The 55007-nt window shown below is 68.9% G+C and carries 58 protein-coding genes (1 of these 58 running past the window's edge); 32 read left to right on the top strand and 26 right to left on the bottom strand.

From position 1 onward, the window contains the following. The 3 genes in view from GTO19_RS14125 to GTO19_RS14115 are tightly spaced (at most 53 nt apart) and all read left to right on the top strand, a layout consistent with a single transcriptional unit that may run on beyond the window. Positions 1-23: the 3' portion of an ATP-binding protein gene (locus GTO19_RS14125; RefSeq protein ID WP_291021651.1), read on the top strand. 1324 nt of this gene lie to the left of the window's left edge; the window shows 23 of its 1347 coding nt (coding positions 1325-1347); its start codon lies beyond the left edge, outside the window; the stop codon is at positions 21-23. Between the two features lie 53 nt (positions 24-76). After that, a complete protein-coding gene (locus tag GTO19_RS14120; protein WP_291021650.1) occupies positions 77-1012 on the top strand; it encodes a LysR family transcriptional regulator in 936 nt (311 codons plus the stop codon). Between the two features lie 14 nt (positions 1013-1026). After that, on the top strand, positions 1027-1809 hold the full coding sequence (locus tag GTO19_RS14115; RefSeq protein WP_291021649.1) for an SDR family NAD(P)-dependent oxidoreductase: 783 nt from the start codon (positions 1027-1029) through the stop codon (positions 1807-1809). 4 nt (positions 1810-1813) lie between these two features. Here the strand turns inward: GTO19_RS14115 and GTO19_RS14110 are convergent, their stop codons facing one another. Continuing rightward, the gene (locus GTO19_RS14110; RefSeq protein ID WP_291021648.1) at positions 1814-3034 is read right to left on the bottom strand and encodes an MFS transporter; all 1221 of its coding nucleotides are present in this window, start codon (positions 3032-3034) and stop codon (positions 1814-1816) included. Then, positions 3021-3497 carry a MarR family winged helix-turn-helix transcriptional regulator gene (locus GTO19_RS14105; protein WP_291021647.1) on the bottom strand — a complete coding sequence of 159 codons (477 nt, stop codon included), beginning with the start codon at positions 3495-3497 and terminating at the stop codon, positions 3021-3023. Before GTO19_RS14105 ends, GTO19_RS14110 begins: the two co-directional genes overlap by 14 nt. Positions 3498-3549: 52 nt before the next feature. On the opposite strand from GTO19_RS14105, the gene GTO19_RS14100 reads away from it, so the two are divergent. Further along, positions 3550-4080 carry a PaaI family thioesterase gene (locus GTO19_RS14100; RefSeq protein ID WP_291021646.1) on the top strand — a complete coding sequence of 177 codons (531 nt, stop codon included), beginning with the start codon at positions 3550-3552 and terminating at the stop codon, positions 4078-4080. A gap of 11 nt (positions 4081-4091) precedes the next feature. Continuing rightward, positions 4092-4505, top strand: a complete 414-nt coding sequence (gene gloA / locus GTO19_RS14095) for a lactoylglutathione lyase (protein WP_035623004.1) — start codon at positions 4092-4094, stop codon at positions 4503-4505. A 65-nt stretch (positions 4506-4570) separates the two neighbouring features. On the opposite strand, the gene GTO19_RS14090 is transcribed toward gloA, so the two are convergent. Further along, positions 4571-5101, bottom strand: coding sequence for an OmpA family protein (locus GTO19_RS14090; protein WP_291021645.1), 531 nt, complete (start codon positions 5099-5101; stop codon positions 4571-4573). A 57-nt stretch (positions 5102-5158) separates the two neighbouring features. On the opposite strand from GTO19_RS14090, the gene GTO19_RS14085 reads away from it, so the two are divergent. Both GTO19_RS14085 and pdxH read left to right on the top strand, forming a co-directional pair. Continuing rightward, positions 5159-5761 (top strand): gamma-glutamylcyclotransferase, encoded by a 603-nt coding sequence (locus tag GTO19_RS14085; RefSeq protein WP_291021644.1) that lies wholly within the window; start codon positions 5159-5161, stop codon positions 5759-5761. 26 nt (positions 5762-5787) lie between these two features. After that, complete coding sequence (gene pdxH, locus GTO19_RS14080) at positions 5788-6426, top strand: pyridoxamine 5'-phosphate oxidase (RefSeq protein ID WP_291021643.1); 639 nt, start codon at positions 5788-5790, stop codon at positions 6424-6426. A gap of 37 nt (positions 6427-6463) precedes the next feature. Here pdxH and GTO19_RS14075 read toward each other — a convergent pair whose 3' ends face one another. From GTO19_RS14075 to GTO19_RS14050, 6 genes are read right to left on the bottom strand one after another with little or no spacing between them, the layout of a single operon-like run. Then, a complete protein-coding gene (locus GTO19_RS14075) occupies positions 6464-7195 on the bottom strand; it encodes a pseudouridine synthase (RefSeq protein WP_291021642.1) in 732 nt (243 codons plus the stop codon). 2 nt (positions 7196-7197) lie between these two features. Beyond that, on the bottom strand, positions 7198-7677 hold the full coding sequence (gene folK / locus GTO19_RS14070) for a 2-amino-4-hydroxy-6-hydroxymethyldihydropteridine diphosphokinase (protein ID WP_291021641.1): 480 nt from the start codon (positions 7675-7677) through the stop codon (positions 7198-7200). Then, positions 7664-9313, bottom strand: a complete 1650-nt coding sequence (gene pcnB / locus GTO19_RS14065) for a polynucleotide adenylyltransferase PcnB (protein ID WP_291021640.1) — start codon at positions 9311-9313, stop codon at positions 7664-7666. Before pcnB ends, folK begins: the two co-directional genes overlap by 14 nt. Next, entirely contained in the window at positions 9310-9978 is a 669-nt protein-coding gene (locus GTO19_RS14060) for an HAD family phosphatase (RefSeq protein WP_291021639.1), read from the bottom strand. The genes pcnB and GTO19_RS14060 overlap by 4 nt, the downstream gene beginning before the upstream one ends. Before the next feature lie 17 nt (positions 9979-9995). Further along, positions 9996-10682: a DnaA regulatory inactivator Hda gene (gene hda / locus GTO19_RS14055; RefSeq protein WP_291021638.1), complete on the bottom strand. Its 687-nt coding sequence runs from the start codon at positions 10680-10682 to the stop codon at positions 9996-9998. A 31-nt stretch (positions 10683-10713) separates the two neighbouring features. Further along, positions 10714-11811 (bottom strand): AI-2E family transporter, encoded by a 1098-nt coding sequence (locus tag GTO19_RS14050; protein ID WP_291021637.1) that lies wholly within the window; start codon positions 11809-11811, stop codon positions 10714-10716. 144 nt (positions 11812-11955) lie between these two features. On the opposite strand from GTO19_RS14050, the gene purM reads away from it, so the two are divergent. Next, positions 11956-12987 (top strand): phosphoribosylformylglycinamidine cyclo-ligase, encoded by a 1032-nt coding sequence (gene purM / locus GTO19_RS14045; protein ID WP_291021636.1) that lies wholly within the window; start codon positions 11956-11958, stop codon positions 12985-12987. Between the two features lie 18 nt (positions 12988-13005). Here the strand turns inward: purM and GTO19_RS14040 are convergent, their stop codons facing one another. The 3 genes from GTO19_RS14040 to murJ all read right to left on the bottom strand — a co-directional run bounded on the left by GTO19_RS14040 (position 13006) and on the right by murJ (position 16200). Beyond that, complete coding sequence (locus tag GTO19_RS14040; protein ID WP_291021655.1) at positions 13006-13626, bottom strand: NAD-dependent dehydratase; 621 nt, start codon at positions 13624-13626, stop codon at positions 13006-13008. 119 nt (positions 13627-13745) lie between these two features. After that, a complete protein-coding gene (locus tag GTO19_RS14035; RefSeq protein ID WP_291021635.1) occupies positions 13746-14603 on the bottom strand; it encodes a tetratricopeptide repeat protein in 858 nt (285 codons plus the stop codon). Between the two features lie 31 nt (positions 14604-14634). Then, positions 14635-16200 carry a murein biosynthesis integral membrane protein MurJ gene (gene murJ / locus GTO19_RS14030; protein ID WP_291021634.1) on the bottom strand — a complete coding sequence of 522 codons (1566 nt, stop codon included), beginning with the start codon at positions 16198-16200 and terminating at the stop codon, positions 14635-14637. 120 nt (positions 16201-16320) lie between these two features. On the opposite strand from murJ, the gene rpsT reads away from it, so the two are divergent. Next, on the top strand, positions 16321-16617 hold the full coding sequence (gene rpsT / locus GTO19_RS14025; RefSeq protein ID WP_291021633.1) for a 30S ribosomal protein S20: 297 nt from the start codon (positions 16321-16323) through the stop codon (positions 16615-16617). A gap of 116 nt (positions 16618-16733) precedes the next feature. On the opposite strand, the gene GTO19_RS14020 is transcribed toward rpsT, so the two are convergent. Beyond that, entirely contained in the window at positions 16734-17057 is a 324-nt protein-coding gene (locus GTO19_RS14020; protein ID WP_291021632.1) for a DUF3579 domain-containing protein, read from the bottom strand. 269 nt (positions 17058-17326) lie between these two features. Between GTO19_RS14020 and GTO19_RS14015 the strand changes: the two genes are divergently transcribed. The 6 genes from GTO19_RS14015 (at position 17327) to kynA (ending at position 22926) form a co-directional block, all read left to right on the top strand. Continuing rightward, complete coding sequence (locus tag GTO19_RS14015) at positions 17327-18526, top strand: aspartate aminotransferase family protein (RefSeq protein WP_291021631.1); 1200 nt, start codon at positions 17327-17329, stop codon at positions 18524-18526. Positions 18527-18534: 8 nt separating this feature from the next. Continuing rightward, complete coding sequence (gene argF / locus GTO19_RS14010) at positions 18535-19488, top strand: ornithine carbamoyltransferase (RefSeq protein WP_291021630.1); 954 nt, start codon at positions 18535-18537, stop codon at positions 19486-19488. Positions 19489-19600: 112 nt separating this feature from the next. Then, positions 19601-19915 carry a YkgJ family cysteine cluster protein gene (locus tag GTO19_RS14005; RefSeq protein WP_291021629.1) on the top strand — a complete coding sequence of 105 codons (315 nt, stop codon included), beginning with the start codon at positions 19601-19603 and terminating at the stop codon, positions 19913-19915. 82 nt (positions 19916-19997) lie between these two features. Next, positions 19998-20627 carry an arylformamidase gene (kynB, locus tag GTO19_RS14000; RefSeq protein WP_291021628.1) on the top strand — a complete coding sequence of 210 codons (630 nt, stop codon included), beginning with the start codon at positions 19998-20000 and terminating at the stop codon, positions 20625-20627. Then, positions 20624-21985 (top strand): kynureninase, encoded by a 1362-nt coding sequence (gene kynU / locus GTO19_RS13995; protein WP_291021627.1) that lies wholly within the window; start codon positions 20624-20626, stop codon positions 21983-21985. The genes kynB and kynU overlap by 4 nt, the downstream gene beginning before the upstream one ends. Before the next feature lie 89 nt (positions 21986-22074). Next, complete coding sequence (gene kynA / locus GTO19_RS13990) at positions 22075-22926, top strand: tryptophan 2,3-dioxygenase (protein WP_291021626.1); 852 nt, start codon at positions 22075-22077, stop codon at positions 22924-22926. Between the two features lie 20 nt (positions 22927-22946). Here the strand turns inward: kynA and GTO19_RS13985 are convergent, their stop codons facing one another. From GTO19_RS13985 to GTO19_RS13975, 3 genes are read right to left on the bottom strand one after another with little or no spacing between them, the layout of a single operon-like run. Next, the gene (locus tag GTO19_RS13985; protein ID WP_291021625.1) at positions 22947-23633 is read right to left on the bottom strand and encodes a hypothetical protein; all 687 of its coding nucleotides are present in this window, start codon (positions 23631-23633) and stop codon (positions 22947-22949) included. A 53-nt stretch (positions 23634-23686) separates the two neighbouring features. Then, the gene (locus GTO19_RS13980; RefSeq protein ID WP_291021624.1) at positions 23687-24673 is read right to left on the bottom strand and encodes a tripartite tricarboxylate transporter substrate binding protein; all 987 of its coding nucleotides are present in this window, start codon (positions 24671-24673) and stop codon (positions 23687-23689) included. A 20-nt stretch (positions 24674-24693) separates the two neighbouring features. After that, a complete protein-coding gene (locus GTO19_RS13975; RefSeq protein ID WP_291021623.1) occupies positions 24694-25911 on the bottom strand; it encodes an FAD-dependent monooxygenase in 1218 nt (405 codons plus the stop codon). Between the two features lie 425 nt (positions 25912-26336). On the opposite strand from GTO19_RS13975, the gene GTO19_RS13970 reads away from it, so the two are divergent. Beyond that, entirely contained in the window at positions 26337-26738 is a 402-nt protein-coding gene (locus tag GTO19_RS13970; protein ID WP_291021622.1) for a hypothetical protein, read from the top strand. On the opposite strand, the gene GTO19_RS13965 is transcribed toward GTO19_RS13970, so the two are convergent. From GTO19_RS13965 to GTO19_RS13940, 6 genes are all read right to left on the bottom strand, one after another. Continuing rightward, entirely contained in the window at positions 26739-27818 is a 1080-nt protein-coding gene (locus tag GTO19_RS13965) for a VWA domain-containing protein (RefSeq protein WP_291021621.1), read from the bottom strand. It lies immediately after the preceding gene. Next, the gene (locus GTO19_RS13960) at positions 27815-28855 is read right to left on the bottom strand and encodes a DUF58 domain-containing protein (protein WP_291021620.1); all 1041 of its coding nucleotides are present in this window, start codon (positions 28853-28855) and stop codon (positions 27815-27817) included. Before GTO19_RS13960 ends, GTO19_RS13965 begins: the two co-directional genes overlap by 4 nt. Before the next feature lies 1 nt (position 28856). Beyond that, positions 28857-29858 carry a MoxR family ATPase gene (locus GTO19_RS13955; protein WP_291021619.1) on the bottom strand — a complete coding sequence of 334 codons (1002 nt, stop codon included), beginning with the start codon at positions 29856-29858 and terminating at the stop codon, positions 28857-28859. A gap of 29 nt (positions 29859-29887) precedes the next feature. Next, complete coding sequence (locus tag GTO19_RS13950; protein ID WP_291021618.1) at positions 29888-30802, bottom strand: trypsin-like peptidase domain-containing protein; 915 nt, start codon at positions 30800-30802, stop codon at positions 29888-29890. A gap of 56 nt (positions 30803-30858) precedes the next feature. Next, a complete protein-coding gene (gene acnA / locus GTO19_RS13945; protein WP_291021617.1) occupies positions 30859-33585 on the bottom strand; it encodes an aconitate hydratase AcnA in 2727 nt (908 codons plus the stop codon). A 107-nt stretch (positions 33586-33692) separates the two neighbouring features. Beyond that, positions 33693-34106: a hypothetical protein gene (locus GTO19_RS13940; protein WP_291021616.1), complete on the bottom strand. Its 414-nt coding sequence runs from the start codon at positions 34104-34106 to the stop codon at positions 33693-33695. 104 nt (positions 34107-34210) lie between these two features. Here GTO19_RS13940 and GTO19_RS13935 point away from each other — a divergent pair, with 104 nt between their 5' ends. The 3 genes from GTO19_RS13935 to GTO19_RS13925 all read left to right on the top strand — a co-directional run bounded on the left by GTO19_RS13935 (position 34211) and on the right by GTO19_RS13925 (position 37412). Next, a complete protein-coding gene (locus tag GTO19_RS13935) occupies positions 34211-35032 on the top strand; it encodes a helix-turn-helix transcriptional regulator (RefSeq protein ID WP_291021654.1) in 822 nt (273 codons plus the stop codon). Positions 35033-35163: 131 nt separating this feature from the next. Further along, positions 35164-35631, top strand: coding sequence for a hypothetical protein (locus GTO19_RS13930; RefSeq protein WP_291021615.1), 468 nt, complete (start codon positions 35164-35166; stop codon positions 35629-35631). A gap of 44 nt (positions 35632-35675) precedes the next feature. Then, positions 35676-37412, top strand: a complete 1737-nt coding sequence (locus GTO19_RS13925) for a hypothetical protein (protein WP_291021614.1) — start codon at positions 35676-35678, stop codon at positions 37410-37412. 85 nt (positions 37413-37497) lie between these two features. Here the strand turns inward: GTO19_RS13925 and acnB are convergent, their stop codons facing one another. Genes acnB through GTO19_RS13905 form a run of 4 tightly spaced genes read right to left on the bottom strand, consistent with a single transcriptional unit; the run spans position 37498 to position 42897 of the window. Further along, the gene (acnB, locus tag GTO19_RS13920) at positions 37498-40098 is read right to left on the bottom strand and encodes a bifunctional aconitate hydratase 2/2-methylisocitrate dehydratase (RefSeq protein WP_291021613.1); all 2601 of its coding nucleotides are present in this window, start codon (positions 40096-40098) and stop codon (positions 37498-37500) included. A 35-nt stretch (positions 40099-40133) separates the two neighbouring features. Continuing rightward, the gene (locus GTO19_RS13915) at positions 40134-41120 is read right to left on the bottom strand and encodes an aldolase/citrate lyase family protein (protein ID WP_291021612.1); all 987 of its coding nucleotides are present in this window, start codon (positions 41118-41120) and stop codon (positions 40134-40136) included. Continuing rightward, on the bottom strand, positions 41117-41893 hold the full coding sequence (gene tam / locus GTO19_RS13910; protein ID WP_291021611.1) for a trans-aconitate 2-methyltransferase: 777 nt from the start codon (positions 41891-41893) through the stop codon (positions 41117-41119). Before tam ends, GTO19_RS13915 begins: the two co-directional genes overlap by 4 nt. A 17-nt stretch (positions 41894-41910) precedes the next feature. After that, the gene (locus GTO19_RS13905; RefSeq protein ID WP_291021610.1) at positions 41911-42897 is read right to left on the bottom strand and encodes a malate dehydrogenase; all 987 of its coding nucleotides are present in this window, start codon (positions 42895-42897) and stop codon (positions 41911-41913) included. Positions 42898-43097: 200 nt separating this feature from the next. Here GTO19_RS13905 and GTO19_RS13900 point away from each other — a divergent pair, with 200 nt between their 5' ends. The 13 genes from GTO19_RS13900 to GTO19_RS13840 form a co-directional block, all read left to right on the top strand. Beyond that, the gene (locus GTO19_RS13900; protein WP_291021609.1) at positions 43098-43880 is read left to right on the top strand and encodes a GntR family transcriptional regulator; all 783 of its coding nucleotides are present in this window, start codon (positions 43098-43100) and stop codon (positions 43878-43880) included. Between the two features lie 158 nt (positions 43881-44038). Then, entirely contained in the window at positions 44039-44470 is a 432-nt protein-coding gene (gene sdhC, locus GTO19_RS13895) for a succinate dehydrogenase, cytochrome b556 subunit (RefSeq protein WP_291021608.1), read from the top strand. A 19-nt stretch (positions 44471-44489) separates the two neighbouring features. After that, positions 44490-44855 carry a succinate dehydrogenase, hydrophobic membrane anchor protein gene (sdhD, locus tag GTO19_RS13890; protein WP_291021607.1) on the top strand — a complete coding sequence of 122 codons (366 nt, stop codon included), beginning with the start codon at positions 44490-44492 and terminating at the stop codon, positions 44853-44855. Between the two features lie 4 nt (positions 44856-44859). Further along, a complete protein-coding gene (sdhA, locus tag GTO19_RS13885) occupies positions 44860-46665 on the top strand; it encodes a succinate dehydrogenase flavoprotein subunit (protein WP_291021606.1) in 1806 nt (601 codons plus the stop codon). Between the two features lie 22 nt (positions 46666-46687). Continuing rightward, the gene (locus GTO19_RS13880; protein WP_291021605.1) at positions 46688-47389 is read left to right on the top strand and encodes a succinate dehydrogenase iron-sulfur subunit; all 702 of its coding nucleotides are present in this window, start codon (positions 46688-46690) and stop codon (positions 47387-47389) included. Between the two features lie 23 nt (positions 47390-47412). After that, positions 47413-47724, top strand: a complete 312-nt coding sequence (locus GTO19_RS13875) for a succinate dehydrogenase assembly factor 2 (protein WP_291021604.1) — start codon at positions 47413-47415, stop codon at positions 47722-47724. Further along, positions 47721-49028 carry a citrate synthase gene (locus GTO19_RS13870; RefSeq protein WP_291021603.1) on the top strand — a complete coding sequence of 436 codons (1308 nt, stop codon included), beginning with the start codon at positions 47721-47723 and terminating at the stop codon, positions 49026-49028. The genes GTO19_RS13875 and GTO19_RS13870 overlap by 4 nt, the downstream gene beginning before the upstream one ends. A 123-nt stretch (positions 49029-49151) precedes the next feature. Beyond that, positions 49152-50573, top strand: a complete 1422-nt coding sequence (leuC, locus tag GTO19_RS13865; RefSeq protein ID WP_291021602.1) for a 3-isopropylmalate dehydratase large subunit — start codon at positions 49152-49154, stop codon at positions 50571-50573. A 23-nt stretch (positions 50574-50596) separates the two neighbouring features. Continuing rightward, positions 50597-50791 (top strand): entericidin EcnAB, encoded by a 195-nt coding sequence (locus GTO19_RS13860; RefSeq protein WP_291021601.1) that lies wholly within the window; start codon positions 50597-50599, stop codon positions 50789-50791. A 13-nt stretch (positions 50792-50804) separates the two neighbouring features. Then, positions 50805-51455, top strand: a complete 651-nt coding sequence (gene leuD, locus GTO19_RS13855) for a 3-isopropylmalate dehydratase small subunit (RefSeq protein WP_291021600.1) — start codon at positions 50805-50807, stop codon at positions 51453-51455. A 12-nt stretch (positions 51456-51467) separates the two neighbouring features. After that, positions 51468-52538 (top strand): 3-isopropylmalate dehydrogenase, encoded by a 1071-nt coding sequence (gene leuB / locus GTO19_RS13850; protein ID WP_291021599.1) that lies wholly within the window; start codon positions 51468-51470, stop codon positions 52536-52538. 245 nt (positions 52539-52783) lie between these two features. After that, positions 52784-53914: an aspartate-semialdehyde dehydrogenase gene (asd, locus tag GTO19_RS13845; RefSeq protein WP_291021598.1), complete on the top strand. Its 1131-nt coding sequence runs from the start codon at positions 52784-52786 to the stop codon at positions 53912-53914. 214 nt (positions 53915-54128) lie between these two features. Further along, positions 54129-55007 (top strand): FimV family protein (locus GTO19_RS13840; RefSeq protein ID WP_291021597.1); only part of this gene is annotated, 879 nt, incomplete at its 3' end.

Genomic DNA, 55007 nt, shown 5'->3' with positions numbered 1-55007 from the left:
CGGCCACGGCCCCATCGCGCTAAACTGTTTCGGTTTTCGCAACAGTCGAGGCCCGTCAAGGCCCTGCTTCCCTACCATGGACCGTCTGCATTCCATGCGCGCCTTTCAGAAGGTGGTGGACGAAGGCGGCTTCGCCGCCGCGGCCCGCGCGCTCGATCTCTCCCCGGCCGTGGTGACGCGCCTCGTGGCCGATCTGGAAGAGCACCTGGGCACCCGCCTGCTGCACCGGACCACGCGCCGGGTTTCGCTCACCGACGCGGGCGAGGTCTACCTGGACCGCGTGCGCCAGATCCTGCTCGACCTGGAAGAAGCCAGTGCGCTGGTGAGCTCGCAGACGCAGGAGCTCGCGGGCGTGTTGCGCCTGCTGGCGCCGCCGGTGCTGGCCACGCACGTGCTGGCGCCGCTGGTGGCGGACTTCCGCAAGGCCTATCCCAAGATCCGGCTCGACATCGACGTCGAATCCCACCGCGAACCGCCGGTGGAGGACTACGACATCACCCTCATCGGCGCCGACGCCACCTTCGACTCCAACGTCATCGCCCGCAAGGTCATCAGCACCGAAGGCATCCTGCTGGCATCGCCGGACTACATTGCGCGCCGCGGCCAGCCCGCGCGCCCCGAAGACCTCTCGCAGCACGACGTGCTGCGCCTCAAGCCGAGCACGGGACGCACCAGCAAGTGGCGCCTGCTCAACGCCAACGAGAACGACCGCGCGGTGGAGGTGGAGGTGCAGCCCGTGCTCTGGGCCAACCACAACGACACCCTGATGCACGCCGCGCTCGACGGCGCGGGCATCACCGCCACCTCGGTGGAACTGGCCGCGCCGCTGCTGGCCGACGGCGACCTGGTGCGCGTGCTCAGCCCCTGGATCACCAACCGACTGACCATGTACGCCGCCCTGCCCAGCCGCAAGTTCATGCCGCGGCGCACGCAGGTCTTCCTCGACCACCTCAGCGAGCAGACGCGCGCGCGCGTCGACCAGGCCCTGGCCACCTGCATGGCCTGCGGATGACGGAGATCCACCCCATGACCGACCCGAACGCCATCCACTTCGGCCACCACGACCGCGTCGTCATCGTCACCGGCGGCGCGCAAGGCATCGGCGCGGCCTGCGCGCGGCGCTTCGCGCGCGAAGGGGCGCGCGTGGTCATCGCCGATGTGGCGCGCGACGCCGGCGAGGCCCTGGCACGCGAACTCGGTGGCCAATTCATCGCGTGCGACGTGGGCGACAAGGCCCAGGTGGACGCGCTGGTGGCCGCGGTGCTCGAGGAAGCTGGCCGCATCGACGTGCTGGTGAACAACGCGGGCATCTTCAAGGCGGCCGATTTCCTCGACATCAGCGAGGCCGACTTCGACGCCGTGCTGCGCGTCAACCTCAAGGGCGCCTTCCTGATGGCGCAGGCCGTGGCGCGCGCCATGGTGCAGGGCGGCGTGCGCGGCGCCATCGTGCACATGAGCTCCGTCAACGGGGTCATGGCCATTCCCAGCATCGCCAGCTACAACGTCAGCAAGGGCGGCATCAACCAGCTCACGCGCGTGATGGCGCTGGCCCTGGCCGACCACGGCATCCGCGTGAACGCGGTGGCACCGGGCACCATCGCCACCGAACTCGCGGCGCAGGCCGTGCTCACCAGCGAAGACGCGCGCCGCAAGATCCTCAGCCGCACGCCGATGAAGCGCCTGGGCGAACCCGAGGAAGTGGCCGACGTGGTGGCCTGGCTCGCCAGCGACGCCGCCAGCTACGTCACGGGCGAGATCGTCACCGTGGACGGCGGGCGCATGGCGCTGAACTACACCGTGCCGGTGTGAGGCTTCAGGCCGGCACCGCCCGGGGCGCGGTCCGCGCCTCGCGGATCGGCAGGTGGATGAGCGCGGCGCCGATGGCCAGCACGATGTCGACGTACCAGCCCCAGTCGTAGCTGCCCGTGGCGTCGAACACGCGCCCGCCCAGCCAGGCGCCCAGGAAGCCGCCGACCTGGTGCGCGAACATCACCGCGCCGAACAGCATGGCCATGTTGCCCATGCCGAAGAACTTGGCCACCAGCCCCACCGTGGGCGGCACGGTGGAGAGGAAGGTCAGGCCCATCACGGCCGCGAAGACCAGCAGCACGGCCTCCGTCTTGGGCGCCAGCAGGAACACCAGCACCGCCACGGCGCGCGTGGCGTACACCAGCGCCAGCAGCGACTTCATGCGCCAGCGGCCCACCGCCCAGCCCATGGCCAGGCTGCCCACGATGTTGAACAGGCCGATGATGCCCAGCGCCCAGGCACCCACCGGCGCCGGCAGCCCGCAGGCCGCCACCACGCCCGGCAGGTGCGTGGCCAGGAAGGCCACGTGGAAGCCGCAAACGAAGAACCCCGCCGAGAGCATGAGGTAGTCGCGGTGCTGCAAGGCGCGCTGGAGCGCCTCGCGCGCGGGCAGCGCGACGGGCGCCGCCGCCTTGGCAGCGCCACTGGGCCCACCGCGCAGCACCCAGGCCGCCGGCAGCGCCAGCAGCGTGATGAAGGCCAGCGCCTGCAGCGCGCCGATCCAGCCCAGGCTGGCCGTGAGCCCGGCCGCGATGGGTGCCATGACGAACTGCCCGAAGGAGCCGCCCGCGTTGACGATGCCCGTGGCCATGCCGCGCCGCTCGGGCGCGATGTGCCGGCTGGCCGCGGCCATCAGCACCGAAGGCCCCGCCATGCCCGCCCCGCCCGCGGCCAGGATGCCCAGCGCGAAGATCAGGCCGAGCGTGGTCGTCATGAACGGCGTGAGAAAGGTGCCCGCCGCCACCAGCAGCACGCCGATCACCAGCACGCGGCCCGCGCCCACGCGGTCGGCGAAGGCGCCCGCGAAGGGCTGGGTGAGGCCCCACCAGAGTTGCCCGAAGGCGAAGGCCAGGCTGATGCTGCCCACGCCCAGGCCGGTGGCGGTGTTCAGGGGCGAGAGGAAGAAGCCCATGGTCTGGCGCGTGCCCATGGTGAGCGCGAAGGCGCCGGCCGCGGCGAGCAGCACCAGCCACCACAGGCGGGCGCGAGGTTCAGGGTTCTTCATGGGATGCCTCCGCGCCGTCCAGCAGCGCCAGGGATTCGTCGATGAGCGCGTGCAGCGCAATCACGCGCTCCGCGCCCAGGCGCTGGTTGACGGCTTCCTGCGCGGCGCGCCAGCGGCGTTGCGCTTCGGCGCGCTTGGCCTGGCCGTCGGGCGTGGCCTGGATCAGCCAGCTGCGCGCATCCGGCCCTTCGGCCTGCTCCACCCAGCCCGCATCGATGAGCGGGCGCAGGTTGCGCGAGAGCGTGGACGCGCTCATGTGCATCTGCTGCGCCAGTTCCACCGCGCGGATCGGCCCGAGCTTGGTGATGTACGACAGCAGCGAGTACTGCGTGATCTTCAGCCCCGCCTTGCCCACTTCGGCGTCGTAGAACGCGCCCACGGCGCGAACCAGTTGGCGCAGCTTGAGGTTGGTGCAGCCCTGCGGCTTGACGGGCGCGGATGACGCGGTGGCGACAGTCGACATGGTGACGATTGTATCTACAATTCATGCATATGCAACTTTCATGGAGCGATCGATGAGCGACACCCTGCAACGCTGGCTGGACGAGGAAAAGGCCGTGCTCGACGCCATGGCCAAGGGGCCCGGCGCGGGCGTGTCCACGCCAGATCAGATCGCCGGAAAGAGCGGCCTGGAGCTGATGCAGGCCATGCTGCGCGGTGAGCTGCCCTACCCGCCCATCGCACCCACCCTGGACTTCACCCTGGTGGCCGTGGGCGACGGCACCGCCACCTTCCAGGGCACGCCGCTGGCGCGCCACTTCAACCCCATGGGCACGGTGCACGGCGGCTGGTTCGCCACCCTGCTCGACTCGGCCCTGGGCTGCGCCGTGCACACGAGGATGCCGCCCGGGCGCGCCTACACCACGGCCGAGCTGGGCGTGAACCTGGTGCGCGCGCTCACGCCCAAGGTGCAGCGCGTGCGCGCCATTGGCCAGGTGATCCACGCCGGCCGCCAGCTCGCCACCGCCGAGGCGCGCCTGGTGGGCCCGGACGGCACGCTGTACGCCCATGCCACGACGACCTGCCTGGTCTTCGAAGCTCGGTAAGAATCACGCCCATGCGACTCCTCCACACCATGCTGCGCGTGGGCAACCTCCAGCGCTCCATCGACTTCTACACGAACGTGCTCGGCATGAAGCTGCTGCGCACCTCCGAGAACCCCGAGTACAAGTACTCGCTCGCCTTCCTGGGCTTCGAGAGCAACCCGGCGCAGGCCGAGATCGAGCTCACCTACAACTGGGGCGTGGAACAGTACGAGATGGGCACGGCCTATGGCCACATCGCCCTGGGCGTGCCCGACGCCTACGCGGCCTGCGAGAAGATCAAGGCGGCCGGCGGCCAGGTGACGCGCGAGGCCGGTCCGGTCAAGGGCGGCACCACGGTCATCGCCTTCGTGACGGACCCGGACGGCTACAAGATCGAGCTGATCCAGCGCGCGGACGACCACGCGGCGGGACAAGGCCTGCGCTGAGCCCCATCCCAATGAAGAAGGCCCGGTTCGACCGGGCCTTCTTCCTGGTGAACGCGATGCCGCGCTCAGCGAATGATCACCACCTCGACCCGGCGCGCCTCGGCGTCGGCGCCGCTGCCGGTGGTCACGGCGGGCTTGCTCAGTTCCAGGTTGGACTCGGCCACGCCCGCGCCGGTGAGCGCGTCGCGCACGGCCAGAGCGCGCTGCTTGGCCAGTTCGGCATTGAAGGCCGGGTCGCCGGTGGCGTCGTGAAAGCCCGAGATCACCAGTCGCGATCCACCCTTGGCGGCTTCGATGGCCTCGGCCAGGGCCACCAGGGCACCCGAGGCGAGGTCGGCCTTGCCGGTGGCGAAGTAGAACTTCACGACGCCGTTGTCGACCACCACGCTGGCGTCGGTGGCGGAGATCGCCACCGCGCCGGGGGCCGTGGCCGCCGCAGCCGCGGCGGGAGCGCCCGAAGCGCTGGGTGCGCCAGCCTTGTCGCCGCGCGCCTTGAACACGCCCAGGCCCAGCACGCCCGCGACGATCAGCGCGATGAGGGAAATCAGGACGACCGCGACGACGCGTTGTTCGGGTTCGTTATCCTGTGTGGCCATGCGAGAAGCTCCTGTGGTGTACGTGAATCGGCGAATCCGGCATTGTAGGCAGGGCGAATGAAAGCGCCGCGCACCTGGATCCCCGAACAGCGAGACGGTGCGGCCATGATGGCCGACACCCTGGCCGACTGGCGGGCGCAGGGCGAGCGGGCGGACCTGTGGGTGTTCGGCTACGCCTCGCTGGTGTGGCGCCCCGAGTTCGACGCCGCCGAAAGCCGCCCCGGCCGCGTGCACGGCCACCACCGCAGCCTGCAAATGTGGAGCCGCGTGAACCGCGGCACGCCGGAGTGCCCGGGCCTGGTGTTCGCCCTGGTCTCGGGCGGCAGTTGCGACGGCCTGGCCCTGCGCGTGCCGCACGAACAGGTGGAAGAGCTGATGCCGCGCCTGTGGGCGCGCGAGATGCCCAACCCGGTCTACGACCCCAAGTGGCTGCGCGTGAACACGCCCGAAGGCCCGGTGCGCGCGCTGGCCTTCACGCTGTCGCGCCGCAGCCCCAGCTACACCGGCGTGCTCACGCCCGATCGCTACCGCGACATCTTCTCGCGCTCCTGCGGCCGCTACGGCACCACGCTGGACTACGCGCGCCGCACCTTCGAGGGCCTCAAGGCCCACGGCATCCACGACCACGCGCTGGAAAAGCTGCTGCACCTGGCCGATTGAGCCGTGGCCGCCCTACACTGCCCCGCATGAGCACGAACATCGCCGACCTGCGCAAGAGCTACGAAAAGGCCGAACTGAGCGAGGATGCCTCGCACGCCGATCCGCTGCAGCAGTTCGACCGGTGGCTGAAGGAAGCCATCGCCGCCGAGGTGCCCGAGCCCAACGCCATGACGCTGGCCACGGTGGGCTCGGACCTGCGCCCCAGCACGCGCATCGTGCTCCTCAAGGGCTACGACGCGCGCGGCATCGTCTGGTACACGAACTACCACAGCCGCAAGGGCCGCGAACTCGCGGGCAACCCCTTCGCGGCGTTGCAGTTCCACTGGGTGGAGCTCGAACGCGTGGTGCGCATCGAGGGCCGGGTGGAATTCACCAGCGCCGAAGAGAGCGATGCCTACTTCAACAGCCGCCCGCTGGACAGCCGCATCGGCGCCTGGGCCAGCCCGCAGAGCGAGGTGATCGAGGGCCGCTCGGTGCTGGTGGCCAACGCCGCGAAGTATGGCGCGCAGTTCCTGCTGAAGCCTCCTCGCCCGCCGCATTGGGGCGGCTACCGGCTGGTGCCGGACAACTGGCAGTTCTGGCAGGGGCGCAAGAGCCGGCTGCACGACCGGCTGCGCTACCGCCTGGAGGGCGGCGCCTGGGTGCGGGAACGCCTGGCGCCCTGAGGCCCGCACGCGAACCTCGCGGGGCCTGCGCGCGCCCTCACAGCTTCTGCGTCAGCGAACGCACTTCGTCGCCGGTCAGCCAGCGCCAACGGCCCTCGGGCAGATCCGTCAGCACCAGCTCGCCAAACGCCGAGCGGTGCAGTGACTCCACCCGGTTGCCCACCGCAGCCACCATGCGTTTGACCTGGTGGTACTTGCCTTCGGTGAGGGTCAAGCGAAGGTGGCGCTCGCCCACCGCCTCGCAGGCCTGCGCGCGCACCGGCTTCGGGTCGTCGTCGAGCACCACGCCATCGAGCAGGCGGGCCAGTTGACCATCGTCCAGCGGGTGCTTCACCTGCGCCTCGTAGACCTTGGGCACGTGGTGACGCGGCGAGGTCATGCGGTGGATGAACTTGCCGTCGTCCGAGAGCAGCAGCAGTCCGGTGGTGTCCTGATCGAGCCGACCCACCGCCTGCACGCCAGCCGCCGCCCCACCGCCGCGCACGCGCAGGGGTCCGGGCAGCAGGGTGTAGACGCTGGGGTGCGCGCCGGGCTTGTGCGAACACTCGAAGCCCGCGGGCTTGTGCAGCATCAGATACGCCTGGGCGTGGTAGTGCCAGGTTTCGCCCATCACGCGAAACACCAGGCCTTCCTCATCGAAGGCGGCGAAGGGGTCGGTGCAGGGCTCCCCCGCGTCGCCCACCCCGACGTGGCCTTGCTGGATCAGGCCGCTGCAGATGCGGCGCGTGCCGAAGCCCTGCGAAAACAGGATGTCCTGCAACGCCTTCATGGTCAGCGGGTGGCGCTCAAGCGCTCGATGGGCTGGCCCGCCACGGCCGCCTGCCAGCCAGCGGGCAGGCGCTCGGGCGCGACCTCGGCCAGCGGCACCAGCACGAAGGCGCGCTCGCGCCAGCGTGGGTGTGGCACGGTGAGCGTGGGCGAATGGATGCGGCCCTCGCCGTAGAACAGCAGGTCCAGGTCGAGCGTGCGGGGGGCGTTGGGGTACGGCCGTGCGCGGCCCGCATCGGCCTCGATGGCCTGCAAGGCGCTCAGCAGATCGGGCGCACTGCGCGTGGTGGCGATTTCCGCCACGGCGTTGATGAAATCGGGGCCCTGGGCCTCGTGCGGCGCGCTGCGGTACAGCGAGGACGCGCGCAGCAGGCGCAGGCCGGGTGTGTGGTCCAGGGCGTTCAGCGCGGCGCGCACGGCCACCACGGGATCGCCCAGGTTGGCGCCGAGCGCGACCCAGGCGCTGACTTCAGGCCGCGCCATCGCCAATGGCGGGCGGGCTGCCTTCTCCGCCCTCGCCGCGCGCGGCACCGGCGGGCTTGCGGCGGCGGCGACGGCGCTTCTTGGCAGGCACGGCCCCGGGCTCGCCGGCCGATTCCTCGTCCGTCGCCCCGGCGCCCGTCTCGACGTCCGCGTCGCCACCGTCGTCGACCGGACGCAAGCGCGGGTCGTCGGACACGCCGGACTCGGGGTGGTCGGCATCGCCGCGCTTCACGCGCCGCGCCTTGGGCGCACCCTTGCCGCTGTTGCGCTGCGCGTCCACCATGTCGCGGCGCATGTCCTCGCTGGCGGTGCTGAAGGTTTCCCACCAGTGGGCCAGTTCCTCGTCCACCTCGCCCACCTGCGCGCGCAGGCGCAGGAAGTCGAAGCCGGCACGGAAACGCGGCTGCTCCACCAGCGTGAACACGCCGCTGCCGGTGCGCTTGTCGAAGCGCGGCTGCATGAGCCAGATCTCGCGCATGTCGGCGCCCAGCTTGCCGCGGCCCGACACGTCGCCGATGCGCGAGTCGAAGGCCTCGTCGATGGCGTCCTGCAGGGCGGCGAAGGCCGGCACGGGCTTGCGGTCCGGGCGGGACTCGAGGCGGCGCTCCCATCCTCGGCGCACGTCGGCCCACAGCACGCAGGCCAGCAGGAAGCTCGGCGCCACGGGCTTGTTCTCGCCGACGCGGCGGTCGGTGTCCTGCAGGGCGAGTTGCACGAAGGGGTCGTCGGCGCGCTGCACGACGACGTCGAGCAGCGGATAGATACCCGTGTTGAGGCCCAGGGCCTTGAGCTGCGCCAGGCTCGCCAGCGAGTGGCCGGTCTGCAGCAGTTTCAGCATCTCGTCGAACAGGCGGCTCTGCGGGATGTCCTGCAGCAGCGCCTTGGAGGCGATCAGCGGCTCGCGCGTTTTCGCGTCGAGCTTGAAGCCCAGCGGCGAGAGCTTGGCCGCGAAGCGCACGGCGCGGATGATGCGCACCGGGTCCTCGCGGTAGCGCGTGGCGGCGTCGCCGATCATGCGCAGGGTTTTCTTCTGAGCGTCGCGGATGCCGTGGTGGAAGTCGACCACGGTCTGCGTCTCCGGGTCGTAGTACATGGCGTTGACCGAGAAGTCGCGGCGCGCCGCGTCCTGTTCGATCGGGCCCCAGACGTTGTCGCGCAGCACGCGCCCGCTGGCGTCCACCGCGTGCTTCATGCCCGAGAGTTCGCCCTTGCTGGTGCGCTCGTTGCCGGCCACCTGCTCGGCATCAGCGCTGTCGAGGTAGGCGCGGAAGGTGGAGACCTCGATCACCTCGTGCTCGCGCCCGCGGCCGTAGACCACGTGCACGATGCGAAAGCGCCGGCCGATGATGAAGGCGCGCCGGAACAGACCCTTGACCTGCTCGGGCGTGGCGCTGGTGGCGACGTCGAAGTCCTTGGGCCGCAGGCCCAGCAGCAGGTCGCGCACGCCGCCGCCGACGATGTAGGCCTCGAAGCCGGCCTGCTTGAGCGTGTGCACCACGTCCAGCGCGCGCTGGTCCACCAGCTTGGGGTTGATGTTGTGCACGCTGGCCGGCACGTCTTCGCGCTTGCCGAAACGCGAGCCCGCGCGGGCGCCGCCGGTCTTGCCCAGCAGCTTGTCGATGAATTTCTTGATCATTCGAAGAGGTTCAGGATGCGCCAGCCGCGCTGCTTGGCGAGGGTGGCGAGGCGCTCGTCGGGGTTGGTGGCCACCGGTTCGTCCACCTTCTCGAGCAGCGGCAGGTCGTTCATCGAGTCGCTGTAGAAGGTGCTGTGCGCCAGATCGGACCAGCGCAGGCCGCGATCGGCGAGCCATTGTTCCACACGGGCGACCTTGCCCTCGCGGAACGAGGGAACGCCCGCGATGGCGCCGGTGAGTTCGCCGGACGGATCGGTTTCCAGATCGATGGCGATGAGGTGGTCAACGCCGAAGGCCTGGGCGATGGGCCGCGTGACGAAGGCGTTGGTGGCGGTGACGATGAGCACGGTGTCGCCGGCCGCCTGGTGCTGGCGCACCAGGGCGCGCGCGGCTTCCGTCATGGCCGGACGGATCACCTCGGCCATGAAGCGCTCGTGGGCGCGCCGCCCATCGGCCAGGCCGCGCTCGCGCACCGCGCCGGTGGCGAAGCGCACGTAGTCGTGGATGTCCAGCGTGCCGGCCTTGTAGTCGGCGTAGTAGCCGTCGTTGGCGCGGCGGAAGGCGTCGGCGTCGCGCCAGCCCAGGCGCACGGTGAACTCGCCCCAGGCGTGGTCGGAGTCCAGGGGGATGAGGGTGTGGTCGAGATCGAAAAGGGCGAGTCGCATATCGGGGAGCCGGCCGCTCACTCGTCTTCCAGCATGGATCTGATGAGCGGGATGGTGATGGCGCGCTGCGTGCGCAGCGCGTAGCCGTCGAGCCGTTCGAGCAGCAGCATCAGGCTGGAGAGGTCGCGCGAGAAGCGCTTGAGCATGAAGTCCATGACCTCGTCGCCCAGGAACACGCCGCGCTCGTCGGCGGCGCGGCGCAGCACGGCGCGGCGCTCGGTCTCGCCCAGCGCGCGCAGCTGGAACACGTGGCCCCAGCCGAGCCGGGTGCGCAGGTCCTCGCGCAGGACCAGGTCGGCCGGCGGACGATCACCGGTGGCCAGCACCCAGCGCGCCGGGCCGTGGGCGGGCGTCTGCGCGTTGACGAACCAGTTGAAGGCCATGGCCTGCTGCGTGGCGGTGTAGAGGTGCGTGTCGTCGAGCAGCACGGCGTCCCAGTGCTCGTCGTACTCGGCCGGGTCCAGCGTGCTGGCGTCCATCCAGCCCACGCGCGAGCCTTGCTCGCGCAGGACCTCGCGCACGGCACGCAGCAGGTGCGTCTTGCCGCTGCCGCTCTCTCCCCACAGGAAGGTGGGCACCGGTGAGCGCAGCGGGTTGGGCACCCACAGGCGCAGGTGCGCCAGCGCGGCCTCGTTGCCCACGCCCACGAAGTTGTCCAGCGTGGGCAGCGGCGCCAGGCCGATGTCCAGCGCGAGCTGCTTCATGGGTTGGCCGGGGGTGCTCACAGAACAGGTCTCATGGCAACCGGGGAGGGCCGTTGTGGGACACCGGCGCCTTGAGGTACAGGTCGCTGGCCATGTACTGGCGCTTGAGCCGGCGCAGCGCCACCAGCAGCACCGCGCTCGCGGGCAGCGCGATGAGCACGCCCACGAAGCCAAACAGGTGGCCAAAGGCCAGCAGCGCGAAGATCACCGAGATGGGGTGCAGACCGATGGCCTCGCCCACCAGGCGGGGCGTGAGCCAGTAGCTCTCCACGAGCTGCCCCAGCATGTAGACGCCGAACACCAGCGCCACGCCGGTGAAGGACTGGAACTCCAGCAGCGCGGCCAGCAGGGCCAGCACCAGGCCGACGCCGAAACCCAGGAAAGGCACGAAGGTGGCCAGGCCGGTGAACACGCCGATGGGCAGCGCCAGGTTGAGTCCCACCAGCGCCAGGCCCACCGAATAGAAAACGGCCAGGATGCCCATCACCAGGAGCTGGCCGCGCAGGTAGCGGCCCAGCACCGCGTCGGTCTCGTCCAGGAAACCCTGCACCGACTCGCGCCAGCGCGGCGGCACCAGGGCACGGCCGCGGCCCATCAGGGCGCGCCAGTCGATCAGCAGGTAGAAGGCCACGATGGGCATGAGGAACAGATTGCCGAACAGCGCCGCCAGCGCGCTGCCGCCGATGCGCAGCGAGGACAGCAGGCCGGCCAGCAGCTCGCTTTCCTTGCCGCTGACGAGCTCGCTGGCCCATTGGCGCAGCTGGCTCACGTCCAGGTTCAGCGCGAAACCGAAGCGCGCGGCCAGCGCCGTGAGCCTGTCGGCCAGGCGGTCCAGCAGGGCCGGGACCTGCTCGCTCAGCAGCGGCAGCTGCTGGGTGATCACGGGCACGATGAGCAGCACCACCGCCAGCAGCACCAGCATCAGCAGGGTCACGGCCAACCCCGCGCCCAGCCAGCGCGGCCAGCCGCGCGCGGCCATGCGCTCCACCAGCGGATGCATGGCATACGCGATGATCAAGGCCACGAGGAAGGGCATGAGCACCGGCGCGAGCAGCGACAGCAGCAGGACCACGACCAGCGCGATCGAGGTCCAGGCGGCGATGCGGATCTGGGTGGGGGTGAAGGTCATGAGGCGCGGCTCGGTGTCGGGCGTGGGGCCCGGGGCGAGCCCGTAAAATCCGGTTCCGGATTCTATCGGCGCGCCCCCGGCGCCCGGGACATCCCCCTCCCCCGCCCCATCACTGCCCCCGCGGCCCCGCCGCCGCGCCCTCCCATGAGCACCACCCCCCTGTCCTACAAAGACGCCGGCGTCGACATCGATGCGGGCGACGCCCTGGTCGAGCGCATCAAGCCGCTGGCGAAAAAGACCATGCGCGAGGGCGTGCTGGCCGGCATCGGCGGCTTCGGCGCCCTATTCGAGGTGCCCAAGCGCTACCAGGAACCGGTGCTGGTGAGCGGCACCGACGGCGTGGGCACCAAGCTCAAGCTGGCCTTCGAATGGAACATGCACGACACGGTGGGCATCGACCTGGTCGCCATGAGCGTGAACGACGTGCTGGTGCAGGGCGCCGAGCCCCTGTTCTTCCTCGACTACTTCGCCTGCGGGAAGCTGGACGTGGACACCGCTGCGGCCGTGGTGGGCGGCATCGCCAAGGGCTGTGAACTGTCTGGCTGCGCCCTCATCGGCGGCGAGACGGCCGAGATGCCCGGCATGTACCCGGCCGGCGAGTACGACCTGGCCGGCTTCTGCGTGGGCGCGGTCGAGAAGTCGAAGATCCTCACCGGGAAGAACGTGGCCGAGGGCGACGTGGTGCTGGGCCTGGCCTCGCACGGTGTGCACTCCAACGGTTTCTCGCTGGTGCGCAAGTGCATCGAGCGCGCGGGCGCGAACCTGCCCCCCACGCTGGACGGCCTGCCCTTTCGCGAGGCGGTGATGAAGCCCACGCGCCTGTACGTGAAGAACGTGCTGGCGGCGCTGCAGCAGCATCCCATCAAGGCCCTGGCCCACATCACGGGCGGCGGCCTGCTGGAGAACATCCCGCGCGTGCTGCCCGACGCGCTGGCGGCGCACCTCGTCAAGGGCAGCTGGCCGCAGACCGAGCTGTTCGCCTGGCTGCAGAAGACGGCGGGCATCGACGACATCGAGATGAACCGCACCTTCAACAACGGCATCGGCATGGTGGTGGTGATCGCCGCCGACGAGGCCGAGGCCTGCGCGGCCACGCTGCGCGGCCTGGGCGAGTCGGTGCACGTCATTGGTCGCATCGCGCCGCGCGGCACCGGCGCGCCGGTGGTGGTGGCCTGACGGCGCCTCGCCGTTGACTCAGGTGATGTCTTCGGACATCACCAACCGCACGCCGGGCGTCGCCGTCAGCGCGGATTCGAGCAGGGTACGCGCGATGGCCTCGGCCGGCACCACGCGCCAGCGCCGCGGCAGCACCGGCGCAATGGCCTCGCTGAAACGCACGAACAGCCGCTCGCGCGGCCGGTCCTCCACGCGCTCGCCGCCGATCAAGCCCGGCCTCACCAGCGTCAGCGAGGGATAGCCCAGCGCCAGCAGGTCGCGCTCGACCTCGCCCTTGGTGCGCGAATAGAACACGCGCGAGCGCAGGTCGGCGCCCAGGGCCGAGTTGAAGGCGTAGGCCTGGGTGCCGTGGCGCAGCGCCAGTTCGGCCACGCGCAGCGGCAGGTCGTGGTCGACGCGGTAGAAGGCCTCGCGCGAACCGGCGGTCTTGATCGTGGTGCCGATGGTGCAGATCACCGCGTTGACGCCCCACCACTCGGCGTCTTCGGGCAGGCGCTCGAAGCTCACGACAGGGTTCAACAGCTTGGGGTGTGTGGGCAAGGCGCGCCGGGTGGGTGCCACCACCAGCCGCACCTGCGGGTGCGCCAGTGCCTGGCGCAACGCGTGGCTGCCGACCAGGCCGGTCGCGCCCGCGATCATGAGTGTTTTCAAGAACGGGGCTCCGGTTCCGGGCCCGGTGGGCCTCGGTTCTCGATCGATGTTCGTTGCAGCTCTGGCCGCGCGTCAACAGCGCTTACACGCCGATACGGGCGTGGCACTCAGTTCATCGCGCGCCGCAGGGTCTGCAGCCGCTGCTCGATCGCGCTGCGCTCCAGCGCGTCGTCGGTGTGGTCCACGAAGGTTTCGAGGTCATTCACCGCCAGGCGCAGATCGCCGATCTCGGCCCAGGCGAGGCCGCGGTCGCGGAACTCCACCCAGGCCTCGGGCAGCAGCACGATGAGGCGGTCCTGCACGGCCACCAGGCGCAACCAGTCGGACTGGGTGCGGTGGATTTCCTTGAGGTTGCGCAGCAGACGCGCGAGGATTTCGCGCGGCGTGGCAGCCTGCAGGTAAAGGCCCACGGGCACGTCGAAGTCGTCGACCAGGCCGTTGCGGCGCTTGTAGGGCTCCAGCCGATCCGACAGGTCCTCGCGGCTGAGCGACTGGCCGGTGAACGGGTCGATCACCACCTGCCCGTTGGGCAGGTTGATCTTGATCATGAAGTGCCCGGGGAAGTTGACGCCGCGCGCCTTGAGGCCCATGCCCTGGGCCAGCTCCAGCCACAGCACCGCCAGCGAGATGGGGATGCCCCGGCGCGTGCGCAGCACGGCGTTGAGGTAACTGTTGTCGGGGTCGTAGTAGTTGTTGACGTTGCCGCCGAACCCCATGTCGCGAAAGAAGAACTGGTTGAGCACGCGCAGGCGCTGCAGGGGGCCGGCGTCCTCGGGGCAGCGGCGCTTCACGCGCGCCAGCATCTGGTCCACGTCGCCCAGCACCTGCTGCACGTCCAGGTCGGGGTATTCGTCCTGCGCCACCGAGGCCGCCGCCTCGAACAGCGGCAAGGCCTCGTCGTCACGCACGAGCGACGCAAAGTAGCTCAGGGGCGTGGGCGCGGTGAACTCGAACGTGAGCGGCATGGAAAAGGGTCGAGAGCGGGCGCGGGACGGCCTATTGTCGGACGAACTGCCGCAAGTTCAAGCCCGAGAGAACCAAGGCCCCAAAGTACAGCGCGCCCGCCCCCACGATACCCAATGCCAGCAAGCCGACTCGCTGCAGTGCAGCACCGTCGAACCCCAGCCAGCCCACGCGCGCCGACAGCCAGGTGAGATACACCGCCAGCAACACGCTGGCCGCCAGCACCTGCAGGCCGAACTTCCCCCACCCGGGGGCCGGTTTGTAGGCGCCGCGCCGGCGCAGCCCGATCAACAGAAAGGCCGCGTTGACCAGCGCCCCCAGCCCGATGGCCAGCGCCAGACCGGCGTGCGCCAGGTGCGGCACCAGCACCACGTTGAGCACTTGGGTAAGCACCAGCACGCCAATGGCGATCTTCACCGGCGTGCGGATGTCCTGGCGGGCGTAGAAGCCCGGCGCCAGCACCTTGATCGCCACCAGCCCGATCAAGCCCGCGCCGTAGCCCATCAGGGCCATCGAGGTCTGCTGCACGTCGGCCACGCCGAAGCGGCCGTAGTGGTACAGCACCGCCACCAGCGGCTGCGCAAAGGTGAGCAGCGCCACGGCGCTGGGCACGGCCAGCAGCACCACCAGCCGCAGGCCCCAGTCGAGCAGGCCGCTGTAGCGCTCGTTGTCGCCTGCAGCCTGCGCGGCCGACAATTGCGGCAGCAGCACGACCCCCAGCGCCACGCCCAGCAGCGCCGTGGGGAATTCCATCAGGCGATCGGCATAGGTGAGCCAGCTCACGCTGCCCACCGCGAGGTGCGAGGCGATCTGGGTGTTGATCAACAGCGAGAGCTGGGCCACGCTCACGCCCAGCAGCGCCGGCAGCATGAGCGTGAGCACCCGGCGCGTGCCCGGGTGCGCCCAGGCCGTCTTGAGCGAGCCCCAGCCGAAGCCCACACGCGGCCACAAACCCAGACGCCGCAGCGCCGGGACCTGCACGCCCAGTTGCAGCGCCCCGCCCAGCAGCACACCGCCCGCCATGGCGTAGATCGGTGGAATGCCCAGGCGCTCGAACCAGGGCGCGCCGAACCAGGCGGCTGCGATCATGGACAGGTTGAGCAGCACCGGCGTGGCCGCGGGCACCGCGAAGCGCTTCCAGGTGTTCAGGATGCCGGCCGCCAGCGCCACGAAGGACATGAAGCCGATGTAGGGGAACATCCAGCGCGTCATGACGACGGCCGCCTCGAAACCCTCGGGCGACTGCTTCAGGCCGGCGGCCATGGCATAGACCAGCAACGGCGCAGCCAGCACCCCCAGCACACAGGTGACCAGCAGGGCCCAGGCCAGCACGGTGGCGATCTGGTCGATCAGGCGTCGGGTGGCCTCGTCGCCCTCCTGGGCGCGGGTACCGGCCAGCACGGGCACGAAGGCCTGGCTGAAGGCGCCCTCGGCGAACAGCCGGCGCAGCAGGTTGGGAATGCGAAACGCCACGTTGAAGGCGTCGGTGAGGGCGCTGGCGCCGAAGGTGGCTGCCATGAGCAGCTCGCGCACCAGCCCGGTGATGCGCGAGGCCAGGGTCAGCAGGGAAACCAGGGAGGCGGACTTGAACAGCGACACGGCGCAGAGTGTAAGCGGGCCCTAACCGGCAGCCGACGGGAGCGTCTGGGATGGCGGGAGGCACCGGGCTATAATCGCGGGCTTTGCTGGCAACATCCACAAACACCTAAGGAACACACCATGGCCACCAAGCCGAAGAAAAAGAACCCCCGCCTGGCGTCGGGCCGCAAGCGCGCCCGCCAGGACGTCAAGCTCAACGCCGCCAACAGCTCGCTGCGCTCGAAGTACCGCACCGCGGTGAAGAACGTCGAGAAGGCCGTCGTTTCTGGCGACAAGGCCAAGGCGACCGAGCTGTTCGCCAAGATGCAGGCCGTTGTCGACACCATCGCCGACAAGGGCATCTTCCACAAGAACAAGGCCGCTCGCGACAAGAGCCGCCTGTCCGCGAAGGTCAAGGGTCTGGCTGCCGCGGCCTGATCCTCACCACCAGCCGCCCGGGCCCCCAGGGGCCTGCCGTTTGAATCGGGTGCGCTGCCAGCAAAAGCAGAAAAGCCGTCGTGAGACGGCTTTTTTGTTGCCCGCGCGGGATCGGATCAGTCCTTCTTCGGCGGCGGTTCGGGCAAGAGGCAGGCCTCAGCCACCTGCAGGTCGTTGTCGCGGGCGAAGTTGAGACAGAAGTCCCAGGCCATGGGCTCGGCCTCGCGCAGGTCGCCATTCACCACCACGCATTTGACGCCGTTGATGACGGTGGGCACGCACCAGGGGGAATAGCTCAGGTGGCTGCCCGGTTGCACGCCGCCCGGGCGGAACCCGCTCATGACACCGGCGAGGCGTTCGGCCCAATCGCTCGGGCGAAAGGTGCGTCCATCGCGGGTGATGCCCTGGATGAAGACTTGCTTGGGCGTGGGTGCGGCCATCGGGTGGAGGGTAAGCCTCGGATGGAGGGCTCGTGCAGGAATCGGGCCATCGCAACAACCGGGATCGCCGGTCGGACGGCAGCCAAGAATTATATCTTATATAAGACTTGTGACGGCTCCGAGGCGGCCGGTCAGGGGCATGGCAGCGATGCCGAGCCGTCATCGATCCGGCGCAAAACGTGTGCCTACAATCGCGCTTCAACGGCTCCACCCTGCCCCGCAGGCGTTGAGCCGATTTCTTTTCTGGCCCGCAATCGGAGAGTCCCCGCATGAACGCCGCGCTGAAACCCGTCGCCTCGCCCCACGTGATGAACACCTACGGTCGCCTGCCGATCGCGCTGTCGCACGGACGAGGCTGCCGCGTGTGGGACACCAACGGCAAGGAATACCTCGACGGGCTGGCCGGCATCGCCGTCAACACCCTGGGCCACGCGCACCCCAAGCTGGTGCCCGCGCTGCAGGACCAGATCGCCAAGCTGATCCACAGCAGCAACTACTACCACGTGCCTGACCAGGAGCGTCTGGCGCAGATGCTGGTGGAGCGTTCGGGCCTCACCAACGTGTTCTTCTGCAGCACCGGGCTGGAGGCCAACGAGGCCGCGCTGAAGCTGGCGCGCAAATACGGGCACGACAAGGGCATCGAACGTCCCGAGATCGTGGTCTACGAGAAGGCCTTCCACGGCCGCTCCATCGCCACGCTGTCGGCCACCGGCAACCCCAAGGTGCAGGCCGGCTTCGGCCCGCTGGTGGAAGGCTTCGTGCGCGTGCCCGCGAACGACATCGAGGCGCTGAAGAAGGCCACCGCGAACAACCCGAACGTCGTCGCCGTGTTCTTCGAGACCATCCAGGGCGAAGGCGGCATCAACCCGATGCGCGCGCAGTACCTGAAGGACGTGCGCGCCCTGTGCGACGAGCGCGACTGGCTGCTCATGATCGACGAGGTGCAGTGCGGCATGGGCCGCACCGGCAAGTGGTTCGCGCACCAGTGGGCCGGCATCGTGCCCGACGTGATGCCCCTGGCCAAGGGCCTGGGCTCGGGCGTGACCATCGGCGCGGTGGTGGCCGGCCCCAAGGCGGCCAACATCTTCCAACCGGGCAACCACGGCACCACCTTCGGCGGCAACCCGCTGTCCATGCGCGCGGGGGTGGAGACCATCCGCATCATGGAAGAGGAAGGCCTGCTGGCCAACGCCGAACGCGTGGGCGCGCACCTGCGCGCCGCGCTCGAGAAGGGCCTGGCTGGCGTGGACGGCGTGAAGGAGATCCGCGGCCAGGGCCTGATGCTCGGGATCGAGCTCACCAAGCCCTGCGGCGTGATCCTGCAGCGCGCGGCCGAAGCGGGCCTGCTGTTGTCGGTCACCGCCGACAGCGTGATCCGCCTGGTGCCGCCGCTGATCCTCAGCACGGCCGAAGCCGACGAGATCGCGACCATCCTGGTGCCGCTGATCAAGGCCTTCCTGGCGGAGTGAACGCGCCCATGTCCACGACGATTCGCCACTACCTGCAGTTCAAGGACCTGAGCGCCGAAGAGTACGGCCACCTGTTCCAGCGCGCGGCCTTCATCAAGCGCAAGTTCAAGGCCGTCGAGAAGTACCAGCCCTTCGCCGATCCCGACCGCACCCTGGCCATGATTTTCGAGAAGGCCAGCACGCGCACGCGCGTGAGCTTCGAGGCCGGCATGTACCAGATGGGCGGCTCGGTGGTGCACCTCACCACCGGCGACAGCCAGCTCGGCCGCGCCGAGCCCATCGAAGACAGCGCGCGCGTGATCAGCCGCATGGTGGACCTGGTGATGATCCGCACCTACGAGCAGGCCAAGCTCGAGCGCTTCGCGGCGCATTCGCGCGTGCCGGTGATCAACGGCCTCACCAACGAGTTCCATCCTTGCCAGATCCTGGCCGACCTGTTCACGCTGGTGGAGTACCGGCCCGCACCGGGCGGCCAACCGCTCGACGCGATCCGCGGCAAGGTGGTGGCCTGGGTGGGCGATGGCAACAACATGGCCAACACCTGGCTGCAGGCGGCCGAGCTGCTGGGCTTCACGGTGCACGTGAGCACGCCCGGCGGGTATGAGGTCGACCCCGTGCTCGCGGGCATCAGCAAGCGCGACTGCTACAAGGTCTTCAAGGACCCGCGCGAGGCCTGCCAGGGCGCCGACCTGGTGACCACCGACGTCTGGACCAGCATGGGCTTCGAGGCCGAGAACGAGGTTCGCCGCCAGGCCTTCGCGAAATGGTGTGTGGACGAGGCCATGATGAAGCTGGCCAGGCCCGACGCCCTCTTCATGCACTGCCTGCCCGCGCACCGCGGCGAGGAAGTGACCGCCGAGGTCATCGACGGCCCGCAGAGCGTGGTCTGGGACGAGGCCGAGAACCGCCTGCACGCGCAGAAGGCCCTGATGGAGTACCTGCTCCTGGGACGCAGGAACTGAAACACCCCCGCCGCGCTTCGCGCGACCCCCTCCAGGGGGCGGCATCTGCGGCCCGGCAAAGCCGGTTCCGCGATGCCCCTGGACCAAGACACTTCGCTCGACAAACACTGGTATGTCCCACTGCGTATCTTGCGGCGCCTGCTGCGCGTGCTTTCGCGTGGACTTCTCGGTCCACGAGATGGAGGACATGGGCGGCAGCGTGCCCACCGGGCTCGCAGTGGAAGTCACCGACAGCACCATGCGCCTGCGTGGCACGGACCATTCGCCGCCCCGCTGCGCGGCGCTCGCGGGCAAGGTGGGCGTCAAGGCCGCTTGCGGCATCTATGAATGGCGACCCTCGCCCTGCCGGGAGTTCGACGAAGGCAGCGACGCCTGCGGTCGCGCCCGCGCGCGGCACCACCTGCCGCCGCTCGAGGAACCGGCCTGAAACTTCACATCTGAAGTTTTCCGTCACCTGTTGGCAATAACCGACACCACGGGTATTTTTGCGGTGCTACCTTCGCCGCGCCATGAAAACGCTCTGGGACATCTCCCCTCCCGTTCACGCGGGCGCACCGGTCTTTCCCGGTGACACCGCGTACGCGCAGCAGTGGGTCGCCAGCATCGGGCCGGGCTGTCCGGTCAACGTCAGCGCGATCACGCTCTCGCCGCACGTGGGTTCGCACGCCGACGCGCCCCTGCACTACGACCCGAGCGGCGCGTCCATCGGCGAGGTGCCGCTGGAGACCTTCATCGGCACTTGCCGCGTGATCCATGCGGTCGGCGTGGGCCCTCTGGTGAAGCTCGAGCACCTGGCCCATGCCCTGCAAGGCCTGCCGCCGCGCGTGCTGGTGCGCACCTATGCGCGCATGCCCCAAGGCGCCTTCGACAACGACCTCCCCGCCTTCGCGCCCGAGACCGTGGAGCGCCTCGCCGACCTGGGCGTGGTGCTCATCGGCATCGACAGCGCCAGCATCGACCCCGCGAGCAGCAAGACGCTGGACAGCCACCAGGTGATCCGCCGTCGCGGCCTGCGCGTGCTGGAGAACCTGCTGCTCGACGACGTGCCCGAAGGCGACTATGAACTCATCGCCCTGCCCCTGAAGCTCACCACCGCCGACGCCTCGCCGGTGCGCGCGGTGCTCCGTTCCCTGCCATGACCACCACCTTGCAAGACTGCCGTGCGCTCGACGCGCAAGACCCGCTGCGCCCGCTGCGCGAGCGCTTCGACATCCCCGCGAACACCATCTACCTCGACGGCAACTCGCTCGGCGCCATGCCGCGCTCGGCGCCCGCGCGTGTGGCCGAGGTGGTCACGCGCGAATGGGGCCGCGACCTCATCCGCAGCTGGAACAGCGCCGGCTGGTTCGAGCTGCCGCGCAAGGTGGGCGACCAGATCGCACGCCTGATCGGCGCCGCGCCGGGCACGACCATCGCCACCGACAGCACCAGCGTGAACCTGTTCAAGGCGCTCAGCGCCGCGCTGCGCATCAGCGCCGAGACGAAACCCGGCCGATGGCGCATCGTCAGCGAGCGCAGCAACTTCCCCACCGACCTCTACATCGCCGAGGCCCTGTGCAAGGACAAGGGCTGGGAGCTGGTGCTGGTGGAGCCGCACGAGATCGCCGAGGCCTTGAAGGACGAGAAGCTGGCGATCCTGATGCTCACGCACGTGAACTACCGCACCGGCGCCATGCACGACATGGCCGCAGTGACCAAGGCCGCGCATGAGGCGGGCGCGCTGGTGGTGTGGGACCTGGCGCACAGCGCGGGCGCCGTGCCGGTGGACCTGACGGGCGCCGACGCCGACTTCGCCGTGGGCTGCGGCTACAAATACCTCAACGGCGGCCCGGGCGCGCCGGCCTTCGTCTGGGTGAACCCCAAGCACGCCGACCGCTGCTGGCAACCCCTGGCCGGCTGGTGGGGCCACGACAAGCCCTTCGCCTTCACGCCCGACTACCAGCCCGCGCAGGGCATCGTGCGCTACCAGTGCGGCACGCAGCCGATGATCAGCCTGGCGGCACTGGAGTGCGGTGTGCAGACGGTGCTGGCGGCCGAGCCCCTGGGCGGCATGGCCGCGCTGCGGCGCAAGTCGCTGGCGCTGACCGATCTGTTCATCGCGCTGGTGGAAGAACGCTGCGCCGGCCATGGCCTGTCTCTGGTCACGCCGCGCGAACACGCGCGGCGCGGCTCGCAGGTCTGCCTCTCGATCACTGGCCCCCACGCTCCGCCGCTTCGCGGGTCGCTGCCCCCCGAGGGGGCGCCCACCGGCTTGGGGCGGCCCGGCGCCGGTGGCTCGGGCGCCTACGCCATCGTGCAGGCCCTCATCGCGCGCGGCGTCATCGGCGACTACCGCGCGGGCGATGGCGCGGGCCACCCCGACATCCTGCGCTTCGGATTCACGCCGCTGTACCTGGGCTTCGAGGACGTGTGGAACGCCGTCGAACACCTGCACCAGGTGCTGGAGAGCGGCGAATGGCAAGGCGCCGAATTCCAGCGCCAGCACGCAGTGACCTGAATGACACACCCCCACGCTCATCACTTCGTGTATTCGCTGCCCCCCGAGGGGGCGCGGGTCTCCCTTGGGGCGGCCCGGCGGGAGACCCCATGAGCGACACCACCAAACGCCCCGAAGACGTGGTGCGCGAGGAGCGCGCCCAGCTCGACTTCAGCCGCGACATGAGCTATGGCGACTACCTGCAGCTCGACGCCATCCTCAACGCGCAGAAGCCGCTGTCGCCCGCGCACGACGAGATGCTCTTCATCGTGCAGCACCAGACCAGCGAGCTGTGGATGAAGCTGATGCTGCACGAGCTGCACGCGGCCATCGCCCACATCGCGCGCGACGAGTTGCAGCCCGCCTTCAAGATGCTCGCGCGCGTGAGCCGCATCATGGAGCAGCTGGTGCACGCCTGGGACGTGCTGGCCACCATGACACCGCCCGAGTACAGCGCGCTGCGGCCCTACCTGGCGCAGTCCAGCGGCTTCCAGAGCCACCAGTACCGCTGCATCGAGTTCGCCATGGGCAACAAGAACGCCGCCATGCTCAAGCCGCACGCGCACCACCCCGAGCGCGCGGCCACGGTGCAGGCTGCCTTTGAGGCGCCCTCGCTCTACGACGAGTGCCTGCGTCTGCTCGCGCGTCGCGGCCTGCCCGTGCCCGCGAGCCACACCGACCGCAACTGGACCGAGCCCTACGAGGCCAGCGACGCCGTCGAGCAGGCCTGGCTCACGGTCTACCGCGACCCCAAGGCCCACTGGGACCTGTACCAACTGGGCGAAGAACTCACCGACCTGGAGGACAGCTTTCGCCTCTGGCGCTTCCGCCACGTCACCACGGTGGAGCGCGTGATCGGCTTCAAGCGGGGCACGGGTGGCACGGGAGGCGTGAGCTACCTGCGCAAGATGCTCGACGTGGTGCTGTTCCCCGAGATCTGGCGCCTGCGCACCGACCTCTGAGCCCGCCCGGCACGACCGGCTCAGAGCGGCCCGCGCAGGCTGTCGACGGGGCTGGGGGGGCCCTGCCAGGCCCGTTCGCATTGCGCGCGTGCACGCCGGAAGGCCTCCTCGCCCAGGCCCGCTCGCAGCTCCAGCATCAGGGGCCGGACCCAGCGGGCGGCGGCGTCGCGCCCCACCAGGTCCGCCAAGGTGGTCCAACCCATGGCGAGCATCTCGTAGGCTTGTGCAGCCTCGCCGCGCTCCACGTGCACGGCGGCTGCCTGACTCACGGCGTCCAGGTAGTGGATGGCGTCGCGCACCTCGAGCGCGCCCCGTCGCGCCACGTCCAGGCGCTCCAGCGCCTCGGCGCCTTCGCCCAGCACGCGCGACAGGCGCGCGCCCAGCAGACCGCGCCGCGCGGCCGCCGCGCCCGAGCTGTCGCCGATGCTCGCCAGGTCCTGCCACAGCTCGTTGGCCCGCCAGGGATCGTGGTTCATCAGGGCGGCCACAGCCGCCAGCCGGGCGGCCTCGGCGTCGCCAGATAGCCCTTGGGCCGAGAACAGGCTGGCCGCGCGCAGGAAGCGCTGCGTCGCGCCCTCGGTGTCGCCAACGGACAGCGACTCGCGGGCCTGCGCCAGCAAGGTGTCCGCCACGTCGTGCACCCGCTCTCGGGCGCTCTCGGTCGTCCAGCCCACCGGGCCGGGCACGGTGTCGTCGTACGCACCCATGACCGCCTCCTTTGTCGTCCACCCATGGGCATGGGCAGATCCGGAAGCTTAGATCAGCTCGGGCGAATGTTGTTGCGTTTGATGACGTCGGCCATGGCTGCGGTGTCGGCTTTGATGCGCCGCGCCAGGCCCTCGGGCGAGGTACCGGCCACGGCCCAGCCCTGGTTGAGGATCTTCTCGCGCACGTCCGGGCGGCGCACGATCTCGGTCAGCAGCGTGGCCAGGCGGTTCACGTGCGCCTTGGGCAGGCTGTTGGGCGCGGCCACGGCGTTCCAGATCTCGAGCGAGAAGTCCTTCACCCCGGCCTCGGCCAGGCTGGGCACGTCGGGCACCACCGCGCTGCGGCCGGCCGAGGTGACGCCGATGGCGTGCAGCTTGCCGGCCCTGACCTGCGCCATGGCCAGGCCGGGTGGCAGCAGCGACATCTGGATCTGCCCGCCGACCATGGCGGCCATGACCTGCGGGTTGCCCGGGTAGGGCACGTGCACCGCACCCAGGCCGGCGCGCGACTTCAGCAGTTCCATGCCCAGGTGCGCCACGGTGCCGATGCCCGGGGTGCCGTAGTTCCATTTGTCGCCGTTGCTGCGCGCGGCCTCCAGGAAGGCGCGCGGATCGGTCGGCGTGCCCGGCGCGCCGGCCAGCAGCAGCGGCGCCACGGCGATCAGCGACACGGGCGTGAGGTCGGTGAGCGGGTCGTAGGTGGTGGCGGGGTTGAGGATCTTGGCGATCGTCATGTTGCCGTTGATCATCAACCCGATGGTGTGGTCGTCGTCGGCGCGCGCCACCTGCGCGGCGGCCACGTTGCCACCGGCCCCGGGGCGGTTTTCGATCACCACCGGCTGGCCCAGCAGGCCCTGCAGCGGGTCGGCCAGGGTGCGGGCCATCAGGTCGGGCGAGGAGCCCCCGGGGAAGCCCACCACGATCTTGAGCGGGCGGCTGGGCCAGGCCGCCTGGGCCAGGGCGGCGGGCGCGACGGCGGCGGCGGCCAGCGCGGCACCGGTGGCAATGGCTTGGCGGCGGTTGATGGGCGTCAGGGGCATGTCGGTCTCCAATGGTGTTGTCAGGGGCTCGGGCGCCCGGTCGAAGGAGGCTCGCCCGGGCCGGCATAGAGCCAGGGATTGTCCAACAAGCGCTCGCCCAGCAAGGCCATGGCCCAGTCGCGGCCCCGGCGCAGCGCGCCGGCGGCGTGGAAGATGCGCCCGTTGCGGCGCGAGCGGCGCTGCACGCGGGCGTTGCGGGCCCACCGCAGTTGGGCGTAGCGTGCCAGCCGCGTGGCCCAGTCGCCGGGCGTGGCGCCGTTCGCCAGATGGCCCAGGGTCCAGGCGTCTTCCAGTGCCATGGCAGCGCCTTGTGCCAGGTAGGGGCGCATGGGATGGGCCGCATCGCCCAGCAGGGCCACCGGGCCCCGCGCCATGTCCGCAGGGCCGCGCAGAGGATCGCGGTCGTGCAGCACCCAGCGTGTCCAGCCGGGCACGGCAGCCAGCCAATCCGCCAGCGGGGTGCAGAGGGTGCCCAAGGCGGCCCGGAGTTCGGCGGCCTCGGCCGGCTGCGACCAGGCGCTCGCGTCCGCCGCGCCAGGCTCGCCCTGCACCACGGCCACGAGATTGATCGCCTCGCCCCGCCGCACCGGGTAGTGCACGACGTGCAGTTGCCGGCCCAGCCACACGCCGATCTCATTGGCGCGCATCGCGGCCGGCAGCGCATCGGCCGGCACAAGGCCTCGATACGCCAGGTGACCCGTGCGCCGGGGCGGCGCGGCGTCGAATCCCGCGTGGCGCACGCGGCTCCAGAGGCCATCACAACCGATCAGGGCCGGGCCCGCCAGGCGATCGCCGCTGGCCAGGGTGAGCGACACGCCCTCGTCGCCGGGCTGCCAGGCGTCGACGCGCGCCCCCAGGCGCCACGACACGCCCTGCGCCTGCGCCGCCACCGCGCGCTGCAGCAGCGCGTGCAGGTCGGCCCGGTGGATGCAGGCGTAGGCCTGTCCGTGACGCGCCACGGCGGCTGCGCCCAGACCCAGATGACCCAAGGCGCGGCCGCTGCGCGCGTCGCGCACGCGCAGCGCGTCGGGAAACGACGCCGCCTCACGCAGCGCCGGCAAGAGGCCCCAGTCGGCCAGCACGCGCACGGCGTTGGGGCCCAGTTGCAGTCCGGCGCCGATCTCGCCAAAGGCGGGTGCTTGTTCGAGCACGGTGACCGCGTGGCCTTGGCGCGCCACCGCCAGGGCCGCGCCGAGGCCGCCGATGCCGGCACCAGCCACGAGCAGGGGGAGGTTCATGGGTGGCGATGGTATCGGGGAGGACGCGAGCGCCTCGGCGGGAGAAGGAACCACGGTCCGCCAGTGATGACTCATGGCCGCCGCCGCGAGTCCCACCGGCTTCCCTACCGACGCGTCCGCGTCAACCATTCAATCCGTCGATCGCATGAACGCCAAAGGCCTTCCAGCAACACGTCGCCACCTGCGACCAGCATCGGCTGCTCTCGGTCCAGTCGCAGCAGGTGCAGCCGGCTGTGTCAGTCGCCAACCATTCCCCCGCCCATCCGGACGGCCCCTCATCACGCAAGCGGCCAGCGTCCCAGATGGCTCTCCCCGAGCAGGCCAGTGCCACCAGACAGAGGCGAACAACCGACTCGACGTCCGACTCGGGAACGGATGACACACCGCTGTCCGAGTGGGCCCCGGCCCGCACCCTCGACATCTTCTTGCGTGAGAACGCAGATGGCCTGCAAGAGCCACTGGATCCGTTCACTGCCGACGCCTTCGCGGCCATTGCCGCATGCGGCTCCTCCGCGCAATTCCATGAGGCCATTCCGAAGCTCAAGGCCACGGGCTTCGCCTCCGTGCTGGGCATCCTGTTGGCACACCAGCTTCCCACCGCAGCGGGTCACCTGGCGCTCACCATGTTGCTGTACTACTGCGCCAGCGGTCTGGTATTGCCAGACTGCTGCGTCGATGCGATGAGCAAAGCCTTGGCGACACTGCCGTCGCGTCCGGAAGACTGCAAGCTGGTCGAATCGACATTTGCCGGCCTGGCCAGGCAAGCGACGCCGATCCGCGAAGCGTTCGCCGATTGGATCAACCGTGCCACCGTCAATCGCCACTGATCACAGAATGCGGTTGAACCACGCCAGCGACAGCGCCGCGGCCACGATCGCCAGCCCCGCCGCTGCCAGCGCCAGCAGGCCCGACAGCTCCGTCTCCTTCTTCTCCACCGTGAGCCGTGAACTGAGCGACTGGTAGATCTGTTTGAGGTTCTCCGCCGTGCCGGCGTAAAAGTACTCGGCCTTGGTGGTGCGCGCCACGTCCTTGAGCGTGTCCTCGTCCAGGCGCACGCGCATGGACCAGCCCTCGAAGCCGATGACCTCGCCCTCCACCGTGCCCACGCCCACGGTGTAGACGCGCACGCCGCGATCAGCGGCCATCTTCGCGGCCTCGGCCGTGTCCACGCCGGTGGTGCGCTGGCCATCGGTAAGCAGGATGATGGCCGCCGAGCCATAGGAGCCGGGCTCCACGGGCTGGAAGGCCTTCTCCTCGTTGTTGCGCGGCTGGTCGAGCGAGCGGCCGCGCGGCGCGAAGGGGTCGGTGTTGCGGCTGTAGGTCATGTCGGTCAGGCTGATGCGCTGCTCGGGGAACAGCTCGGACAGCGAGACCACGATGGCGCTGCCGATGGCGGTGGCGCGCTGCAACTGAAACTTGTCGATGGCGGTGACCAGGTCCTCGCGGCTGAGCGTGACCGGCTGAACCACCTGCGCCGAGCCGGCAAAGGCCACGATGCCCACCTTCACATGACGCGGCAGCTCGGCCAGGAAGGCCTTGGCGGCGTTCTGCGAGGCCACCAGGCGGTTGGGTTGCACGTCCTCGGCGCGCATGCTGCCCGACACGTCCATCGCCAGGATGATGGTTTGCTGCGTGGACGGCAGCGTGATGCTGGCCATGGGCCGCGCCGCGGCCAGCAACATGGCCACCAGGGACAGCAGCATCAGCACCGGCGGCACGTGGCGCCGCCAACCCGGGCCCTTGCCCAGGGCCTCACGCACGATGGCCAGGTTGGCGTAGCGCAGCGCCGTTCGCTTGCGCCGGCGCAGCAGCCACACATAGAGCAGCACCAGCAGCGGCAAGGCCATCAGCAGCCACAGCAACTGCGGCCACAGGAAGGTGACAGGCGGCAAGTCGAATCCGTTCATGCTCGCACTCCTTCTCGGGTTCGGCGGGGCAGTTGTGTGGGCATGGGGCGCCCCCCCGCGCCCTGGCGCACGCGACGCTCGCGCAGGTCCACGAAGCGCAGCACCGCGTCGGCCAGGTCCTCGTCGGTGGCGAGTTCGAGCGTGTCCACGCCGGCGCGCGCCAGACTCTCGCGCAGTTGCGCCTCGCGCTGCGCGGCGATGCGCGCGAAGCGCTGGCGAAAGCCCTTGTCGTGCGTGTCGACCACGATCTGTTCGCCGGTCTCGGCGTCGCGGATGGGAATGAGGCCGAGGTCGGGCAGGTCGAGTTCCAGCGGATCCACCAGACGCACGGCCACCACGTCGTGGCGGCGGGCCAGTTCGCCGAGCGGCCTTTCCCAGCCCGGCTGGCTGATGAAATCGGACACCACGAAGACGGTGCTGCGCTGGCGCACGGTGAAGACGGCGCTGCGCAGCAGATCACCCAGGCGGGTGGCGGCTTCGCCGGCGGGCACGGCTTCCTTGGCGGTGGGACGCGGCATCAGCATCTGCATGAGGCGCAGCACGTGGTTGCGCCCGCCGCGCGCGGGCAGCATGGTCTCCACGCGCGCGCGGCCCTGCGAGCCATACACCATGGCGCCCACCCGGTTGCCTTGTCCGGAGATGAGGCGCGCCAGAACCGCGGTGAACTGCAGCAACACGTCGCTCTTGCGCTGCTCGCCCGAGCCGAAGTCGACCGAGGGGCTGAGGTCGAGCAGAAACCACGCGGCCATTTCGCGGTCTTCGGTGAACACGCGCACGTGCGGTTGCTGCAGCCGGGCGGTGACGTTCCAGTCGATGTGGCGCACGTCGTCGTGCAGCTGGTACTCGCGCAGGTCGGCCAGGTCCAGGCCACTGCCGCGCATGAGGGTCTTGTAGTGGCCCTGCAGCAGGCCGTCCAGGCGGCGCAGCACGGTCCACTCCAGCCGGCGCAGCAGGGCGTCGGCGCGCTGCGCGGCAGGCGCCTTCGACGCCTCACCCGGTGGGTCGGCGGGCGCTCGGCCGAACAGGCGCTTGAACATGTCAGGCCACCCGCTTCTCCGCCTCGAGCGGACGCGCTGGCGGCGGAATGTGCTTCATGATCCGCGCGATCAGCGCATCGCTCGTGAGGCCTTCGGACAGGCCCTCGTACGACAGCACCACCCGGTGGCGCAGCACGTCAGGCACCAGGTCCACCATGTCCTCGGGCAGGGCGTAGCTGCGTCCGCGCAGCATGGCCAGGGCGCGCGCACCCTCCACCAGTCCGATGGTGGCGCGCGGGCTGGCGCCGAAGGTGATCAGTGGGACCATGTCCTTGATGCCGTGCCTGTCGGGGTAACGCGTGGCCGACACGAGGCGCACCGCGTACTGCACGAGAGAAGGGTCCACGTACACCTCGCGGCACTGCGTCTGCAAGCTGGCGAGCTGCTCGGTGGTGGCCACCGCGTTCACCTGCACGGCGGGACCGGTGACGCGCTCGACGATGACGTATTCCTCTTCATCGGTCGGGTAGTCCACCAGCACCTTCATCATGAAGCGGTCCACCTGCGCCTCGGGCAGCGGGTAGGTGCCTTCGGTCTCGATCGGGTTCTGCGTGGCCATGACCAGGAAGGGACGAGGCACCTTGTGCGATTCGCCCGCGATGGTCACCTGCCGCTCCTGCATCGCCTCCAGCAGGGCGCTCTGCACCTTGGCCGGCGCGCGGTTGATCTCGTCGGCCAGCAGCAGGTTGGCGAACACCGGACCCAGCGAGGTGCCGAAATCGCCCGTTTTCTGGTTGTAGATGCGCGTGCCCACCAGGTCGGCGGGCACCAGATCGGGCGTGAACTGGATGCGCTTGAAGCGGCCCTGCACCGCTTCGGCCAGCGTCTTCACCGTGAGCGTCTTGGCCAGGCCGGGCACGCCCTCCACCAGCAGGTGGCCCTGCGCCAGCAGCGCCACCATCACGCGCTCGAGGAAGCGGTCCTGGCCGACGACGACCCGTTTCACCTCGTAGAGGATCTGCTCCATGAGCTGGGCGGTCTCGGGGGCGTTGGTGTCGCTCATGAAGGGCTCCGGAAGGTGGATGGAAGGACTCAGAACGGAGGCAGGCCGGCGGCGCTGGCGGCGCTTTCGATGGGCACGGCAAAACCGATGCCCACGAAGGTGCGCGCGCTGGTGGGGTTGAGGATGCCGGTGACGATGCCGACCACCTCGCCGTCCATGGTGACCAGCGGGCCACCGGAATTGCCGGGGTTGGCGGCGGCGTCGAACTGGATCAGGTTGCCGATGACCTGCTTGCCCTCGGGCGATTTGAACTCGCGGTCGAAGCCGGAGATGACACCCGCCGACACCGAGGGCCCGATGCCGAAGGGGAAGCCCACCGCCACCACCTGGTCGCCGGCCACGAGGTCGCCGGTGGAGCGCATGGTGGCCGCGATCAGGTCGTCGGGGATGGTCTGGGCCTGCAGCACGGCCAGGTCGTTCTCGGGCTGCGCGCCGGTGACGGTGGCGCCCGACTCGCTGCCGTCGGCAAAGGTGATCTTGAGCCGGTCGGCCCCCTGCACCACGTGCAGGTTGGTCAGGATGACGCCCTTGTCGACGATCACCACGCCGGTGCCCACGCCCTGCTCCGACTCCTGGCCCTTGTCGTCCTTGCCGTAGGACAGCACGCGCACCACGGCGGGGCGGATCTTCTCGGCCGCGCGCGCGGCCGGCGACGGCATCACCTGCGTGGTGAGGGTTCGCAGCACGGCGGCGTCGATGTCCTTCTGCGTGAGCGGCGCGCCGCCGCCCGCCTGGCGTTGCCACACAGCCGCGATGAGCGCGACGCTCAGCAGGGCGATGGCCGCCCACATGACCCGCGGGTTGGCGGCACCTTGCGCCAAAGCGGTGCGCCAGCGGCGCGCCGGCCGCGGCTGGGCGGCAGGTTCGGCCACCGCCGCCCCTGGCACCGCATCGACCGCTTGGGCCGGGCGGCGCGAGGGGCTGTACTTCGCTGTCTTTCGCATCGCGACCCCCGACGAAGATTCCGTGGGTCACATGATGCCGCGATGCGGTGACCGGCTCAAGCGGTCAACAATTGCCGCAGCACGTACGGGAGAATGCCCCGGGCGCGGTAGTAGTCCACCTCCACGGGGGTGTCGATGCGCAGCGTGACCGCGATCTCGCGCCGCTGGCCGTCGGGCCGGGTGATCACCAGCGTCGCGTCGCTCTGTGGCCGCAGGCCGGGGTCGGGCACCACGTCGATCGTCTCGTCGCCGCGCAAGCCCAGCGATTCCCAGGAGTCCCCCGGCTTGAACTGCAGCGGCAGCACGCCCATGCCCACCAGGTTGCTGCGGTGGATGCGCTCGAAGCTGCGCGCCACCACGGCCTGGACGCCCAGCAGCTGCGTGCCCTTGGCCGCCCAGTCGCGGCTGGAGCCGGTGCCGTATTCCTCGCCCGCGAAGATGACGGTGGGCACGCCGGCCTGCACGTAGCGCATGGCGGCGTCGTAGATGGGCAGCTTGTCGCCCGAGGGCTGATGCAGCGTGAAGCCGCCCTCTTCGCGCGTGCCGTCGGGCAGCGGCGGGATCATCAGGTTCTTGATGCGCACGTTGGCGAAGGTGCCGCGCATCATCACCTCGTGGTTGCCGCGGCGCGCGCCGTAGCTGTTGAAGTCGGCCGGCAGGACCTTGTGCGCCTGCAGCCACAGGCCCGCGGGCGACGAGGCCTTGATGCTGCCCGCCGGCGAGATGTGGTCGGTGGTGATGGAGTCGCCGAACAGCGCCATGATGCGCGCGCCGTAAACGCTCACCGGGCGCGCGCCGTCGGTGTCGTCCAGGGTGAAGCCCTGGAAGAACGGCGGCTCGGCGATGTAGGTGCTGGTGGGCCAGTCGTAGGTGGTGCCGCTCAGGCCGGGGATCTGCTCCCACAGCTCGCCCGGCTCGGACTTCACGCGCGCGTAGTTGTCGCGGTAGGCCTTGCCGTTCATGGCGCTCTTCATCAGCGCGAGGATCTCGTCGCTGCTCGGCCAGATGTCGCCCAGGTACACCGGCCGGCCGTCGCGGCCCGTGCCCACCGGCTCGGTCATCAGGTCGGTGGTGACGGTGCCCGCGATGGCGTAGGCCACCACCAGCGGCGGGCTGGCCAGGAAGTTGGCCTTGATGTTGGGGTGGATGCGCGCCTCGAAGTTGCGGTTGCCCGAGAGCACGGCCGCGCACACGAGGTCGTTCTCGGTGATGACGGCGTTGAGTTCGGGCGTGAGGTCGCCCGCGTTGCCGATGCAGGTGGTGCAGCCATAGCCCGCCAGCGCGAAGCCGAGCTTTTCCAGGTAGGGCAGCAGGCCGGTGTGGGTGAGGTATTCAGTGACGATGCGCGAGCCGGGCGCCAGCGAGGTCTTGATGTGCGGCTTGACGCTCAGGCCCTTCTGCACCGCCTTCTTCGCCAGCAGGCCGGCGGCCAGCAGCACGCCGGGGTTGCTGGTGTTGGTGCAACTGGTGATGGCGGCGATCAACACGTCGCCGTTCTTCACGTCCACGCCCTGGCCGGTGGGGAAGGTCTGCTCGAGCTTGCTGGGCGGCTGTTTGAAGCCGCCCTGCTCCATGGGCGCCGCGAACAGCTCGGTGAAGCGGCGCGACACGTCACCCAGTTCGATGCGATCCTGCGGACGCTTGGGCCCCGCCAGGCTGGGCGCCACGGTGCCCAGGTCGAGCGTGATGACCTGCGAGTAATCGATCTCGCCGCGCCGCGGCACGCCGAACAGGCCCTGCGCCTTGAAGTAGGCCTCGAAGGCGTCGATCTCGGCGGCGCTGCGGCCCGTGCCGCGGAAATACGTCAGCGTCTCCTCGTCGACCGGGAAGAAGCCCATGGTCGCGCCGTACTCCGGCGCCATGTTGGCGATGGTGGCGCGGTCGGGCAGCGTGAGCGAGGCCGTGCCCTCGCCGAAGAACTCGACGAACTTGCCCACCACCTTGTGCTGGCGCAGGATCTCGGTGACGGTGAGCACCAGATCGGTGGCGGTGACGCCGCCGCGCAGGCGTCCGGTGAGTTCGAAGCCCACCACGTCGGGCGTGAGGAAGTACACCGGCTGGCCGAGCATGGCGGCTTCGGCCTCGATGCCGCCCACGCCCCAGCCCAGCACGCCGAGGCCGTTGATCATGGTGGTGTGGCTGTCGGTGCCCACCAGGGTGTCGGGGTAGTACAGACCGCCCCGCAGGTGCACGCCGCGCGCCAGGTACTCCAGGTTCACCTGGTGCACGATGCCGAAGCCCGGCGGCACCACGCCGAAGGTGTCGAAGGCCTGCATGCCCCACTTCATGAAGCCGTAGCGCTCCAGGTTGCGCTTGAACTCCAGCTTCATGTTCAGGTCCAGCGCGTCCTTGGTGCCGTAGTGGTCCACCATCACCGAGTGGTCCACCACCAGGTCCACCGGCACCAGCGGCTCGATGCGCTCGGGGTCGCGCCCCAGGCGTTGCGCCGTGCTGCGCATGGCGGCCAGGTCGGCCAGCAGCGGCACGCCGGTGAAGTCCTGCAGCACCACGCGCGCCACGGTGAAAGGGATCTCGTCGGTGCGCGGCGCGTTGGGCTGCCAGTTGGCCAGTTGCGCCACGTGCTCGCGCGTCACGCGCTCGCCGTCGCAGTGGCGCAGCACGCTTTCCAGCACGATGCGGATGGACTGCGGCAGGCGCTTGACGCCGGGGAACTCGCGCGCCAGCGCCGGCAAAGAATAGAGCCGGCCTGTCTTGCCAGCTCCGGGGGTGAAGGTCTTGACGGTCTGGGCGAAGGGGTGCGTGTAGCTCGTGGGGGCGTCCATGCGGTGGCTCCTGAAGATCGTGGCTGTTCTGGGTCAACGGCCATTCTGCGATCTTCTGGCGCCACCGCAAGCTCGGCGCCGATTTGCCCCGTGGGCGTCTGCTGGAATCAGACCGCCAGGCGCATGGCCGGCGCGCGCCAGCCCAGGAACTCCAGGTCGGCCAGGGCCAGCACGGCCACCGCCAACACCGTGAGGTAGGCCTGTCCCAGCGCTGTCACGCTGCTGTCACCGCCCCAGGCGATGGCCAGGCAGCCGACGCCCCAGACCACGTTGCCGATGATCAGCACCATCAGCGGACCGCGAGAGGGGACCACCTGGCGTGCCAGCACGGTGGACAGCGCCACATAAGCCAGCAAGACCCAGCCGGCGGCGGTGATCAGGCCTTCGGAAAGGCCGAACCAGGTGGCCAGCGACCCGGCGAAAGCCAGGTGCAGCACGGCGGCACCGGCGCCGGAGATGGCGTCCAGCGCCAGCACGCGGCGCAGGTGGGTGGTGGACAGGTGCAGGTTCGCGAGGCTCATGACGGAACTCCTGAGGGGGTTGAACATGGCGCCGATGGTGTCGGCCGCCCCGCATCGGGTCCATGACCTGTCAGGTCATGGCCAGCGCCGCCGCCCGGCCTACCATGCGCCCCATGCACGCCCACCACGCCACCCCCCTTCCCTTCGGCGACCACCTGCGCCACTGGCGCCAGCGCCGCCGCCTGAGCCAGCTCGAACTCGCCCTGCAGGCCGAGGTCTCCACGCGCCACCTGAGCTGCGTGGAAACCGGCCGCGCCAGCCCCAGCCGGGAGATGGTCATGCGCCTGTCCGAGCGCCTGCAGGTGCCGCCACGCGAGCGCAACGCCCTGCTGGTGGCCGCCGGCTTCGCGCCCATGTACCGCGAACGCGCGCTCGACGACCCGGCCATGGCCGCGGCGCGCGCCGCGGTGCAGCGCATCCTGGACGCGCACGAGCCCTGGCCCGCCCTGGCCATGGACCGGCACTGGAACCTGGTGATGCACAACCGCCTGGTGCCGCTGCTGCTGCAAGGCATCGCGCCCGAGCTGCTGCAGCCGCCCCTGAACGTGCTGCGCCTGAGCCTGCACCCCCAGGGCCTGGCACCGCGCATCCAGAACCTGCCGCAGTGGCGCGAGCACCTGCTGGAGCGCCTGCGCCAGCAGATCGCCACCACCGGTGACACCGGCCTGGCCGAGCTGGCCGAGGAACTGCGCAGCCTGCCCGCGCCCGACGGCGACGGCCACCACGCCCTGCCCGGCGAGCACCTGGGCGTGCTCATGCCCTTCCGTTTCGAGACGCCCCTGGGTGTGCTCAACCTGGTGAGCACCACCACCGTGTTCGGCACGGCGGTGGACATCACGCTGCAGGAGCTGGCGCTGGAGACTTTCTTTCCCGCCGATGAGGAAACGGCCGATCGGCTGAGGGCGCTGGCGCAGATGGCGGCCTGATCACCCAACCCTCAAGACTGGCGCGCACGGCCACTTGAGGGCCATCTGGCCGACGGTGGGCGCACGAGGCGCGCCGGAACCACCGATCGGACCGGGTGACAGAGGCGGAACCTCCATTCCAGGGTTTCCCCATGACCGCCGACGAGCTCTCCACGCTCTGCCACCGCGCCAGCCTCGAACTCAGCCTGCCTGACCCGTACGCCCTCGGCAAAGGCCACACCGTCACCCTCGACGGTGTGCACCTCGAAATCCAGCACAAGGCGCCGCGCCCGCACTTCCTGCTGCTGGCGGAGATCGCCAGGTTTTCCGACACCCAGCGCGCCGCCGTGCACGAGCACCTGCTGGCGCTGCAGCTCAGCACCGCCGACCACCCCAACCTGCGGTTCGGCTTCCACCCCAAACGCCACACCACGCTGGTGTGCCTCACGTCCACGCCGCCGCGCGGCGATGCCAGGCCAGAGGCCTGGCTGGTGCGCCTGATTCGCGACACGGCCCAACAGGTGCTGGAGTGGCGCCGCGAGCTGCGCGACACCACCGCCGCCACGCTGGACGACCAACCCCGCACCGCCGCCTTGCAGCACGCCGGGCTGCGTGCCTGACTCTGCTCCTCCCTAACTCTCCATTCGCCACCACGGGATTCTCCATGCTACGCACCAATTCCAAGTCCACGGTCATCATTCCGACCTCCGATTCTTCCCAGGGCAAGCCCATCGGCGCCGGCAATGCTCAAAAGAAGGGCCAACCCGCGGAAATCAAGAATGGCCTCTTTGACTTTGACTTTGGCCCTGACTTTGAGGGCGGCGAGCCTCAGACCTTGCACAGCGACACGAATTTGAGCCTCCAGGTGGATGCTCACAGCGCCTCCGGTTCGTCAGTCGAAACCTCGAATTGCGTCATCCCTGGGTATGTCCAGGACAGCATCGAGAACTCGCACCTGGACGCCATTGAGGGCGATTCGTCAAGCGAGGAGGCCGAGCCGGCGCCATCCCCCAAGCCGCTCCAGACCACTGCGGGATCTGCACCGCCCGCGCCGCAGTTCTCGGACGATCCGGCCATCGCCGCATTGCAAAAAAGCCAGCTCGAAAATACGAAGAGCGTGGTTAGTTATACCGAATCGCTGGATATCCTGAATCAGGCCCTGGCCGACAACCCGACGCTGCCCAGGAACAGCTTCGATTTCGTCAGGAAAATCCTTTCCGATGGCCTGAAACGCTGCACCGATCGCGCCCAGGAATTGTCCGACGGTGCGCAGCAGGCATTGGATGCGCACGCCGAACAAGCCCGCAGGCTGGCGGCGGGGGCTCAAGGCGACGGTGTGGCTGTGAGCGAGGGCGATGAAACGTTTTCGATGGATTCGATCGGGACCGTCACGGATGCGGATCTCGATCACGAATTGAATGTATTGAAAGGCCTCGTCAGCCCGTCAGCACATCAACGCGTGGAGACGGCCGTGAAAACGGCATTGAACGGAGGGCTGGAGAGCGTGGATCAAGATCTCGCCACGCTCTATCAGCAAGTCAACGAAGAGGCTGAAAAGGCGCAACAGCAGCAGGAAAACGACGAGCAACTGGCGCAGCTTGCTGCATGGCACGGCAACAACGCCGCCCAACTGGACGACCTGTTCAGTCAGCTGGAAGCGAACATCCAGGAAGAGGCGGACAGGGATTTCGACGAGGAACTGGACGATGCGCTCGCCTACGTTGAGGGCGTGAGGGCCGGGGCGAATCAGGTCGATCAACTCGATCAACTGCTGAATGACCTCGACGGTGGGCTGACAACACCCTCTCAGGTTACGTCACTATCGACGAAAAATGCCGATTCAACGCAACCGGCACAACCCGCGCCGACCAACACCGGACCGGTTGACCTCACCTCTGTCCAAAACAACTTGCTTGCAGAAGCCGAATTGCTCCTTGAGCAGGAACAAAAGGAAAAGGCCGCTCTGAGCAAAGTCACTTCGCCTCAGCATTCATCGGCCACCCAGAGCGAGTTGAAGCCTCCGGCGCTAAGCGACGATGTACTTAGAAAAATCGGCGAGGAAGCATTTCGCTACAGAACCTTGACGCTGGACGCCCTCAATGCAGAGCTTGAACTGGTGAAAAAGCGGCAACTCACAAAAAGTGAACTGAAATCTCCTGGCCTCGCCGCCGATGAAGCCAAGCGTCAGAGCCAAGCTGTCATTGCGAGATACTATCAGGAGCAGCAAGGCGTCGTCCGATCGGCCACCCAGGAATTGAATGCCATAAAGTCCAACGAAGTCATGGAATATGAACTCCCGTCACAACGTCTAAAACGAGTGGCCGAACTGGAGGAAAAGCGCCAAACAGCCTTGAACTTGATTGACACGATGAGTTTGATGATTTACCGGCTCTGGAATTGATCCTGGCAGCATCAATCAAGAAAAACGGCGCCATCCTCGCGGATGGCGCCGTTGTGCATTCAGCGCGGCCGACCGGCCGCCCGACTCAAACCGTCACACCCTTCGCCGTCTCCGCGTATTCCTCGATCTGGTCGAAGTTCATGTAGCGGTACACGCTGGCGGCGTCCTGGTTGATGATCCCCATCTCGGCGTGGTACTCGGCCACGGTCGGGATACGGCCCAGCTTGGAGGCGATGGCCGCCAGCTCGGCCGAGGCCAGGAACACGTTGGTGTTCTTGCCCAGGCGGTTGGGGAAATTGCGCGTGCTGGTGGACACCACCGTCGCGCCTTCCCGCACCTGCGCCTGGTTGCCCATGCACAGGCTGCAGCCCGGCATTTCGGTGCGCGCGCCGGCGGTGCCGAAGGCGGCGTAGTGGCCCTCCTTGATCAGCTCGCTCTCGTCCATCTTGGTGGGCGGGGCCACCCACAGCTTCACGGGGATGTCGCGCTGGCCACCCAGCAGCTTGGCCGCGGCGCGGAAGTGGCCGATGTTGGTCATGCACGAGCCGATGAAGACCTCGTCGATCTTGGTGCCGGCCACGTCGGACAGCAGCTTGGCGTCGTCCGGGTCGTTGGGGCAGCAGAGCACGGGCTCTTTCAGCTCGTTGAGGTCGATCTCGATGACGGCGGCGTACTCGGCGTCCTTGTCGGCCTCCAGCAGCTGCGGGTTGGCCAGCCACTCCTGCACTTTCTGGATGCGGCGCTCCAGCGTGCGCTTGTCCTGGTAGCCGTCCGCGATCATGTTCTTCATGAGCACGACGTTGGAGTTGAGGTACTCGATCACGGGCTCCTTGTTGAGCTTGATCGTGCAGCCGGCGGCCGAGCGCTCGGCGCTGGCGTCGGACAGCTCGAAGGCCTGCTCCACTTTCAGATCGGGCAGGCCCTCGATCTCGAGGATGCGGCCGGAGAAGATGTTCTTCTTGCCGGCCTTGGCCACGGTGAGCAGGCCGGCCTTGATGGCGGCGTAGGGAATGGCGTGCACCAGGTCGCGCAGGGTCACGCCCGGCTGCATCTGGCCCTTGAAGCGCACCAGCACGCTCTCCGGCATGTCCAGCGGCATCACGCCGGTGGCGGCGCCGAAGGCCACCAGGCCAGAGCCGGCGGGGAAGCTGATGCCGATGGGGAAGCGGGTGTGCGAGTCACCGCCGGTGCCCACGGTGTCGGGCAGCAGCAGGCGGTTGAGCCAGCTGTGGATCACGCCGTCGCCCGGGCGCAGGGCCACGCCGCCGCGGTTGCTGATGAAGGCGGGCAGTTCGCGGTGGGTCTTCACGTCGACCGGCTTCGGGTAGGCGGCGGTGTGGCAGAAGGACTGCATCACCATGTCGGCGCTGAAGCCCAGGCAGGCCAGGTCTTTCAGTTCGTCGCGGGTCATGGGGCCGGTGGTGTCCTGGCTGCCCACGGTGGTCATGCGCGGCTCGCAGTAGGTGCCGGGGCGAACGCCCTGGCCTTCGGGCAGGCCGACGGCGCGGCCGACCATCTTCTGCGCCAGGGTGAAGCCGGCCTTGCTGGCCACGGGTGCCTGCGGCAGACGGAACACGGTGGAGGCCGGCAGGCCCAGGAACTCGCGCGCCTTGGCGGTGAGGCTGCGGCCGATGATGAGGTTGATGCGGCCGCCGGCACGCACCTCGTCGAACAGCACCTCGCTCTTGAGCTTGAACTCGGCGACGGTGGCGCCGTTCTTGGTGATCTTGCCGTCGTAGGGCAGCACCTCGATCACGTCGCCCATCTCCAGCCCGGATACGTCCACCTCGATCGGCAGCGAGCCCGAGTCTTCCTGCGTGTTGAAGAAGATGGGCGCGATCTTGCCGCCCAGCGTGACGCCGCCGAAGCGCTTGTTGGGCACGAAGGGGATGTCTTCGCCGGTGGCCCAGATCACCGAGTTGGTGGCGGACTTGCGGCTGGAGCCGGTGCCCACCACGTCGCCGACGTAGGCCACCACATGGCCCTTCTTCTTCAGGTCCTCGATGAACTGCATCGGGCCGCGCTTGCCGTCTTCCTCGGGCTTGAAGGCCGCATCGGCGCGGGTGTTCTTCAGCATCGCCAGGTAGTGCAGCGGGATGTCCGGGCGGCTCCAGGCGTCGGGCGCGGGCGAGAGGTCGTCGGTGTTGGTCTCGCCGGGCACCTTGAAGACCGTGACGGTGATGGACTTGGGCACTTCGGGGCGGGTGGTGAACCACTCGGCTTCGGCCCAACTGGCCATCACTTCCTTGGCCTTGGCGTTGCCGGCCTTGGCCTTGGCCGCGACATCGTTGAAGAAGTCGAACATCAAGAGCGTTTTCTTCAGGCCTTCGGCAGCCACGGCGGCCACGTCCGCATCGTCCAGCAGCTCGATGAGCGGGTGCACGTTGTAGCCGCCCACCATGGTGCCCAGCAGCTCGGTGGCCTTGGCCTTGCTCACCAGGCCCACCGTCAGGTCGCCGTGCGCGACGGCGGCGAGGAAACTGGCCTTGACTTTGGCGGCGTCGTCCACGCCCGGGGGCACGCGGTGGGTTAGCAGGTCCAGCAGGAAGGCGTCTTCGCCGGCCGGCGGGGCCTTGATCAGTTCGATCAGCTCGGCCACCTGCTGCGCGGACAGCGGCAGCGGCGGGATGCCCAGCGCGGCGCGTTCGGCGGCGTGGGCGCGGTAGTCGGCGAGGAAGTTGGACATGGGGGGTTCTCCGTGGGGGACTGGCAAAAAAGGGGTCAGGTGAACAGGGTGTGCACCGGCTCGGGCAGGCGGCGGCCGGTGCGCTGCGCGCGCTCCAGCACCTGCCAGTAGTAGCGATAGCTGGCGCGGTCGTGCAGGCGGCCGGCCACCTGCACAGGGGCCCAGGCCGCGGCGGCGGCGCGCTCGATGACGGTGGCGGCCTCGTCCACCTCGTCGGCCGCGGGCGCAAAGGCCGCGACGATGGGGCGGATCTGGTCGGGGTGGATGCTCCACATGCGGGTGAAGCCGAGTTCGTGCGCGGCCCGGCGCGCGGCCGCCTGCAGCGCGGCCACGTCCTTGAATTCGGTGACCACGCCGTGCGCGGGCACCTTGCCGTGCGCGTGGCAGGCGCTGGCGATCTCGATCTTGGCGCGCAGCACCAGCGGGTGGCTGAACTGGCCCTGCGAGCTCATGCCGGCCGAGGGAATGGCGCCGCCGTGGGCGGAGACGAAGTCCATCAGGCCGAAGCTCAGGCTCTGCAGGCGCGGGTGCGCGGCGATGTCGAAGGCGCGGTGCACGGCGGCCGGCGACTCGATCAGCGCGTGCAGCGGCAGGTCGTGCGCACCGGCGGCGTCGAGCAAGGCAGCGGCGCGATCGAGGTCGGCCGCGGTCTCGACCTTGGGCAGCATGACGTGACACAGGCGCGCGCCGGCGCGGCCCACGATGTGCGCGATGTCGGCCTCGAAGGCCGGGTGATCGACCGCATGCACGCGCACCGCGACGCGCGCGCCGACCGGCGCGGACAGCGCGAGTTCGGTGACCAGCGCGGCGTGCTCGGCCTCGCCACCCACCGGGGCACCGTCCTCGCAGTCGAGGGTGACGTCGAACACACAGGCACCGAATTCGGCGGTGAGCTCGGCCTGCAGCGCCAGGCTTTTGCGCATGCGCGCCTCGACGCCGCTGTAGTGGTCGCACACGGGCAAGACCACCGCACCGGCCTGGGCACCGAGCAGGACCTCACGTGGGTGAACGGCGTGCGTCATGGCTTGCGCTGCGCCACGATGAACAGGCGCGGAAAGGCCAGCAGGCGGCGGCCGTCCGATCGCGCGGGATAGGCGGCATCGATGCGGCGCTCGTAGTCGGCCAGGAAGCTGGCGCGCAGCTCGGCGTTCAGCGGATCGATGAAGGGGCGCAAGCCGGTGGCACGCACCCACTCGACGATCGCGCCGGGCGAGTCCATGCGGTGCTGGTACACGGTGTGCCAGGCGTCGACCTGCGCGGCGTCCTTCGCCAGGAGGTCGTAGTAGGCCGCGATGGGCCGGCGCGGCTCGCGCAGGCGGCTGGCATCGCCAATGGCCCCAGCGTAAGCCGGCTCGGCGGCCACCTCGCGCATCAGGCGGTGACTGGGCTCGTCGAGGTTGTCCGGCATCTGCACCGCGAGCACACCGCCCGGGGCCAACTCGGCCAACAGCCGGGGAAAGAGCGCCTCGTGCCCCGGCACCCATTGCAGGGCGGCGTTGGCATAGATGAGATCGGGCGCCTGCTCCGGGCGCCAGGTCGCGATGTCGCCAAAGGAAAAGGCCACGCCCGGCAGGCGCTGACGCGCGCTCTCGAGCATGGCCTGGGAATTGTCGATGCCCGTCACCTGGGCACCGGGGTAGCGCTGCACCAGCAGCTCGGTGGAATTGCCCGGGCCACAGCCCAGGTCCACCACCCACCGCGGCGAGGCCAGCGGAACGCGCGCCAACAGCTCCTGCGCGGGACGGGTGCGTTCGTCCTCGTAGCGGCTGTAGAGCGCGGGGTTCCAGTCGGCCATCGCGGGCGGTGCGGGAATTACAGGAGGTGCTTGACGCCGTCCTGCTCGCCTTGCAGTTCGGCCAGGGTCTTGTCGATGCACTTCTGGCTGAACTCGTCGATGGCCAGGCCCTCGACGATCTTGTACTTGCCGTTCTCGGTGGTGACCGGGAAGCCGAACATCACGTCCTTGGGGATGCCGTACTCGCCGTTGGAGGGCACGCCCATGGTGACCCACTTGCCGTTGGAGCCCAGGGCCCAGTCGCGCATGTGGTCGATGGCGGCGTTGGCGGCCGAGGCGGCCGAGGACAGGCCACGCGCCTCGATGATGGCGGCACCGCGTTTGCCCACGGTGGGCAGGAACACGGTCTCGTTCCAGACCTGGTCATTGATCAGGTCTTTGACGCTCTTGCCGCCGATGGTGGCGAAGCGGTAGTCGGCGTACATGGTGGGCGAGTGGTTGCCCCAGACGGTGAGCTTCTCGATCTCGCCGACCTTGCCACCGGTCTTGGCGGCGATCTGGCTGGCCGCGCGGTTGTGGTCCAGGCGCAGCATGGCGGTGAAGTTCTCGCGCGGCAGGTCGGGCGCGCTCTTCATGGCGATGTAGGCGTTGGTGTTGGCGGGGTTGCCGACCACCAGCACCTTGACGTCGCGGCTGGCCACGGCGTTCAGGGCCTTGCCCTGGGCGGTGAAGATCTGGGCGTTGGCCGCCAGCAGGTCGGCGCGCTCCATGCCGGGGCCGCGCGGACGGGCGCCCACGAGCAGGGCGTAGTCGGCGTCCTTGAAGGCGAGCATCGGGTCACCCGTGGGGATCACGCCGGCCAGCAGCGGGAAGGCACAGTCTTCCAGTTCCATGATCACGCCCTTGAGCGCCTTCTGGGCCTTCTCGTCCGGGATCTCCAGCAGTTGCAGGATCACGGGCTGGTCCTTGCCGAGCATCTCGCCGGAGGCGATGCGGAACAGCAGGGCGTAGCCGATCTGGCCGGCGGCGCCGGTGACGGCGACGCGAACGGGCTTCTTGGTCATGGTGAAGACTCCAGGGATGGGGTTGGAAAGCGTGGCAGCCGCAGGTGCCGGCACTGCGCCAAAAAAACGCTTGGCGAGCGGGCTGGACGGTCGGGTGACGGACGGCGAGTTTACCCGGGTGAACCCTAGGCAGTCAATTTGTCTTATGTCTTATATAAGATATGATTCGACGCCCCATGTTGGCGCCGCAACGCCCTCCCATGGCCACCACGCCCCCGCCCCACGACCCCAGCCCCGACGCCAGCGCCGACTCCGTCGCGCCCGCGTTCAGCCCGCTGTACCAGCAGATCAAGGGCCTGATCCTGCGCAGCCTGCAGGCCGGCGAGTGGAAGCCCGGCGACCTGATCCCGAGTGAGGTCGAACTCGCGGCGCGCTTCAAGGTGAGCCAGGGCACGGTGCGCAAGGCCATCGACGAACTCGCCACCGACAACCTGCTGGTGCGCCGACAGGGCAAGGGCACCTTCGTGGCCACGCACGCCGAGCAGCACATCCAGTTCCGCTTCCTGCGGCTGCTGCCCGACCAGGGCACGCTGGACGAGCAGGGCCCGGCCGAGCGCCGCATCATCGACTGCCGCCGCCTGCGCGCGCCGGCCGAAGTGGCGCGCCCGCTGGGCCTGCGCAGTGGCGACCCGGTGCTGCTGGTGCGCCGCGTGCTGGCCTTCGGCGGCACGCCCGCCATCCTGGAAGAAATCTGGCTGCCCGGCGGCCCGTTCAAGGGTCTCACCGTCGACGCCCTGGCCAGCGACACCGGCCCCATGTACGCGCTTTTCGAATCGCAGTTCGGCGTGCGCATGGTGCGCGCGGTTGAAAAGCTGAAGGCGGTGGCGGCCGACGCCGACACCGCCGAACGCCTGAACATCGCCGAAGGCCACCCGCTGCTCAGCGTGGAACGCCTTTCCTACACGTACAACGACACGCCCATGGAGCTGCGGCGCGGCCTGTACCGCACCGACACCCGGCACTACCGCAATGAATTGAGCTGACCCGACGCGCACCACCATGGCGCAGTCGGGCATACCGGGCCCGACTTAGTCCATCGCTTGGTGCATTGCAATAGAATTTGCCCGCCCCGGTGACCACAGTTACCAACGGGTTACACCCCTCTCCCCGCCCGAGTGCCTTCCCCACGAAAGCCCTTCCCATGCCCGAGTTGACCCGCAAGCGGCCCGAGTTCCGCAACATCAACGCGTTCACGGACCTGACCACCTACCGGCTGCCCGCAGCCGGCTGGGTGTCGATCCTGCACCGCGTCAGCGGCCTGCTGATGTTCCTGCTCCTGCCCCTGATCGTCTGGCTGTTCGACACCTCCGTGTCGTCCGAGATTTCCTTCGAGCGCTTCACCAGCGCCTTCGCCGGCGGCGGCTGGGTGCCGGGCTGGTTCCTCAAACTCGTCGTGCTGGGCCTCATCTGGGCCTACCTGCACCATTTCATCGCCGGCGTGCGCCACCTCTGGATGGACGTAAGCCACGACGCCGTGAGCAAGCAGTTCGGCAAGACCTCCGCCGTGGTCACCCTGGTGCTGAGCATCGGCCTGACCGTCGTGCTGGGCGCCAAGCTGTTCGGCCTGTACTGATCGCCGGGAGGTCCACAACATGTCCGTCAACTACGGTTCCAAGCGCGTCGTCACCGGCGCCCACTACGGCGCTCGCGACTGGCTCGCCCAGCGCATCACCGCCGCCCTCATGGCGCTGTTCACCATCGTGCTGCTGGGGAAGGTGCTGTTCACCAGCGGCCCGCTCGGCTACGACAGCTGGGCCGCCATCTTCGCCGCGCAATGGATGAAGGCCCTCACCTTCGCCGTCTTCATCGCCCTGGCCTACCACGCCTGGGTCGGCGTTCGCGACATCTGGATGGACTACGTCAAGCCCGCCGGCCTGCGCCTGGTGCTGCACGTGTTCACCCTGGTCTGGCTCCTGGCTTGCCTGGGCTGGGCTGTTCAAGTTCTCTGGAGACTCTGAGGCCATGACCGCCACCGCTTCCCTTCTCAAGCGTCAGTTCGACGTCGTCATCGTCGGCGCCGGCGGCTCCGGCATGCGCGCCTCGCTGCAGCTCGCGCGCGCCGGCCTCAAGGTCGCCGTGCTGTCCAAGGTCTTCCCCACCCGCTCGCACACCGTGGCCGCGCAAGGCGGCATCGGCGCCTCGCTGGGCAACATGAGCGAAGACAACTGGCATTACCACTTCTACGACACCATCAAGGGCTCCGACTGGCTCGGCGACCAGGACGCGATCGAGTTCATGTGCCGCGAAGCGCCCAAGGTGGTGTACGAGCTCGAGCACATGGGCATGCCGTTCGACCGCAACCCCGACGGCACCATCTACCAGCGCCCCTTCGGCGGCCACACCGCCAACTACGGCGAGAAGGCCGTGCCGCGCGCCTGCGCCGCCGCCGACCGCACCGGCCACGCCATGCTGCACACCCTGTACCAGCAGAACGTCGCCGCGCGCACCACCTTCTTCGTCGAGTGGATGGCGCTCGACCTGGTGCGCGATGCCGAGGGCGACGTGGTCGGCGTGACCGCGCTCGAGATGGAAACCGGCGACGTGTACCTGCTCGAGGCCAAGACCACGCTGCTGGCCACGGGCGGCGCGGGCCGCATCTTCGCGGCGTCCACCAACGCCTTCATCAACACCGGCGACGGCCTGGGCATGGCGGCGCGCGCGGGCATCCCGCTGCAGGACATGGAGTTCTGGCAGTTCCACCCCACCGGCGTGGCCGGCGCGGGCGTGCTGCTCACCGAAGGCTGCCGCGGCGAAGGCGCCTTCCTCGTGAACTCCGAGGGCGAGCGCTTTATGGAGCGCTACGCCCCCACGCTGAAAGACCTGGCGCCGCGCGACTTCGTCTCGCGCTGCATGGACCAGGAGATCAAGGAAGGCCGTGGCTGTGGTCCCAACAAGGACTACGTCATGCTGAACTTCAGCTACCTCAGCGCCGACACCATCCACAAGCGCCTGCCGTCGGTGTACGAGATCGGCGTGAACTTCGCCAACGTGGACATCACGCGCGAGCCGATCCCGGTCGTGCCCACCATCCACTACCAGATGGGCGGCATCCCCACCAACGTCAATGGCCAGGTCGTCACCCCCGATGGCAACGGCGGCCAGAAGGTCGTCAACGGCCTGTACGCGGTGGGCGAATGCTCCTGCGTGAGCGTGCACGGCGCCAACCGCCTGGGCACCAATTCGCTGCTCGACCTGCTGGTGTTCGGCCGCGCGGCCGGCAACCACATCGTCCAGTACAACGACAGGAACAAGAGCTTCAAGCCTGTGCCCAAGGACGGCGCGGACATGACGCTCGCGCGCCTGGCCCGCCTGGACGCCACCACCAGCGGCGAATACGCCCAGGACGTGGCCAACGACATGCGCGCCGCCATGCAGCAGCACGCGGGCGTGTTCCGCACGCAGGCCGGCATGGACGAAGGCGTGCAGAAGATCAACGCCATGCGCGAGCGCGTGGGCAAGATCGAACTGAAGGACAAGTCCAAGGTCTTCAACACCGCGCGCATCGAGGCGCTGGAAGTGGAGAACCTCATCGAGTGCGCCCAGGCCACCATGACCTCGGCCGCCGCCCGCAAGGAATGCCGCGGCGCGCACACCGTGTACGACTACGAGCGCCCCGCCGACGACGCGCAGTTCCCGCTGGGCCGCAACGACGCCGAGTGGATGAAGCACACCCTGTGGCACAGCGCCGACAACTCGCTGAGCTACAAGCCGGTGAACCTCAAGCCGCTGACCGTCGAATCCGTGCCGCCCAAGGTCCGCACGTTCTGAGCACGCCCCCGGAGAGCCCCACATGCTTCGCACATTCAAGATCTACCGCTACGACCCCGAGAAAGACGCCAAGCCGTACATGCAGACCATCCAGGTCGAACTGGACGGCCACGAGCGCATGCTGCTCGACGCGCTGATGAAGCTCAAGGCCGTGGACCCGTCCATCTCGTTCCGCCGCTCCTGCCGCGAAGGTGTCTGCGGCTCGGACGCGATGAACATCAACGGCAAGAACGGCCTGGCCTGCCTCACCAACATGAACACGCTCAAGGGCGACATCGTGTTGAAGCCCCTGCCCGGCCTGCCCGTGGTGCGAGACCTCATCGTCGACATGACGCTGTTCTTCAAGCAGTACCACAGCATCAAGCCCTACCTCATCAACGAGGAGATCGCCCCCGAAAAGGAGCGTCTGCAGTCTCCCGAGGAGCGCGATGAGCTCAACGGCCTGTACGAGTGCATCCTGTGTGCGAGCTGCTCCACGAGCTGCCCGAGCTTCTGGTGGAACCCTGACAAATTCGTCGGCCCCGCCGGTCTGCTGCAGGCCTACCGCTTCATCGCCGACAGCCGCGACCAGGCCACCAGCGAGCGCCTCGACAACCTCGAGGACCCGTACCGTCTGTTCCGCTGCCACACGATCATGAACTGCGTCGATGTCTGCCCCAAGGGCCTGAACCCCACCAAGGCCATCGGCAAGATCAAGGAAATGATGGTGCTGCGCGCCGTCTGAGCGCCCCAACGTTTCACCCGCCCATGCACGCCACCGCCTCCGTTGACGACCTGCTCGACGAGCGCAGCCTGAGCAAGCTGCGCTGGCGGTGCCGCCGTGGACTGCTCGAGAACGATCTGTTCATCGAGCGTTTCTTCGCCCGTCACGCCGCCCGGCTGACGGTGCGGCAGGCCGATGCCTTGGGCCAGTTGATGGAGCTGTCGGACAACGACCTGCTCGATCTGCTGCTCGGCCGCAAGCCCCCCGAGGGCGCTCTCGACCGCGACGACGTGACGCAAGTGCTTGCCTTGCTGCGCGCCGCCCGCTTCACTCCATCACCCGAGGAATCCGCATGAAACCCGTCGACAACAAAGCCACCCTGACGTTCTCCAACGGCAGCCCCAGCGTCGAACTGCCCGTGTATGGCGGCAGCATCGGCCCGGATGTCATCGACATCCGCAAGCTGTACGCGCAGACGGGCATGTTCACGTATGACCCGGGCTTCCTGTCCACCGCCTCGTGCCAATCGGCCATCACCTACATCGACGGCGACAAGGGCGAGCTGCTCTACCGCGGCTACCCGATCGAGCAGCTCGCCGAGCACTGCGACTACCTCGAGGTCTGCTACCTGCTGCTCAACGGCGAACTGCCCGACGACAAGCAGCGCACCGACTTCCACAAGCTCGTGACCAACCACACCATGGTCAACGAGCAGATGCAGTTCTTCCTGCGCGGCTTCCGCCGCGACGCGCACCCCATGGCCGTGCTCACGGGCCTGGTCGGCGGCCTGTCGGCCTTCTATCACGACAGCACGGACATCAACAATCCGCAGCACCGCGAGATCGCCGCCATCCGCCTGATCGCCAAGATGCCCACGCTGGTGTCCATGGCGTACAAGTACGGCATCGGCCAGCCCTACATGTACCCGCGCAACGAGCTGTCCTACGCGGGCAACTTCCTGCGCATGATGTTCGGCGTGCCTTGCGAGGACTACCAGGTCAACCCGGTGCTCGAGCGCGCGCTCGACCGCATCTTCATCCTGCACGCCGACCACGAGCAGAACGCCTCCACCTCCACCGTGCGCCTGTGCGGCTCCTCCGGCACCAACCCGTTCGCCGCCATCGCGGCCGGCGTGGCCTGCCTGTGGGGCCCCGCCCACGGCGGCGCCAACGAGGCCTGCCTGAACATGCTCGAAGACATCCAGCGCAACGGCGGCGTGGCCAAGGTCGGCGAGTTCATGGAGAAGGTCAAGGACAAGAACTCCGGCGTCAAGCTCATGGGCTTCGGACACCGCGTGTACAAGAACTACGACCCGCGCGCCAAGCTCATGCAGGAGACCTGCAACGAGGTGCTCGAAGAACTGGGCCTGGGCAACGACCCGCTGTTCAAGCTGGCCAAGGAGCTCGAGAAGATCGCCCTGGAAGACGACTACTTCGTGCAGCGCAAGCTGTACCCGAACGTCGACTTCTATTCGGGCATCGTGCAGCGCGCGATCGGCATCCCGGTCAATCTGTTCACCGGCATCTTCGCCCTGGCCCGCACCGTGGGCTGGATCGCGCAGCTCAACGAGATGATCAGCGACCCCGAGTACAAGATCGGCCGTCCGCGCCAGCTCTTCACCGGCTCGCCGCGCCGCGACGTGCCCGGCGCCAAGAAGTGAAGCGCTCGGCGCGCACCGTCACCTGACCCTGCGCCCGCCGCGGCATCTGCCGCGGCGGGCGTTCTTTTTCGCTCCGACGCCTAAAATGTTTGCCCGGCCCGCACAGGCCCTGTGAGACAAGCCATGGGACGCACGCTCTACGACAAGATCTGGGACGAACACGTCGTCCACACCGAGGAAGATGGCACCGCCGTCCTCTACATCGATCGCCACCTCGTCCACGAGGTGACGAGCCCACAGGCCTACGAAGGCCTGCGCCAGGCCGGCCGCAAGGTCTGGCGCGTGAGTTCGGTCGTGGCCACGGCCGACCACAACACGCCCACCACGGGCTGGGAGCGCGGCTACGCCGGCATCGCCGACCCGATCAGCAAGGAACAGATCACCACGCTCGACTCGAACATTGCCGAGTTCGGTGCCGCGGCCTTCTTCCCCTTCCTGTCGCAGCGCCAAGGCATCGTGCACGTCATCGGGCCTGAGAGCGGCGCCACGCTGCCGGGCATGACGGTCGTCTGCGGCGACTCGCACACCACCACGCACGGCGCCTTCGGCGCGCTGGCGCTCGGCATCGGCACCAGCGAGGTCGAGCACGTGCTGGCCACGCAGACGCTGCTGGCGAAGAAGGCGAAGAACATGCTCATCAAGGTGGACGGCGCGCTGGTCAAGGGCGTCACCGCCAAGGACATCGTGCTGGCCATCATCGGCCGCATCGGCACCGCCGGCGGCACCGGCTACACCATCGAGTTCGCCGGCAGCGCCATCCGCGCGCTGTCCATGGAAGGCCGCATGACGGTCTGCAACATGGCCATCGAGGCCGGCGCGCGCGCCGGCCTGGTGGCCGTGGACGACAAGACCATCGACTACGTGAAGGGCCGCCCGCTCTCGCCCAGCGGCGTGGAATGGGACCAGGCCGTCGCCTACTGGCGCACGCTGCACTCCGACGCCGACGCCAGGTTCGACACCGTGGTCGAACTCGATGCCACGAAGATCGTCCCGCAGGTCACCTGGGGCACCTCGCCCGAGATGGTGCTGGGCATCGACGCCCGCGTGCCCGATCCCGACAAGGAGAAGGACGCCAGCAAGCGCGGCGCCATCGAGCGCGCGCTGCAGTACATGGGCCTGGAGCCCGGCAAGCCCCTGAACGACATCTCCATCGACAAGGTCTTCATCGGCTCCTGCACCAACAGCCGCATCGAGGACCTGCGCGAGGCCGCGGCCATGGTCAAGAAGCTGGGCCAGAAGGTCGCGAAGAACGTGCGGTTGGCCATGGTGGTGCCGGGCTCGGGCCTGGTGAAGGCCCAGGCCGAACGCGAAGGCCTGCACGAGATCTTCAAGGCCGCCGGCTTCGAGTGGCGCGAGCCCGGCTGCTCCATGTGCCTGGCCATGAACGCCGACCGGCTGGAGCCGGGCGAGCGCTGCGCCTCCACCAGCAACCGCAACTTCGAAGGCCGCCAGGGCGCTGGCGGCCGCACGCACCTGGTGTCGCCCGCCATGGCGGCGGCGGCAGCGGTGCACGGCCACTTCGTGGACGTGCGCACCCTGGCCTGAGCCTTCAAACCAAGGAGACCCGCATGAAAACCTCCGTCTGGACGATCACGGCGCTGACCTTGTCGCTGGCATTGGCGGCATGCAACACCTGGCAGGGCGTCAAGGAAGACGCCAAGGACGCCGGCCATGCCGCCGGCCGCGGCATCGAGAAGGCGGGCCAGGCCACGGGTCGCGGCATCGAGAAAGCCGGCGAGAAGATCCAGGAAATTTCCAAGTAACCGATCCATCGACATGCAGAAGTTCACTCTCCACAAAGGGCTGGTCGCCCCGATGGACCGCGAGAACGTCGACACCGACGCGATCATTCCCAAGCAGTTCCTCAAGTCGATCCGCAAGACGGGCTTCGGCCCCAACCTGTTCGACGAGTGGCGCTACCTCGACAAGGGCGAGCCGGGCCAGGACCCGGCCTCGCGCAAACCCAACCCCGACTTCGTGCTCAACCAGCCGCGCTACGCGGGCGCGTCGGTGCTGCTGGCGCGCAAGAACTTCGGCTGCGGCTCCAGCCGCGAGCATGCGCCCTGGGCCATCGACCAGTACGGCTTCCGCTCGGTGATCGCGCCGAGCTTCGCCGACATCTTCTTCAACAACTGCTTCAAGAACGGCCTGCTGCCCATCGTGTTGCCCGAAGCCACGGTCGCACGCCTGTTCGATGAAGTGGCCGCCTTCCCGGGCTACGAACTCACCATCGACCTGGAGCGCCAGGTGATCGTCGAACCGAACGGCCAGGAGATCCCGTTCGACGTTCAGCCCTTCCGCAAGTACTGCCTGCTCAACGGCCTGGACGACATCGGCCTGACGCTGCGGCACAAGGACAAGATCGCCCAGTACGAAGCGCAGCGCCTGGCCACCAAGCCCTGGCTCGCCCACACCCTCAACGGCTGACCTCCACAGTTCATGAAAATCGCAGTTCTCCCCGGTGACGGCATTGGCACCGAAATCGTCGCCGAGGCGGTGAAGGTTCTTCAGGCGCTCGACCTCCAGTTCGAAATGGAAACCGCCCTGGTGGGCGGCGCGGCCTACGAGGCCCACGGCCACCCGCTGCCCGAGTCCACGCTCAAGCTGGCCCAGCAGGCCGACGCCGTGCTGTTCGGCGCCGTGGGCGACTGGAAGTACGACAAGCTCGACCGCCCGCTTCGGCCCGAGCAGGCCATCCTGGGCCTGCGCAAGCACCTGGGCCTGTTCGCCAACTTCCGCCCGGCCATCTGCTACCCCGAACTGGTGGGCGCCTCCACGCTCAAGCCTGAGGTCATCTCGGGGCTCGACATCCTCATCATCCGCGAGCTCACGGGCGATATTTACTTCGGCCAGCCCCGGGGCCGGCGCACCGCGGTCGATGGCCACTTCCCCGGTGCCGACGAAGCCTTCGACACCATGCGCTACAGCAAGCCCGAGATCGAGCGCATCGCCCACGTGGCCTTCCAGGCCGCGCGCAAGCGCAACAAGAAGGTCACCAGCGTCGACAAGGCCAACGTGCTGGAAACCTTCCAGTTCTGGAAGGACGTGGTGACCGAGGTGCACGCCCAGTACCCCGACGTGGAGCTGGAGCACATGTACGTGGACAACGCCGCCATGCAGCTGGTGCGCGCGCCCAAGCAGTTCGACGTGATCGTCACCGGCAACATGTTCGGCGACATCCTCTCCGACGAGGCGGCCATGCTCACCGGCTCCATCGGCATGCTGCCCTCGGCCAGTCTGAACGCCAGGAACCAGGGCCTGTACGAACCCAGCCACGGCAGCGCGCCCGACATCGCGGGCAAGGGCGTGGCCAACCCGCTGGCCACCATTCTCAGCGCGGCCATGATGCTGCGCTTCAGCCTGAACCAGCCCCAGGCCGCCGAGCGCATCGAAGCCGCCGTGAAGGCGGTGCTGGCGCAAGGCCTGCGCACGCCCGACATCCACAGCGAGGGCACCACCAGGGTCGGCACCGCCGAGATGGGTGCGGCCGTTGTGCAGGCGCTGCGCTGACCAAGGCCGGGGCCTTGCGCGCCTCGGCATCCACTACAATCCTGCACCATGTTTGCCGCCCGCCCGTTCGCCTTGAACATCGCATCCGCCGCCACGGCGGGTGTGGCCGTGCGCGCAATCTCCACCAAAACCACGACCATTAAGGGCTGACTCAGCCTGGTTCGTCGTGCGCCCTCCCCGGCCAGACGAGCCGGGCAAGTCGGTCCGGTCTGGACCCGATGACTTCAACGAAAGGGCGTTTCTCAATGAGCAAGTTGGTTGGACTGGTTGGCTGGCGCGGCATGGTCGGGTCGGTCCTGATGGATCGCATGGCCGAAGAAAAAGACTTCGACCTCATCGAGCCGCTGTTCTTCTCCACCTCCAACGCGGGCGGCCAGGCCCCCGCGATGGCGAAGAACGAAACCAAGCTGCAGGACGCGAACGACATCGAGGCGCTCAAGCGCTGCGACGTCGTCATCACCTGCCAGGGTGGCGACTACACGAACGACGTCTACCCCAAGCTGCGCGCCGCCGGCTGGAAAGGTCACTGGATCGACGCTGCCTCCAGCCTGCGCATGAAGGACGACGCGGTCATCATCCTGGACCCGGTGAACCTGCCGGTCATCCAGAACGCGCTGGCCAAGGGCGGGCGCGACTGGATCGGTGGCAACTGCACCGTGAGCTGCATGCTCATGGGTGTGGGCGCGCTGTACAAGGCCGGTCTGGTGGAATGGATGAGCACCCAGACCTACCAGGCCGCCAGCGGCGGCGGCGCGCAGCACATGCGCGAGCTGCTCACGCAGTACGGCACGCTCAACGCCGAGGTCAAGGCCTTGCTCGACGACCCCAAGAGCGCCATCCTCGAGATCGACCGCAAGGTCATCGCCAAGCAGCGCGCGCTGTCGGGCGCCGAGGTCGCCAACTTCGGCGTGCCCCTGGGCGGCTCGCTCATCCCCTGGATCGACAAGGACCTGGGCAATGGCATGTCCAAGGAAGAGTGGAAGGGCATGGCCGAGACCAACAAGATCCTTGGCCAGGGCGAAGGCTTCGGCACTGCCGCCGTGCCGGTGGACGGCTTCTGCGTGCGCGTGGGCGCCATGCGCTGCCATTCGCAGGCCCTCACCTTCAAGCTGAAGAAGGACGTGCCGCTGGCGGACATCGAGGCCATGATCGCCGCCGACAACGAGTGGGTGAAGGTGGTGCCCAACACCAAGGAAGACACGCTGCGCGACCTCACGCCCGTGTCGGTGACCGGCACCATGACCATCCCCGTGGGCCGCCTGCGCAAGATGGCCATGGGCCCCGAGTACCTGGGCGCCTTCACCATTGGCGACCAGTTGCTCTGGGGCGCGGCGGAGCCACTGCGCCGCATGCTCCGGATTTTGTTGCAGGCCTGAGCGGCCTCCGACCGGGCAACCGCCGCCCGGCCTCGTTGCGGGTGTGCAACGAGGTCGGGTGGTCTCGACGGGACGAACGGTAGGCTCCCAAACTCAAGCGGATTCTCAGCTTGTAACCGTAATCCGTTGATGCTATGGTCATTTCTCGGTTTTTCCCATCGAGGTTCCAGTGCCACCCCACATCCGACACACCCCTTCGCCGTCGACCTCGTCCGTGTCGGAACACACAAATCGGCGGGGGCTGACCGGCCTGCACGCCATCGCGGCCGCCGCGCTGGTCTCCACCCTGGCCCTCCACCCGCACGACGCACTGGCCCTGGCCCTCGGGCGGGTCACGGTGCAGTCGGCCCTGGGTGAGCCCCTGCGGGCCGAAATCGACGTTCCCGACATCAACGCCGCCGAGGCCTCCAGCCTGCGCGTGACGCTCGCCCCCGGCGACACCTACCGCGCCGCGGGCGTGGACGTGAACCCTGCCCTCAACGGACTCGAGATCACGCTGCAGCGCCGCCCCGATGGGCGCTCCTATCTGCGCCTGCGCGGTCCGAACGCGGTCAACGAGCCCTTTGTCGACCTGATCGTCGAAGCCAACTGGGCCACCGGCCGCCTGGTGCGCGACTACACCCTACTGTTCGATCCGCCCAACCTGCGGGCGTCCACGCCTCAGCCGGCGCCCATCGCGCCGCGCGCCACCGCGCCCGTGCCGGCACCCGCTCCCGCACGCCCGCCCGCTGCCGCGGCACCCTCCCCCACGCCCGCCCCCGCACCTGCCGCACCGGTCACCGCCGCCCCACGCCCGGCGCCTGCCCCCGCTCCCGCAGCCGCACCGGCGCCTGCACCGGCCAGCGAAGCGCAGCGCCAGATCACGGTGCAACGCGGCGACACGGCCGGCGGCATCGCCATGGCGAACCGCCCGGCGAACGTGTCGCTCGATCAGATGCTGGTGGCCATGCTGCAGGCCAACCCCAACGCTTTCATCGACGGCAACGTCAACCGCATCCGCGCCGGTGCGGTTGTCGACCTGCCGTCCCGCGCCGAGGCAGCCGCCGTCGACGCCAGCGAAGCCCGCCAGACCATCGCCGCGCAGAGCCGCGAT

It is taken from the genome of Hydrogenophaga sp., from assembly GCF_011772445.1.
Classification (GTDB): Bacteria; Pseudomonadota; Gammaproteobacteria; order Burkholderiales; family Burkholderiaceae_C; genus Hydrogenophaga.
This window is presented reverse-complemented; position numbering and strand designations above follow the sequence as displayed.

Coding starts and splice junctions, on each gene's coding strand:
- GTO19_RS14120 (WP_291021650.1), top strand. CDS start 77: ATGGACCGTCTGCATTCCATGCGCGCCTTTCAGAAGGTGGTGGACGAA.
- GTO19_RS14115 (WP_291021649.1), top strand. CDS start 1,027: ATGACCGACCCGAACGCCATCCACTTCGGCCACCACGACCGCGTCGTC.
- GTO19_RS14110 (WP_291021648.1), bottom strand. CDS start 3,034: ATGAAGAACCCTGAACCTCGCGCCCGCCTGTGGTGGCTGGTGCTGCTC.
- GTO19_RS14105 (WP_291021647.1), bottom strand. CDS start 3,497: ATGTCGACTGTCGCCACCGCGTCATCCGCGCCCGTCAAGCCGCAGGGC.
- GTO19_RS14100 (WP_291021646.1), top strand. CDS start 3,550: ATGAGCGACACCCTGCAACGCTGGCTGGACGAGGAAAAGGCCGTGCTC.
- gloA (WP_035623004.1), top strand. CDS start 4,092: ATGCGACTCCTCCACACCATGCTGCGCGTGGGCAACCTCCAGCGCTCC.
- GTO19_RS14090 (WP_291021645.1), bottom strand. CDS start 5,101: ATGGCCACACAGGATAACGAACCCGAACAACGCGTCGTCGCGGTCGTC.
- GTO19_RS14085 (WP_291021644.1), top strand. CDS start 5,159: ATGAAAGCGCCGCGCACCTGGATCCCCGAACAGCGAGACGGTGCGGCC.
- pdxH (WP_291021643.1), top strand. CDS start 5,788: ATGAGCACGAACATCGCCGACCTGCGCAAGAGCTACGAAAAGGCCGAA.
- GTO19_RS14075 (WP_291021642.1), bottom strand. CDS start 7,195: ATGAAGGCGTTGCAGGACATCCTGTTTTCGCAGGGCTTCGGCACGCGC.
- folK (WP_291021641.1), bottom strand. CDS start 7,677: ATGGCGCGGCCTGAAGTCAGCGCCTGGGTCGCGCTCGGCGCCAACCTG.
- pcnB (WP_291021640.1), bottom strand. CDS start 9,313: ATGATCAAGAAATTCATCGACAAGCTGCTGGGCAAGACCGGCGGCGCC.
- GTO19_RS14060 (WP_291021639.1), bottom strand. CDS start 9,978: ATGCGACTCGCCCTTTTCGATCTCGACCACACCCTCATCCCCCTGGAC.
- hda (WP_291021638.1), bottom strand. CDS start 10,682: ATGAAGCAGCTCGCGCTGGACATCGGCCTGGCGCCGCTGCCCACGCTG.
- GTO19_RS14050 (WP_291021637.1), bottom strand. CDS start 11,811: ATGACCTTCACCCCCACCCAGATCCGCATCGCCGCCTGGACCTCGATC.
- purM (WP_291021636.1), top strand. CDS start 11,956: ATGAGCACCACCCCCCTGTCCTACAAAGACGCCGGCGTCGACATCGAT.
- GTO19_RS14040 (WP_291021655.1), bottom strand. CDS start 13,626: ATGATCGCGGGCGCGACCGGCCTGGTCGGCAGCCACGCGTTGCGCCAG.
- GTO19_RS14035 (WP_291021635.1), bottom strand. CDS start 14,603: ATGCCGCTCACGTTCGAGTTCACCGCGCCCACGCCCCTGAGCTACTTT.
- rpsT (WP_291021633.1), top strand. CDS start 16,321: ATGGCCACCAAGCCGAAGAAAAAGAACCCCCGCCTGGCGTCGGGCCGC.
- GTO19_RS14020 (WP_291021632.1), bottom strand. CDS start 17,057: ATGGCCGCACCCACGCCCAAGCAAGTCTTCATCCAGGGCATCACCCGC.
- GTO19_RS14015 (WP_291021631.1), top strand. CDS start 17,327: ATGAACGCCGCGCTGAAACCCGTCGCCTCGCCCCACGTGATGAACACC.
- argF (WP_291021630.1), top strand. CDS start 18,535: ATGTCCACGACGATTCGCCACTACCTGCAGTTCAAGGACCTGAGCGCC.
- GTO19_RS14005 (WP_291021629.1), top strand. CDS start 19,601: ATGTCCCACTGCGTATCTTGCGGCGCCTGCTGCGCGTGCTTTCGCGTG.
- kynB (WP_291021628.1), top strand. CDS start 19,998: ATGAAAACGCTCTGGGACATCTCCCCTCCCGTTCACGCGGGCGCACCG.
- kynU (WP_291021627.1), top strand. CDS start 20,624: ATGACCACCACCTTGCAAGACTGCCGTGCGCTCGACGCGCAAGACCCG.
- kynA (WP_291021626.1), top strand. CDS start 22,075: ATGAGCGACACCACCAAACGCCCCGAAGACGTGGTGCGCGAGGAGCGC.
- GTO19_RS13985 (WP_291021625.1), bottom strand. CDS start 23,633: ATGGGTGCGTACGACGACACCGTGCCCGGCCCGGTGGGCTGGACGACC.
- GTO19_RS13980 (WP_291021624.1), bottom strand. CDS start 24,673: ATGCCCCTGACGCCCATCAACCGCCGCCAAGCCATTGCCACCGGTGCC.
- GTO19_RS13975 (WP_291021623.1), bottom strand. CDS start 25,911: ATGAACCTCCCCCTGCTCGTGGCTGGTGCCGGCATCGGCGGCCTCGGC.
- GTO19_RS13965 (WP_291021621.1), bottom strand. CDS start 27,818: ATGAACGGATTCGACTTGCCGCCTGTCACCTTCCTGTGGCCGCAGTTG.
- GTO19_RS13960 (WP_291021620.1), bottom strand. CDS start 28,855: ATGTTCAAGCGCCTGTTCGGCCGAGCGCCCGCCGACCCACCGGGTGAG.
- GTO19_RS13955 (WP_291021619.1), bottom strand. CDS start 29,858: ATGAGCGACACCAACGCCCCCGAGACCGCCCAGCTCATGGAGCAGATC.
- GTO19_RS13950 (WP_291021618.1), bottom strand. CDS start 30,802: ATGCGAAAGACAGCGAAGTACAGCCCCTCGCGCCGCCCGGCCCAAGCG.
- acnA (WP_291021617.1), bottom strand. CDS start 33,585: ATGGACGCCCCCACGAGCTACACGCACCCCTTCGCCCAGACCGTCAAG.
- GTO19_RS13940 (WP_291021616.1), bottom strand. CDS start 34,106: ATGAGCCTCGCGAACCTGCACCTGTCCACCACCCACCTGCGCCGCGTG.
- GTO19_RS13935 (WP_291021654.1), top strand. CDS start 34,211: ATGCGCCCCATGCACGCCCACCACGCCACCCCCCTTCCCTTCGGCGAC.
- GTO19_RS13930 (WP_291021615.1), top strand. CDS start 35,164: ATGACCGCCGACGAGCTCTCCACGCTCTGCCACCGCGCCAGCCTCGAA.
- GTO19_RS13925 (WP_291021614.1), top strand. CDS start 35,676: ATGCTACGCACCAATTCCAAGTCCACGGTCATCATTCCGACCTCCGAT.
- acnB (WP_291021613.1), bottom strand. CDS start 40,098: ATGTCCAACTTCCTCGCCGACTACCGCGCCCACGCCGCCGAACGCGCC.
- GTO19_RS13915 (WP_291021612.1), bottom strand. CDS start 41,120: ATGACGCACGCCGTTCACCCACGTGAGGTCCTGCTCGGTGCCCAGGCC.
- tam (WP_291021611.1), bottom strand. CDS start 41,893: ATGGCCGACTGGAACCCCGCGCTCTACAGCCGCTACGAGGACGAACGC.
- GTO19_RS13905 (WP_291021610.1), bottom strand. CDS start 42,897: ATGACCAAGAAGCCCGTTCGCGTCGCCGTCACCGGCGCCGCCGGCCAG.
- GTO19_RS13900 (WP_291021609.1), top strand. CDS start 43,098: ATGGCCACCACGCCCCCGCCCCACGACCCCAGCCCCGACGCCAGCGCC.
- sdhC (WP_291021608.1), top strand. CDS start 44,039: ATGCCCGAGTTGACCCGCAAGCGGCCCGAGTTCCGCAACATCAACGCG.
- sdhD (WP_291021607.1), top strand. CDS start 44,490: ATGTCCGTCAACTACGGTTCCAAGCGCGTCGTCACCGGCGCCCACTAC.
- sdhA (WP_291021606.1), top strand. CDS start 44,860: ATGACCGCCACCGCTTCCCTTCTCAAGCGTCAGTTCGACGTCGTCATC.
- GTO19_RS13880 (WP_291021605.1), top strand. CDS start 46,688: ATGCTTCGCACATTCAAGATCTACCGCTACGACCCCGAGAAAGACGCC.
- GTO19_RS13875 (WP_291021604.1), top strand. CDS start 47,413: ATGCACGCCACCGCCTCCGTTGACGACCTGCTCGACGAGCGCAGCCTG.
- GTO19_RS13870 (WP_291021603.1), top strand. CDS start 47,721: ATGAAACCCGTCGACAACAAAGCCACCCTGACGTTCTCCAACGGCAGC.
- leuC (WP_291021602.1), top strand. CDS start 49,152: ATGGGACGCACGCTCTACGACAAGATCTGGGACGAACACGTCGTCCAC.
- GTO19_RS13860 (WP_291021601.1), top strand. CDS start 50,597: ATGAAAACCTCCGTCTGGACGATCACGGCGCTGACCTTGTCGCTGGCA.
- leuD (WP_291021600.1), top strand. CDS start 50,805: ATGCAGAAGTTCACTCTCCACAAAGGGCTGGTCGCCCCGATGGACCGC.
- leuB (WP_291021599.1), top strand. CDS start 51,468: ATGAAAATCGCAGTTCTCCCCGGTGACGGCATTGGCACCGAAATCGTC.
- asd (WP_291021598.1), top strand. CDS start 52,784: ATGAGCAAGTTGGTTGGACTGGTTGGCTGGCGCGGCATGGTCGGGTCG.